We start from the raw sequence: 55,993 nt of genomic DNA, 5'->3' as shown, positions 1-55,993 counted from the left end.
CCGACTCACCAGACCAGCCAAATGGCTCCATCCGCCGGTGCGGGCGGTGCTGCGGCGACTGCAGGCGCAGCCGGTGCCGCTGGCGCTGCTGCCAAGGCCGGCGGTGCTTCGCGCTGGCTGGGCCCACTGGCCGGCATCGCCGCCGGTGGCCTGCTGGCGTCCATGTTCATGGGCGACGGCTTTCAGGGCATGCAGATCTTCGACATCCTGATCATGGGCGTCATCGCCTTTTTGGTCTTCCGCTTTATCGCCGCCCGTCGCCGCAAGCAGCAGGAGCACCTGGCTCCAGCCGGCGCGCCAATGCAGCGTGAAGCGTTCGAACAGAAGCCTGCCATGGGTTCGATCTTCGGTGGTTCGGCAGCTCCTGCCGCCCGTCCGGTGATCAACGCACCGGCCTGGTTCAACGAAGAGCGTTTCGTCGAAGCGGCCCGCAGCCACTTCCAGTCCCTGCAACAGCACTGGGACGCCAACGAAATGGACAAGATCTCCGAGTTCGTGACCCCGCAGCTGTTGGAGTTCCTCAAGCGCGAACGTGCCGAGATCGGTGACGCCTTCCAGTCGACCTACATCGACGACCTGCGCGTACAGCTCGATGGCGTGGATGATCGCGCCGACAAGACCATCGCCACCCTGACCTTCAGCGGTGTGTCGAAGTCCTCGCGTTTCGACCAGGGCGAAGTGTTCAGCGAAAGCTGGAACATGGAACGCGCCCAGGGCGACGACCAGCCTTGGCTGGTCGCCGGTATCCGCCAGAACGGTTAATACCTGCGCGGTTGAGCAAGCGGTAACAAAAACCCCGGACATGTCCGGGGTTTTCTATTTCACGGTTGCACTTATAGCGAGCTACTGTATAAAACGCCCCTATAAACCGCGCCATCTAGCAAGAGGATCCCGGCCGTGGAAGAAATCATCGAACAACTGCGTGAAGCCAACGAACCGGTCCCGGTTCCTTTGGAGCTGCCTGACGAAGACCAACTGGTGGAAATCGAAGAACAACTGTTCATCGACATCCCCTTTGTCTTCCGCGAATTCCTGCTGACCGTCAGTGACGTGGTCTATGGCAGCCTGGAGCCAGTGACCGTCACCGACCCGCAGTCCCACACCTACCTGCCTGACGTTGCCGCCAACGCCTGGGATGCCGGTGTTGATCGCAGCCTGATCCCTATCTGCCAGGACGGCGATGACTACTACTGCGTCGAAGAAGACGGCACCGTGGTGTTGTGGTCTGCCGAAGAAGAACTCGTCCAGGAAGAAACCTGGGAATCGGTGTGGCACTGGGCGCGGGACGTCTGGCTGGAAAGCTGAGTCCCTTGTAGAAGCCGAGCTTGCTCGCGAGAAACCTGAGGGCGCCGCTTTGTGTCAGGTTTCCCGCGTTATCGTTAACAATCTTCGCGAGCAAGCTCGCTCCTACTGTGCATCCTTGTGGTTATCCAGCGTCTCCAGCAACGCAACCTGCATCCGCGTATGCACACGGATAAACCAGCGCCAGAGCACTGCAGCCACCGCCGCCGTGACCACGGCAATCAGCACCAGCAACTTGTTGGTCGGCAGAATACTGGCCGACAAGGCTGCCAATAGCAGGAAGATCACCAGCAGCGACAAGATCGGGATCAGCTCGGCAATCACCCGTCGCACACGCTGGGTATGCCGTCCGGCCATTTCCGGCTTCACGCTCATCTCCGCCAGCAGCATCGACAACGCCTTGAGCTTGCGATACGCCGCAATCAGAAACGGCAACGACACCAGCAGCGCCCCGCCCCAGATCAACGCCTTCTGCCAGCTCTGATCGCTGACCCAGCCCTCCAGATACCCACCGATGCGCTCCGCGAAAAAGCTGCCGGCAAAGAAGATCGCGATCACCAACGCCAGGTTTACCCCGACCTGCAGGATGATCTTGCGGATCATAGCGGCCAACATCGCCCCCTCGCCCTGAGGCGAAATGCTGCGCAGCCATTCGCCATACATGCCGAACACTCGGCTCATACGCTTGGGCATCACCGCCGCGATCTTCAACGACAGTGGGTCCGCGCCACGAATCAGGTAGGGCGTGAGCAGCGTGGTGATCGCCGAAACGGCCACCGCCACGGGGTACAGAAAGTCGCTGGTGACCTGCAGGGTCATCCCCAGCGCCGCGATGATGAAAGAAAACTCGCCAATTTGTGACAGCCCCATACCCACCCGCAGCGAGGTGCGACCATCGTTGCCGGCGATAAACGCGCCCAGCCCGCAAGACAGCATCTTGCCCAGCACCACGGCCACGGTGATCACTGCAATGGGCCAGGCGTATTGCAGCAGGATCTGCGGGTCGATCATCAAGCCAATCGCCACGAAGAAAATTGCGCTGAACATGTCGCGAACGGGCTCGATCAGGCCCTCGATCTTAATCAACTGGCGGGATTCAGCCATGATCGCGCCAATCAGAAAGGCCCCGAGCACCATGCTGTATTCCAACTTCACCACCAGCAGGCAGAAACCGAAACACAGGCCCAACACGGTGATCAGCAGCATCTCGTTGCTTTCGAACTTGGCCACATAGGCCAGCAGGCGCGGCACCAGCAAAATACCAATCACCAGGGCGACGATCATGAACAACGAGAGCTTGCCGACCGTGGAGAACACCTCGCCGGAGCTGACCGTGCCACTGACGGCAATGCTCGACAGCAAGGCAATGATGCCGATACCCAGGATGTCCTCGACAATCAGCACGCCGAAAATCAGCTGGGCGAACCGCTGGTCTTTCATCTTCAGGTCGTTGAGGGCCTTGACGATAATGGTGGTCGAGGAGATCGCCAGGATCGCGCCGAGGAACAGCGAGTCCATGGTGCTCCAATCGAACCAGCGGCCGATCTCGTAGCCGATCCAGATCATCAGCACGATTTCCAGGAACGCCGCGATAAACGCCGTAGCTCCTACCTTGAATAGCTTGCGCAGGCTGAATTCCAAGCCCAGACAGAACATCAGGAAGATAACCCCCAACTCGGCCAGGGTCTTGATCGTGTCTTCGTCGTGGATCAGGCCAAACGGCGGGGTGTGGGGGCCGATAATGAAGCCGGCGACGATGTAGCCCAACACCACCGGCTGCTTGAAGCGGTGAAACAGGATGGTGACCACCCCTGCCACCAGCATGATCACGGCCAAGTCCTGGATAAAGCTGATGGCGTGCATGGCGAGGGGCTCCTTGAGGGTGCCGGCACTTTTCCTACTTCCGGCCGCGCCTTTGAAGGGTCGGAAAAGTCTGCCTTGATCGTAAGAAAAGCCCTGAGAAGGGCTTTTGAAGGGTAACACCGCGACTTCTGCTGGAAAGCCGGTGCAATATATGGAAACAGATCGCTGCGCGCGTGACGGCAAGCCGCCTGACGGCGTCCCGTTAGGGATGGCGCTGCAAAGACTTTGAGTACCCGCAGAGGTGCCTTCCCCCCAACCAATGCCTACAACCCGTGAGTGTGCTATGGAACCCGGAAACGCCCAGCTGTCGATGACGGTACTGATGACCCCTGACATGGCCAACTTCTCTGGCAATGTGCACGGCGGCACGCTGCTCAAGTACCTCGACGAAGTGGCCTACGCCTGCGCCAGCCGTTATGCCGGTCGTTATGTGGTCACGCTGTCGGTGGACCAGGTGATTTTTCGCGAGCCGATTCATGTCGGTGAACTGGTGACCTTCCTGGCGTCAGTCAACTACACCGGCAATACGTCGATGGAAGTGGGCATCAAGGTGGTGACCGAGAACATCCGTGAACGCTCGGTGCGCCATACCAACAGCTGCTTCTTCACCATGGTGGCCGTGGACGACCAGCGCAAACCTGCCGCCGTACCGCCCTTGCAGCCGCAGAACAGCGAGGACAAGCGCCGCTTTGTGCAGGCTCAGCAACGTCGGCAGATTCGCCAGGAACTGGAAAAGCGCTACCGGGAAATCAAAGCCGACGCGCCGTAAACTCCAAGCGGCGAATCAACTCAAAAAAATGTGGGAGCGGGCTTGCCCGCGATAGCAGTGGTTCAGTCGACATCGCTTTGACTGAGATACCGCCATCGCGGGCAAGCCCGCTCCCACATTGGGTTTTGTGTGCTTACAGGCTGATCGGTGTGGCTTCGAAGCGCACACGAGGGTGGGCAATACGGTCCTGGGCCCGCACCAGTTCCAGTTCATAACTGGCGCAGGCCTGGGTTTCCAGCAGCACTTCATGCACGGCCGCAGCGGTGAACTCAAAAGCGGCCACCAGGCTATCCCCCAACAGTACCCGCGCCAGGAACAGCCCGGACGTCAGGTCGCCCACGCCCACTGGCTGACGCGGAAACGCCAGCAGGGGCCGACGCAAGTGCCAACTGCCGTCGGCCGTCACCAACAGCATTTCAAACCCTTCTGGCAGTTTGCCTGGGTAATCCAGGTGCTTGACCAGCACCGCCTTGGGCCCACGCGCCAGCAAGGCCTTGGCCATCGCCAGGCAATCGAACAGCGATTGCGGCTTGCGCCCGGCAAAGCTGTCCAACTCCAGTTGGTTGGGGCACAGGAAGTCCGCCATGGCGGCAGCCTCATCCAAAAGGAAATCGCTGACCTCCTGCGGCACGATGCAGCCCTTTTCCGGGTGGCCCATCACCGGGTCGCACAGGTACAGCGCCTTGGGGTTGATCGCCTTGATGCGCGCCACACCGCTGAGGATGGCGCGGCCCTGGTCTGCACTGCCCAGGTATCCGGACAGCACCGCATCACAGTTACCCAGCTCGCCGATCGCGGCAATGCCCTCCACCAATGCAGGAATTTGCTGCGGCGCCAGCACTTCGCCCGCCCACTGTCCATACTGTGTGTGGTTGGAGAACTGCACCGTGTTGAGCGGCCAGACGTTCACCCCGACCCGCTGCATGGGGAACACGGCGGCGCTGTTTCCGGCGTGGCCGAAGACCACATGAGACTGGATCGCAAGCAGGTGAGGTGTACGTTTCATGCGGGAGATTTCCGTAAAACCGTTGAATTTCTGGCCGAGCAGTATGCGACTAAACGCAGCCTGTACGACAGACCGGCGACACAGTTAAGCTGCGCTCACTTTGTTGGAGTTCATGGAATGCTGACCCTGGGAAACATCTTCGTCTTGATGCTGCTGGCCACCGGCGCCGCCTGGGTTTGGCACAACCACGGCCTGCGTGAACGGGCGTTGGCGCGGGTCAAGCAGCATTGCGCCAAGCTCGATATCGAGCTGCTTGACGGTGCCGTGGCGCTCAAACGCATCGGTTTCGTCAAGGATGCCAATGGCCGTCGACGCCTGGCGCGCATCTATAATTTCGAGTTTACGGTAACCGGCGAAACCCGGCATGCCGGGGTCATCACCCAATTCGGCGCCCACAGCGCGCAGATCGAACTGGCGCCCTACCCGTTCGAAACCAAAGAGCCGCTGCCCAGCGCCGAGATCATCGAATTGAGCCAGTGGCGCCAGGACCACGCCAGCAAGAAACATCAGTAACGGCAGGCTGCCAGGGCGCTCTGCAATGCGGCCACGTCCTGTGGTGCGCTGAAGATCAATTCAACACGTGAATCGCGCCGCCAAGCGCTGGGTTGCCAGTGCAGTGGACTGTTATCCACCGCGTTGGCGGACACCCAGCCGTCAACACTGTGGATAACCAATTTGGCCCGGCGCCAGCCCAAACTCGATAGCCACTGATGCAGACGGCTAACATCGAATCGCTGGCTTGGGTGCCAGCGCCAGCCGATGCTCCAGCCGCCCTCCTGGCTCTGACTCAGACAGATCGGCAGCCCCGGGTCGCTCCAGATCGCCGGCATTTGCCCCACCGCTTCAGGAACGCCGAAATTATCCACAGCTACTTGGGCCTGTGCTTTCAAACCGGGCAACCGGTCGAGTGGCAGTTGCGCCTGGCGTGTCCAATGGAGCGGGCAATCGGGTAATTGCGCTTCAATCGCCTGACGTTGCGCTGCGGTCAGCGTCTCGTCCTTGTTCAGCACCAGCAGGCCGGCACTGGTCAACGCCTCCTGTTGTGCCTGCGGCAACGGCTTGCCGGCCGCCAGAGCCTGGGCATCGAGTACCAGCACACAAGGCTGTACCGCCAGCACGTTTTGCCATGGCGCCTGCCGCAGTTGCTTGAGCAATTGCGCCGGATGGCCCAGGCCTGAGGGTTCAATAAACAGCCGGTCCGGCTTGGCCTTACGCAACAAGCGGCCCAGCCCTACCTGGAACGGTGCGCCGTTCACACAACACAGACAGCCGCCCGCCACCTCGCCCAGGGCGATACCGTCATCGTCCTGGGTAAGTAAGGCAGCATCCAGGCCGATCTGGCCGAACTCGTTGATCAGCACCGCCCAGCGCTCGTTGGCCGGGCGCTGGGCAAGCAGGTGCTTGATCAGGCTGGTCTTGCCGGCGCCCAAGGGCCCGGCAATCACATGGGTAGGAATGTTCTGCAGCATAAGAGGCATGGTTCAGGCCGTTTAGAGCGTTTGATCCTACGCGGTTATGCCAGCCAATCCAGCGTCAGGATCAACCGTCGCTCATCGGCCTTGAGCGCCGGCGAGCGGTGGATCAGGCCATGCCCTTCATTGCCGTGCCATTTGGTGCCTTTGAGCAGCGCCACCTCACCGCAATGGATCTGCTCGATGCGCTCCGTGGGCTCGGCATCCACCTGGCTCAATGCGCGCCGGTCCATGACGCCTTCACGCAACCATTGGCTGCCGATACCGGCGTAGGTGGTGATCAGCCGAACCGGTACGTGATCGACGTGAAAACGCGGGCACATGGCCTTGTCCAATAGCCGTAGACGCACGCCGATGCGCTTGGCGCCCAGCAGGCAGGCGAATGCACTGATCAGCCACGACACATCGGCGATAAACCCATCGTAGCCTTCAAGATCGCGACAGCTGGACGCCAAACCCTGCAAGTTCGGCACGGAGTCTTCGCTAACCAACTCGACCACCAAGGACTCGGCCAACGGTTCATTGAGCGCCACCAGCAAAGCGCCAAACTCAGCGATATGCAGGGGCAGTTGGCGCTGCCAGATGGCCAGGTTGACGCCGTCATTGAGGATATCGGACAGCGCCAGCGGCGTTTCCCCATGTGTCTGGCGGATGACGGGGCGCAGGGGGATGACCGGGGCCAACATCAGGCGACCTGCTCATACCAAGGGCCAAACGGGTCGGGCAGCTGGCGCCAACCTTCGACACCCAGGGCCATTTCCTCATCGTTGAGCAAGCAGGCGTCCAGCTCGGTACGCATCTGGGCAAAGTCGATGTTTTGCCCGATAAACACCAGTTCCTGGCGGCAGTCACCGGTACTCAATTGCCAGTTGGCCATGATCGCCGCCACGCTTTCTTCGTCCTGCGGCCACTGGCTTTTCGGCACAAAGCGCCACCAACGCCCGGCAAACCCATGACGCATCAAGCCACCCGCCTGGGACCAACTGCCCGCATCCTGATGTTTGCTGGCCAACCAGAAGAAACCTTTGGAGCGCAACAGCTTGCCGTTGACCCAGGGGCGGTCGATAAAGTCGAAAAACCGCTGTGGATGGAAGGGCCGGCGCGCACGGTAAGCGGTGGACGCTATGCCGTATTCCTCGGTTTCCGGCACATGCTCACCGCGCAATTCCTGCAACCAGCCCGGGGCTTGGGCGGCGCGCTCAAAGTCGAAACGGCCGGTGTTGAGGATCTTGTTCAGCGGCACTTCGCCCATGACCATCGGGATGATTTCCGCCTGGGCGTTGAGGCGCTCGAGGATGGCCATCAGTTCTTCGCGTTCGCGGCTGCTGATCAGATCGATCTTGCTGATCAGGATGACGTCGGCGAATTCGATCTGTTCGATCAACAGGTCGGTGATGGAACGTTCATCTTCTTCACCGAGGGTTTCGCCCCGTGAAGCCAGGCTTTCGGCAGCCTGGTAGTCGAGCAGGAAATTCATACCGTCGACCACAGTGACCATGGTGTCCAGGCGTGCAATGTCGGCCAGGCTTTGCTCGTTTTCATCGCGAAACGTGAAGGTTTCGGCCACGGGCAAAGGTTCGGAAATACCGGTGGATTCGATCAGCAGGTAATCGAACCGGCCTTCCTTGGCGAGCTTTCCTACCTCTTCAAGCAAGTCTTCGCGCAAGGTGCAGCAGATGCAGCCATTGCTCATCTCCACCAGCTTTTCTTCCGAACGATTGAGCGTGACATCACGCTGCACTTCGCTGCCGTCGATGTTGATTTCGCTCATGTCGTTGACGATCACCGCCACTCGCAGGTTGTCGCGGTTACGCAGGACATAATTGAGCAGCGTACTTTTACCGGCACCGAGAAAGCCGGACAACACGGTCACAGGGAGACGATTGGGCATCAGGTATTCCTCATCAAGGTTGGCCGGTCAAACTGCCCGTTTATGGCGTTCGCGCAGCTCTTCACGTTCTTTGGCTTCGATACATAAGGTGGCGGTGGGACGCAGCAGCAGGCGTTGCAGGCCGATGGGCTCGCCGGTTTCACGGCACCAGCCGTATTCGCCACGGGCCAGCAACTCCAGGGCGTCGTCGATCTTGTCCAACAGCTTCTTTTCGCGTTCCAGCAGGCGCAATTGCCACTGGCGTTGTTCTTCGGCACTGCCGATATCCGCCAGGTCGCTGTTGGTTTCCTGCTCGCGCAGTGCCTGGAACTCAGCATCGATACGGGCTTGCAGGTCATCGCGCTGAGCCAGCAACAGCTCGCGGAAGAATCGCTGTTGGGCCTCATTCATGTAGTCGGCCGCTGGTTGGGCCAAAAGATCGTGTTCGGTCATGGGAAACGGTTCGCGGGTCGGTCTGTGCTTTTATGTTATAGTATAACAATACAAATAAGCCAATCCCTCTTGCTCGCCGCGACGAAGGGCGCAATGCTGGGTCCCCTGCCTATGTTGAGAACCTCGATGAAATACCTGCTGTGCGCGCTGCTATTGGCAACTGCCGGGCCTGCCTGCGCCCAGGCACCCAGCCTGTTGGCCAAATGCACACGCAGCGCCAACCTGCTGGCGTGTGTGGACCCGTTGGGCAATGCCTATAGCGTGGCGACCGTCGGCAGCACTACCTACCTGCGCGGTTTCGAAGTGATCGGCAAACGCTATTGGGCACAGACCAACAGCCGTTATGGGCAACTGACGTTTTTTACCGGGCTGGCATCGGATGGCGAGGCGTGGGTCGGCTACACGCGGCGCGTGGGCTGGACCACCCTTAACCGGTTTTCCAGCTCAGGGGGCGCCAGCGCCAAGTTCACTTGCAGCCGAATGACCGGCTGTTAGACCTGGCTGTTTTTCTGCGCCTGCACCCAGGCCATGTAGCTGTTCATGGGTGGGTTCTTCTGAAAGTAACGTTTGAGGCCTTCGAAAAGACCATCCGCCACCGCCTGTTGATGACGCACCGTCACCAGCCGCTGGGCGTCGCGCGCATTGGAGATGAACCCGGTCTCCACCAGAATCGAGGGTACGTCCGGTGACTTGAGCACGGCGAACCCGGCCTGCTCCACACGTTTCTGATGCAGGCTGGTGATGTTCTGCAGGCTGCCCAATACCGAGCTGCCCAGTTGCAGGCTGGAGGCGATGGTCGCATTCATCGACATGTCGAGAATGACCCCGGCCAGCATCGGGTCCTTGTCCTTCAGATTGAGTAAGGTGGTGGCGCCCAGCAAGTCGGCGCCATTTTCGCGCTGGGCCATGAAACGTGCCGTAGCCGAAGTAGCGCCCCCTTCCGACAACGCATACACCGAGGCGCCCGACGCGGTCAGCCGTGGCGCGGCGTCGGCATGCACTGAGATAAACATATCGGCCTTGTGCTGACGGGCGATGTCCACGCGCTTGCGCAGTGGCACGAAGAAGTCGTCGTTGCGCACCAGTTTTACGTCAAAACCCTTTTCGCGCTTCAAGCGTTTAGCCAACAACTGAGCAATCGACAGCACCACATCTTTTTCGCGCTGGCCCTTGGAGCCAATCGCACCTGGGTCTTTGCCGCCATGGCCGGGGTCGACCACCACGATGATGTCGCGCTTGGGATGCGCCTTGTCTACCGGCGTCACCAAGGGTGCCGGCTCTGCGGCGATTTGACGGGGCGCACGGGTCGCGTTGGTCAAATCCAGCACCAGGCGATGGCCTTGGCCATCCTGGGGCGGCAGCACGAAGCTGTTGAGCTGCATGGGCTCGACCAGGTCCAGCACGATGCGCGTATCGCTCTTGCCGAAATGCCCGGAACGGATCGAGGTAATCCCACTGTTCTTCAACGCCAATTGGGAAAAGTCGCCGCTGAGCCCGGCTCCACTCAAGTCGATGATCAAGCGGTCCGGTGAGGCCAGGGAAAAGGTCTTGTATTGCACCGGGCCGCTGAGGTCGAACACCAGGCGCAGCTTATCGTCCGAGCGCCACAGGCGTGCATTACGAATCTGTGTGGCGTAAGCCCCCAAAGGCAAGGTGAACAGAGGGCTGACCAGCAGCAGGTTAAGGAGCTGACGTCTGTGCATGACATATACCGCAGATAAAGGAGCGTCCCTACTCGATATGACTGAACAAAGGCTGGAGCAGAAAATTCATCGTAGCTCGCATTGTTATACTATAACATGTCGAATTATTTCCAACGATGGACCTGCTTATGAACGCGCTGACTCTGCCGGATATCGCCGCGCAGGCTTCACGCCAAGCCTTGCCACTCGACTGGGTGGGGATGTGCGGCATCGCCTTGCCGATCCTGATTGACGGTCAACACCTGACCGCCACCGCCGACGCGGGTGTAAGCCTGGACGACGGCACGGCCCGTGGCATTCATATGTCACGCCTGTACCTGGCCCTGGAAATGCTTGATCAACAGCCGCTGACATCGGCACTGCTGCGTAATGTACTGCAGCGTTTTCTCGACACACATGAAGGTTTATCTAAGAACGCATACCTGCGCATCCACACCCAGCTGCTGCTTAAACGCCCTGCCCTGGTCAGCCCATTAGCCGGCTGGAAGACCTACCCCGTGAGCATCGAAGCGCGCCTGGAAAACCAGATGTTCCACGTGGAACTAAAAATTGACGTTACTTATTCCTCAACCTGCCCTTGCTCCGCCGCCCTCGCCAGGCAGTTGATTCAGCAGCAATTTGTCGATGATTTCGCCAATACGCCGTTGCAGCACGAAGCGGTGCTGGCCTGGCTTGGCAGTGCCAACGGCATCGTCGCCACACCCCATAGCCAACGCAGCAGCGCGCAGTTGCACGTTCAGTTGCAAGGTACTGACCTGCCGATAGTCGACTTGATCAACGCTGCCGAAGCCGCGCTCGGCACCGCCGTACAAACCGCGGTGAAACGCGCAGACGAACAAGCCTTCGCCCTGGCCAACGGGCAGAACCTGATGTTCTGCGAAGACGCCGCTCGCCGCCTACACCTCGCCTTGAAACGCTCGGATGCCATCAACGCCTTCCACCTCAAAGTGATCCACGCCGAAAGCCTGCACGCGCACGATGCCGTGGCTGAAAGCCGCTGGACGAGAGCTTCTGCATGATCACCTGCAACGCGTTGTGCTGGGGTGCCCCCGGGCAACCGCTCACCCCGGCACTGAATTTGACCCTGCAAAAAGGCAGCCTCACCGGCATCATCGGCGCCAACGGCACGGGCAAGAGCAGCCTGCTCAAAGTCATCGCCGGCCTGCAAAAGCCTTTGGCGGGAAAAGTCATCGTGGATGTTCCACGCCGTGGCGGCCTGGCCTTCTTGCCCCAGCAGCAACACTTGGACCGCCAGTTTCCTATCAGCCTGCAAGAACTGGTGGCTGCAGGTTTTTGGGGCACCCAACACACCGCTCAACAACGCAGCCAACGCCTGCAAGCGGTGCTGGAAGACTGGTGTCTGATTGGCCTGGAACACCGCCCCTTGATGGCACTGTCCGGCGGCGAATTGCAGCGCGCCCTGCTGGCACGCATGAGCCTGGCCGAGGCGCCGGTTCTGCTACTCGACGAACCTCATGCAGCCCTCGACGAGGACGGCCAGGCGCTGTGCTGGAAACACATCCATGCCTGGCACAGCGAAGGCCGCACCCTGGTGATCGTCTGCCATGACCTGGCCTCCGTGCGTCACCACACCCAGCACGTACTGCAGATCAAAAACACCGGCTGCCTATTTGGCCCCAGCAAAGAGCTGATCCGCCCGCAACCGCAGATGCAGGTGGCCTGAATGCACTTCACTGCCCACTTGTGGCTGCCGTTTCATGAGTTCGTTTTTATGCGCCGCGCACTCATCGGCGGTTTGGTGCTCGCTTGCAGCACCGCGCCGCTGGGGGTGTTTCTGATCCTGCGGCGCATGAGCCTGATCGGTGATGCGGTAGCCCACGGCATCCTGCCCGGCGCCGCTCTGGGTTTCTGGTTCGCCGGCCTGAGCCTGCCCGCGCTGACCCTCGGCGGCCTGGGTGCGGGACTGAGTATGGCCGGCCTGGCTGCGTGGATCACCCGCCGCACCGGGCTGCGCGAAGACGCCAGCCTCGCGGCCATCTACCCCATTTCTCTGGCCGCCGGCGTGCTGATCCTGGGCCTTGCCGGCAAGCGCCTGGACCTGCTGCACCTGCTGTTCGGCTCTGCCCTGGCCGTGGATCAAACCACCCTGACCGGCATGCTCTGGGTTTCGGGTTTCAGCCTGATCGCCATGGCGCTGATCTACAAACCGCTGCTATTGGACACCCTCGACCCGCTGTTCCTGCAAACGGTCAGCCGCCTCGGCCCCCTCGCCCATGGCGTATTCCTGACCCTGGTGGTGCTGAACCTGGTGATCGGTTTCCAGGCCATCGGCGCGCTGATGGTGGTCGGTTTGATGATGTTGCCGGCCATCGCCTCACGCTTCTGGAGTCGACGCCTGCCGGTGTTGATCGCAGTATCGGCGCTGCTGGGCTGCCTGTCGGTATGGTTGGGCTTACTGCTGTCGTTCTACTACTCACTGCCCAGTGGGCCGGCAATCGTGCTGGTGGCGGGCGCTGGGTATTTGTTGTCCGTGGTGTTCGGTCCGGTGCACGGTTTGTTGCGCCGCCCGCCTTTGCTCACATCCCAATGAGGTGTTTCCCCATGCGCGCTCTACTCGTGCTGTTCAGTCTGCTGCTACCGCTGTCGATGGCTCACGCGGCAGACAAACTCCAAGTGGTCACCAGCTTCAGTATTCTCGATGACATCACCCACCAGATCGGTGGGGAGCATATCCAGATCAGCAACATGGTCGGCCCGGACGCCGATGCTCATACCTATGAACCCACGCCGGATGACGCCAAGGCACTGCTCAAGGCCAAGGTCATCATCAAGAACGGCCTGGGTTTCGAGCCGTGGCTGGACCGCCTGGTCACCAGCACCGAAACCAAGGCAACGGTGGTCACCGCCAGCAAAGGCGTGATTTCCCACACCATGGACGAGGATGGCGAAACCATTCCCGACCCGCATGCCTGGCACAACCTGGCCAATGCCGAGATCTATGTGAGCAACATCACCAAGGCCCTGGTGGCCGCCGACCCGGCAAACAAGACCGCCTACCTGCGCAACAGCCAGGCCTACCTCAAACAAATCCATAGCCTGCTGGAAGAGGCCAAAGCCAAGTTCGGCGCCCTGCCACCGGGTAACCGCCGCATCGTCACCTCCCATGACGCCTTCGGCTACCTGGGTCAGGCCTATGGCATCCAGTTCCTCGCGCCCCAGGGCTTGTCCACCGAACGTGACCCTTCGGCTGCTGAAGTTGCCGCGCTAATCACCCAGATTCGCAAGGACAAGGTCAAAGCCGTGTTCATGGAAAACATCAAAGACTCACGCCTGCTCAAGCAGATCGCTGACGAAAGCGGCGCACAGATCGGCGGCACGCTGTACTCCGACGCCCTCGCCGCAGAAGGCCCGGCCAGCACCTTTCTCGGGCTGTTCGAATACAACCTCAACACCCTGTGCGCCGCACTGAGCCAGCCATGATCCGCAAAAATCCTTCCGGCGACCTGCCGGTGATTGCCGAATCGGCCTACGTCGACAAGACCGCGATCATCTGCGGCAAAGTCATCATCGGCGAGAACGTGTTCGTTGGCCCTTACGCCGTGATCCGCGCCGACGAAGTTGATGCCAGCGGCGCCATGGACCCGATCACCATCGGCGCCAACTCCAACATCCAGGACGGCGTGGTCATCCACTCCAAGTCCGGCGCAGCGGTGACCATCGGCGAATTCACCTCCATTGCTCACCGCTCCATCGTCCACGGCCCCTGTACGGTGGGCAACCGCGTGTTTATTGGCTTCAACAGCGTGCTGTTCAATTGCGCCGTGGGCGATGGATGCGTGGTGCGCCACAACTCGGTGGTCGACGGCCGCGACCTGCCCGCCGCGTTCTACGTGCCCTCCACGACGCGTATCGGCCCCAACACGGATCTGTCGCAGTTTCCGCCGGTGAGTGTCAGCGCCTCGGAGTTTTCCGAAGACGTGGCACGCACCAACGTCGACCTGGTACGCGGCTACAAAGCCCTGCAAAACGAGTTCTGAACCATGAGCCGCCTGCTGATCCGCAACGCCCGCCTGGTCAACGAAGGCCAGGTATTCGACGCCGACGTACTGATCGCCAATGGCCGTATCGAGAAGATTGCCACCAGCATTCAAGGCGATAACGAACCAGTGGAAATCGATGCCAACGGCCAGTGGCTGCTGCCAGGGATGATCGACGACCAAGTGCATTTTCGCGAACCCGGCGCTCCGGAAAAAGGCAGCTTCTACAGCGAGTCCCGCGCGGCGGTGGCCGGTGGCATAACCAGCTTCATGGACATGCCCAACACTCACCCGGCCACTTTGAGCCTGGAAGCCCTGGCCGATAAAAAGCGCCGTGCGGCACTGCATTCAGTGGCCAACTACGGCTTTCACTTTGGCGTGAGCAACGACAACCTCGACACCGTCGCCGCCCTCGACCCCCGTGAAGTGGCTGGGGTCAAAGTGTTCATGGGCGCCTCTACCGGCAATATGCTGGTGGACGACCCGCGCATTCTGAAGCGTCTGTTTGCCGAGGTGCCAACCATCCTGCTCGCTCACTGCGAACACACACCCAGCATCCTCGCCAACGAGCAACGCCTGCGCGAGCGCTTCGGCGAGCATATTCCCGCCGTGGCTCATCCGCTGATCCGCGATGCCGAGGCCTGTTATCGCTCGTCATCGTTTGCCGTGGAATTGGCCAAACGCCATGGCACGCGCCTGCATGTGTTGCACCTGACCAGCGCTCGCGAACTGGCGCTATTCGAAGACAAGCCCCTGGCCGACAAGCACATCACCGCCGAGGTCTGCCTGCACCACCTGCTGTTCGATGACCGTGATTACCACCGCCTCGGCCACCAGATCAAATGCAACCCGGCAATCAAGACCCGCGCCGACCGCGACGCGCTGCGCCTGGCGTTATTGAGTGATCGTCTGGATGTGATTGGCAGTGATCATGCGCCGCACACCTGGGCGCAAAAACAGTTGGGCTATCGTGACGCACCGTCAGGGCTGCCCCTGGTGCAGCATGCCTTGCCGGCGTTACTGGAATTGGTGGCCGACGGGCATTTGCCCCTCACCACATTGGTCGCCAAGACCAGCCACCGCGTGGCCGACCTGTTTGCCATTGCTGATCGCGGCTACGTGCGTGAAGGCTATTGGGCCGACCTGGTACTGATCAAACCGGAGCCTGCCGGCAAGCCGGTCAGCAGCCAACCGGTTCTCGCCCGCTGCGGTTGGACGCCCTTTGCAGAGCGCAGCTTTCGCCACAGCGTGAGTACAACGTTGGTCAGCGGCCACCTGGCCTGGCACAACGGCCAGGTGGTCAACAGTTGCCAGGGCTTGCCCCTGCAGTTTGGGCGTTAAGCGCGGGGTTTGACCGTACCGCAATCGTTGCCCAGCCACTGGGCATGGCTATCCAGGCTACCTTTTTGCTGGATACCGGTGGCATTGAACGTACCGTTGACGCTGGTGGTAAATTCTTTCTGGCTCTGGAACGTTGCTACCCCAGTACCCTGGGCTTTCGGGCAACTGAAGCGGAATTTCCACTGGTTGCCGCTCTTGTCGGTGACTTCCTGCTTGCAGCCCGATTGAGGGTCAGTCAGTGGGATCGAGTCGGAGGCAACCTGGGCCGGGGTCAGGCACACCTGCACGCCTTTACCGGCCATGTTGATGCCTTGCTTTTCGAGCATGGCGCGCTGTTCAGGGGTCATCTGTTGCTTGAGCTGACCGAGGATCAGCGACAAGTCCGGCAGGTCCTGGTTATCGACTTTCATATTGCTGGTGGTCAATTCCCACAAGCCCGGCGCCAGCATCTGCGCCTGCGCCGCCACAGGCAGCGACAAACCAACAACCATGGCCAAACCAAGCAGACGAGCATTCATCGGGTAACTCCTGGGTAATTGTGGGCGTTAGACGTCGCAAAGCAGCCAGCGTTGCATGGCAAATAAAATAGCGACATTCACAGCCGTTCATGGTCTGTTACGCACTGGACTGCCTGGAGTTACGTCGTTCATGGATTTCTTTGGCCCGCACCTGCTCGCCTACGTCATTGCCACGCTGCACTTTCTGGGAACGCTCGCCGCGATCCACGCAGTACTGACCGTGCGCACCGCACAAGGCTCGATCGCCTGGGCGTTGTCACTGATGTTCATGCCCTACCTGACGTTGATCCCCTACCTGATTTTTGGCCGCAGCACCTTCGACGCGTACATCCAGGCCCGTCGCCAGGCCAACCAGGAAATGCACACGGCCATCACCGAGTTGAACTGGCGCCCGTGGGTGGAGGAAGCGCTCGCAGCGCGCAACTCCAGCGCCTATGCCTCCTTGCGCGCCATGCCCAAGCTGGGCCGTATGCCGTGCCTGGCCAACAATGAAGTGCGCCTGTTGATCAATGGCGATGCCACTTTCGGCGCGATCTTCGAGGCTATCCGTCACGCAAAGACCGCCGTGCTGTTCCAGTTTTTCATCATTCACGATGACGAACTGGGCCGCCAGTTACAGGCCTTGTTGAAGGAAAAAGCCGCCCAGGGCGTAGCCATTTACGTGCTCTACGACCGCATCGGCAGTCACGCCCTGCCCCATCGTTATGTGCAAGCGCTGCGTGACGCTGGCGTGCAGGTCAAGGCGTTCGCCACCCGCAGTGGATGGCTCAATCGCTTCCAGGTCAACTTCCGTAACCATCGCAAGATCGTCGTGGTGGACGGCATCACCGGGTTTGTCGGCGGGCATAACGTAGGCGATGAATACCTGGGTAAAAAACCGCCGCTGGCGCCATGGCGCGATACCCATGTGCAGGTCACCGGCCCAGTGGTGGCGTGCCTGCAGGAGTCGTTTGCCGAGGACTGGTTCTGGGCCGCCCGGGAACTGCCGCCGCTGATCCTGCCGGACACCTACCCGGAGGACGGCGTGCTCTGCCAATTGCTCGCCAGCGGCCCGGCGGACCCTTATGAAACCTGCTCGCTGTTTTTTGTCGAGGCCATCCATGCCGCGACCGAGCGCGTATGGATCACCAGCCCCTACTTCATTCCCGACGAGGCGGTGTTTGCCGCCCTGCGCCTGGCGGTGTTACGCGGGGTAGATGTGCGCCTGCTGCTGCCGTCACGGCCCGACCATCGCATCGTGTACGCCGCATCCAGCCTGTATGCCAACGAAGCGGTGCGAGCGGGCGTGCGGGTGTTTCGCTACACGCCAGGCTTTTTGCATCAGAAGGTGGTGTTGGTGGACAGCGAAATCAGCGCCATTGGCAGCGCCAACATGGACAACCGTTCGTTCCGGCTGAATTTTGAGGTAATGCTGCTGACGGTGGATGAAGCCTTCGCCAGCCAGGTTGAACAGATGTTGCTGGATGACTTTGCCCTGGCCCATGAAGTCAGCCAGGAAGAAAGCCGCGAGACCCGTCGCCTGCAGCAACTGGGGATGCGCGTGGCGCGCTTGATCTCACCCATCCTCTGACAGACAACACACAACCCATGTGGGAGCTGGCTTGCCTGCGATGGCGGTGTGTCAGTCGACTCATCCGGTCCTGATACAACGCTATCGCAGGCAAGCCAGCTCCCACAGTTTCGATCTTCAGTGTCTGGAGATCAGCGGTAGAGATCTTCCCGCGTCCACGGCAGTTCATGCCCGCCATCGGCATGGGGTTTTACCGCCAATATCTGGTGCAGGTTGATCCAGCCACGGGCAAACGCGTAAGCGCAACCGGCCAGGTACAGCCGCCAGATACGTAGCGCCTGCTCAGGCACCATCTTCGCCGCCGCTTCCAGGTTGTCTTCCAGGCGTTCGCTCCAATGGTCCAATGTGCGGGCGTAATGCATACGCAGGCTTTCGACATCGACCACTTCCAGCCCCGCTTCGCTGATCTGGGCGGTCATCATCGCCAAGTGCGGCAGTTCGCCGTTCGGGAACACGTAGCGCTCGATAAACTCACCAGCGCCACGGCCCACGGGGCGGCCGTCGGTGTGCTTGGCGGTGATGCCATGGTTCATCACCAGGCCGCCTTCACGCACTGCGCCGAACAAGGTCCGGCAGTATTGCGCCAGGTTGGCGTGGCCGACGTGTTCGAACATGCCCACGCTTACCACTTTGTCGAAACGACCGTCCTGGGGCAGGTCGCGGTAATCGAGTAATTGCAGGTCGACCTGGTCTTGCAGGCCTTCGGCGTTCACCCGCTCCTTGGCCAGGGCCAGTTGTTCCTTGCTCAAGGTGATACCGAACACTTTTACCCCGAACTCCCGCGCGGCATAGCGCGCCAGCCCGCCCCAGCCACAGCCCACATCGAGCAGATACTCACCTGGCTGCAGCCGCAACTTGCGGCACAGGTGGCGGAATTTGTCTTGTTGGGCTTGGTCGATCGACTCGCTGCCGGTTTCAAAATAACCGCAGGAGTACGCCATGTCTTGGTCCAGCCACAGCTGGTAGAACTCGTTGGATAGGTCGTAATGGTAGGAAATGGCCGCGGCGTCGGTGGCCTTGTCGTGAATCGAGCGCACCGGACGACTCCCCTCGTCGTCATCGACCAAAGCGTGACTCAACTCGTCACATACCCTGATCACTTCGGTGATGGAGCCTTCCAGCTCCAGCTTGCCCTCGACGAAGGCTTCGCCGAGTGAGTCGAGCGTTGGATGGGTCAGCCTGGAGACAACCGTGGGGTCCTTGACCACGATGGTGACACTGGGCTCAGGGCCCAAGTTGAATTCATGGCCGTCCCAGAGTCGAAGACGCAGCGGTAGCTGAAGATTCTGTAAGGCCGGTGGAAGTTGCGCGAGCATGAGTAGTCCCCCCTTGTTTCAGACGTCTGCTGTGAGGGTAGACCATGCCAAACAAAGTAGGAAGCTATCGAATGAATAACCTCCTTCTATGGCGCTCGGCGCTCGAGCAAACCTTCCTGGACCCACTGTTTCAGCCAAGTGGCCGCTTGCAGCGACGCCCCCTCTGAATAAGTGACCGCCAGCTCAGTACACAGTTCTGAAAAATTCCAGCCCATGGTCACCATGCCCGACAGCGCACAGGCTTCAGCGGCTTCCAGGCTGCGGTAGTGGCAGCGGTTCTGGTTGCGCCACACCAGGCAGATTTGCGCCGGTTCCAGCGTCTGGCTGCCGGGGAAATCCGACTCATCCTTGCTGGCTCGCCAGATCGCCACCGTGTTGAAGCGGCAAAGCAGCTGCTGCACCGAAGGCGCCAGCGCAACCTGCAAGGTGGGCCAGTCTTCAGGCGCCAGGTGCGCCATGTCATTCAAGGTCAGCGGCTCCCCTTCGGCGGCGTCAAACGCCAAGGTGAACGCCCACTCCAGGCGTGCCAACTCAGCCAAAGGCGCACTTTGCGCAGCCATCAGATGCTCAACGATAAACATCGCAAAGCGCTCGCCCAACCAGCGCACGCTGTAATGGGCCGAGGGATAACGGCGGATGTAGGCCTCGGTCAGTGAGCAAAACTCCTCATCTCCCAGCCAATACCAGATGGCACCGAAGTCATGGCGCAGCACTTCTTGCAGACGCGACAGGTAAGCGTTGTGGTAAATCGCCAGGCCGGTGTCTACATCCAATGTCGGCCCTCCCAGCAAGGTGGCGGCAAAGCCACTGTTGGCCGCGGGTGCTTCGGATAATAGATGCTGCTCAAACGCCAACTGCCAGTCGATCAGGCGCATAACGCTCTCCGGGCCAAGGCGCTGGCACCCAACTCACGGGCTTTGTTCAACTCGGTGAGCAACTCTTCGAAGGGCGGAAAATGGTCATCGCGTTCCAGCAACGTCGACACCGGGCCCAAATGCTCCAGAGTTTGCTGATACAGCGCCCACACCGGGTCGCACACGGGATGGTCATGGGTATCGACCACATAGTCGCCATAGTCCATATGCCCCGCCAAATGCAGCTGGCGAATGCTTTCGGGTGGCAGGTTGCGAATGAAGGTCCAGGCATCAAAACCATGGTTACGTGCGCTGACGTAGACGTTGTTGACGTCCAGCAGCAACTGGCAGCCGCTCAGATGGGCCAAGGCGTTGAGGAACTCCCACTCGGTGAATTCATCCGCCTTGGAACGCACATAGCTGGAGACATTTTCCAGCACCAGCGGACGCTGCAACACGTCCTGCACCTGACGTACACGGCCGGCCACGTGGTAAAGGCTTTCTTCGGTGTAAGGCAGGGGCAACAAGTCATGTAGCTGGTGCGCACTACCGCGGCTCCAGCACAGGTGATCGGAAATCCACGCCGGCTGAATGCGCTCTGCGAGCTGTTTGATGTGGTTCAGGTAATCGGTATCGAGGGCATGCGGCCCGCCGATGGACAACGACACACCGTGCATCACCAAGGGGTAACGCTCGGCTATCGCATCCAGGTAGTACAAGGCCTTGCCGCCCTGTACCAAGTAATTTTCGGAGATCACTTCGAACCAATCCACGGCCGGCGACTGTTCAAGGATCTGGTGGTAGTACTCACTGCGCAAACCCAGGCCGTAACCCAGACTTGGAAGGGACGCGGACATGACTCACTCCTGGGCAAAGTGTCCGCAGCGGTGGCAGGCAGCCGCCGCGGTTGCACTCGTGTGCCGGTTACTCGCCGACTTTACCGCCAGCGGCGTCACAGGCCGACTTGGTCATGGCCTTGAAGCCCATCCCTTTGCACTCGCCCTGGCCCTTGCACGCGTGGTCCTTGGTTTTGCAATCGTTCATGCCTTTGCAGGAGGTCACGCCGTAGCAGTGCACGGTGGCGTCTGCGGCTTGTACCTGAGTGGCCACACCCGCGAACAGAGAAGCAGCGGCCATTGCGAGGGCGGCACCAGCAGCAGCGGATTTAATGCTCATTGTTGTATTCCTCATGATCAGTAGTGGAGCCGGTCTGAACGGATTGTTCAGTCTCGACACAGCACTAGAGTGAGGCCCCCTGTCGGCGTTACAGCCGTGAGCAAATATTTCTGAAATTATTCCTCAAGCTTTAACAGCGGCTCCTGGAAGCGCAGCAAACGCCCGGCATTACCCAACACCAGCAAGGTACTGAGGTTATGCAGCACCGCCGCGATCATCGCGCCCGCCGCCCCCAACCAGCCAAATGCGGCGAATACCACAATGGCCAGCGTCCAGCCCAAGCCAATGATCACATTGACCTGCAACGTCTGCCGACACTGGCGGCTCAAGCGCACACAGGTGCCCAGGCGGCGCAAATCGCTGCCGATCAGCACCACGTCCGCCGAGGCCAGGGCGATGTCCGCACCGCCCGCGCCCATGGCCACACCGACCACACCGGCCTTGAGCGCCAGGGAGTCGTTGATGCCATCGCCCACCACCATTGGCCTGAAGCCACTGCTGATTTCGCCCAGCACGCGGTTGAGCTTGTCTTCCGGCAGCGCTTGGGCTTCGACATCACTGATGCCCACGTCCAGCGCCAGGCTGTCGGCCACGCTTTGGCGGTCGCCGGTCAGCAGCAGTTGGCGGCCCAGGCCCAAGTCACGCAGCTCTTGCAGGGCCTGGCGCGCTTCGGGTTTGACGCTGTCGGCCAACAGCAGCCAGGCGAGGAACTCGCCGTTCAACGCCAGCCCGGCAATCGGGCCATCATGGGTGGGTACGGCGGTGGTGACGATGCCCAACTGTTCAAATAACTCCGGCCGTCCCAGCGCCGCTTCGCCCTGCTCGGTCTGGGCAACCACGCCCAGGCCCTGACGCTCGCGGATGTCGCTAAGAACAAGCATCTGCTCCTGGCTCGCCAACCCCGCCAACGCTCGGCTGACCGGGTGACTGCTCGCCGAACCGAGGCTGGCCGCCAGGTTCAGCAGCGCTTGGCGATCCGGCACGCGGGTCTCGATGGACTGCAAGCGCAGGGTGCCAAAGGTCAGGGTGCCGGTCTTGTCGACCACCAGTGAAGTCAGGTCGGCCAGCTCTTCGAGGAACGCCGAGCTGCGAATCAGGATGCCATGGCGCGCCGCCACGGCAATCCCGGCAATCGCCGTGGCCGGTGCCGACAGCACCAAGGCACAGGGGCACGCCGCTACCAGTACCGCGAGCATCGCCTGGGCGTCATTGGTGACAAACCAGGTGACGGCCGCCAGCAGCAACACCAGCACCATGTAGCTGCCGGCATAGCGCTCCAACAGCCGGGTGATCGGCGGCTTGGACCGCTCGGCGTTCTGCATCAGCGCAATGACTTTGCCCAACGTCGATTCGTTACCGGTGCGCGTGACCTCAAGGCGCAGCAGGCCATCGAGGTTGATCGCCCCACCAAACACCTGCACGCCCACGCTGGCTTCCAACGGCACCGACTCGCCGGTGATCGGCGCCGTGTCCAGGCTCGCCTGGCCGGACAACACCACGCCATCGGCCGGCACGCGGTCGCCGGCGCGCACTTCGACGATATCGCCGGTGTTCAAGGTGCCGTTATCCACTTCGGTGATGCTGCCGTCTGCCTGCACCAGGCGTGCGTGGCTGCGGGTGAGTTTGCCCAGGGCATGGATCGCTTCCTGGGAGCCAATCACGCTGCGCTCTTCCAGCACATGCCCAAAGATCATGATGATCGGCAGCAACGCGGCGGTGAGCAGATCGCCCGTGGCCCAGGCGCCGAGCATGGCCAGGGCGATCAATTGGTCGGTGATGCCGTGCAGGCTTGGAAAGCGCAGGCTGTACCAGGCTGAACGCATCACCGGCACCGCCACCAACAGCGAAGCCACGCCCAGCAGCAACTGGCTGACGCCGCTCTGGGCCGGCGCGAGCCAGCGCCACACCAGGCCCAGCATGAGCAAGCCCAGGGCGAGCATCGCCAAGGTCAATTGCCGGGCAGCGCTGCGCTGTTCGGCGGAGGTCAGCATGGGTGCGCTCATTGTTCGGCTCCCTGGATGATCAAGCGGGAGTCGTCTTTGGGATCGACGGTGGTTACCGAACCGGCCTGGCCGAGAATCTTCGGCAGGCGTTCACGGTACAGACGCAACAGCAAACCGGGGTCTTTGACCTGGGCGAGGCTGGCAACGGTAGCGGTTTGCGCCTGGGCATTGGCCAAGCGCTCGCTGGCCTGGGCATGGGCGACTTGCACCTGGCGGTCAGCCTCCTGGTTGGCGGTCTGGGTAAGTTTTTCCGCTTCAGTGCGGGCGTTGGCCACGGCTTTATCGGCTTGCTGGCTGGCGGTCAGTACGGCGTTGAACGCATTCACCGCCGGGCCTGGCAGGCTCGATTGCACATCGACACGGGTGGCTTCGATACCCAGCCCCAAGCCGCTGGCCGCCAACTCCGCCAGGCGTTTATTAATGCCTTGCACCAGGTCGCCGCGCAGCCGCTCACGGCGTTCGGCGGCGCCATTGTCGCTGCCGATCAGTTCCGGGCGGGCTACCAGGATGGTGTCCAGATCCCGCGCAGCGGTGAGGGCCACGGCGCTGCGTGTCACCAGCCGATCCAGGGCCGGCAGCACGTGGTCGCCCTGCAACACAAAGGCGTAGGGTTCGGTCACCTTGTAGAACACCCGTACGTCCAACTGCACCACCCCGGCATCGCCGGTCAGCAGGTAGCCGGAACCGGCCAGGGCATCGCTCAAGGGCGTGGCGAAACTGGCCACCCGATCGGCCTGCAATGCCGCATCGGAACGCAGCAGGTTTTCTACCCGGCGTTCGATCACCCGGTCGGCCGCTGGCAACAGGACGACTTGTTCGAAGGGTTGCGGCCAGGCCAGCAACAATCCGGCGTTCTGAATGCGATCAAGGGCGCCGAAGTGCAAGACCACGGCGCGATTCTGCGGGTCGATCTGGCGCACATTGGAAAAGGCCCAGGCCAACGCCGCCAATACGGTGACCGCGTACAGTGCCAGGAACGTCAGGCGCCCGGCCTGGATCCACGGGCTGTCCGGGCTTTCAGGCTCGCTCATGGCTGCAGGTCCTTGGGCCCGTCCACCAAGGCGCGGAACGGCGCGGCGTCGGTGCGCAGGATGATCTTGGTCCCCGGCGTGACCACCGTGCCCAAGGTATCCAGCGAGCGCAGCAGGTTGTACAGCTGCGGATTGCCAGCGTAGGCACGACCATAAATCTGCGCGGCTTCGACACGCGACTGCGCTTGGATATCAGCGGCTTTCACAGTGGCATCGGCCTGCATGATGCGCGCATCACGTTCGGCAGCGGAGCGGATCTGCGCGGCTTCGCGCTTGCCCACGGCAGTGCGTTCGGTGGCGATGGTTTCACGCTCGGCGCGCATGCGGTCAACCGTGGCGGTGAGGGTCACCGATGGCAACGTCAAGCGCTCGATGCCGACCTGCGCCACGCGCACACCGTAGGTGGTGAGCAATTGCTGATCAATCTGCTGGCGCAACTGCGCTTCAAAATCGGCGATGCGCACTTGGCTGGCGTCGGTATTGATCAAGCTGGACAGGTCAAAGCTGGCTGCGGTGGTTTCCAACGCCGAGCCGACGAAGGTACGAATCTGCCGCGCCGCCTCATCAGGCTGGTTCTGCACCGCACGCATAAAACGCTGCACGTTGTCGGCATCGCCCTGCACCTGCCACGCCACATAGGCCTGCACGATAATCCGCAGGCCATCGCGGGTGCCCACATCCTGCAAGCCGCTGGAGGTGGTGCGCAGGCGCAGGTCCACCGGGATCGCCGCTTCGAACGGTGCCGGCCAGCGCCAACCCAGGCCCGGTTCCAGCAACACACGCGCGGGGTTGCCGAAGCGGGTAATCACCGTGGCCTCGCCGGAACGCACTTGCACCAGGCTCGCCGCTGCCACGGCAAACAGCACCAGCAACGCCGCCCACGCCATGCGACGCCAGGGAAAAGGCCCGGCCGCCTGCTCATCGCCGTGATGGTGATGGTGGTGGCCGTGATGGTGGTGATGACCGTGATCATGATCGTGGGAATGAGCGCTCAACAGACGAACTCCTTATTGAACGGCTTTGCGCGGCGCCGACGGGTCGGCGGGCAAGGTAAAAGAACGCAGATCGATCGTCGGCGCGCTGTCGGCGCCCAAACGATGATCCAGAATAAGCAGCTTGGCCTGGGCCAGGCCCTGGCTCAGTTGGCCCAGGTACTGTTCCAGCACGAAGGCTTGGCCCGCAGCGGCGTAGGCCTTTTGTTCGGCGGCAAAGCGCAGGTTCGCTGCTTGGGCGCCGGCATTCACTTCGCGGGCACTGGCCTGGGCCTGATCGCGAGCAGTGCTGGCTTGCAGCAGCGCCTGGTTGGTCTGTTCGCTGGCGACACCGCGTTCACGGGCGATCAGCGCCTGGGCGCCGATCTGCGCGGCTTGCACACCGTGGTAAGCGTTAGCGGCACCGGCCGGCGGGTGGATCGCCTCGACCACCGTGGCGAGGATTTCCACACCGCTGTCGAGGGTTTGCAGGTCGGCTTGCACACTGCGGCCAATCTCGTCGGCGAGGCTGGTGCGCTCTTCCCCGAGTAATTCATCCAGGGTGCGCGACGCGAAATCGTGCACCAGGATGCGGCTGGCGGTGCTGCGGATCAGGGTCGGGATATCCGCGCTGTTGTAGGTGGCGGCAAGCGCAGCCTGATCGGTGAGGCCGATGCGGTAGACAAAGCGCACGTCCATATTGACGATCTGGAAGCCCTGCTTGCCGCCGCTGCTGCTGGCAATGACCTGGGATTTGTCATTCACATGGCTGGCGTCCCACAGGCGGTTGGCGATCAACGGCGCCGGGCCTTCGGCTGCGGCCAGCTCCGGTGTGGCGGCGTCACTGACGCTGGTCGCCAGCTCATGCACCACGCCGTTTTCAACATTCAGTACGCGGCCCAACGGCCACGGTAAGCCCGCATGCAACCCGGGGCCGAACACCTCGACCGGTTTACCAAAGCGCTCATAAATCCCACGGCCTTGCAGGGGCACTTCATGCACACCGGTCAGCGCCCAACCTACCGCCAGCACCACCAGCAACACCGGGAAAAACGCTCGGCGCATGTAGGTAAAGGCCCAGATCTGGCGCAGGTCGATGCCAAAGCGGTTGTGCAGTTCATGCTGCAACGCCAGCAAGGGCTGAGGCGGCCAACGCAGTAGGCCGGCGATAAAACTCTGCGCCATCAAGCGCGGTTCGAGGCGCGGCTGGCGCGGGCTGAACAGCGAGAGCACGCCCCTGAGCAGGAACTCCAGCGCCACCAACGCCGGCAACAGCCCGATGAGAGTGGCCAGGCGCAACGGCCAGACCGACTCCGCATTGGCAAACAGCAGGCAGATCGCGCTGAGCACCAGGCAAATAATTGCCATCCGGCTCAACTGCGCCAACTGTGAGGCTTCCGGCCATTGGGCAGCGGTTTCCTGGGCCAAACGGCGTTCGAATACCAACAGGCCAAACGCCAGGGCCAATGCGAGCGCTGCGCCAATACTTGCCGACTGCCCGATGGCGGCAGCGGGCAAGCCCAAGTTCCAGAACTGCAGGATGCTGACCAGCGCCAACAGCGACCAGCCGCCCAACCACAGCACCGGCGCGCCAATCTGCGCCAACAGGCCGTTGCCGAACCGGTTGATCAGGCCCTTGTGCCAAGGAGTGGGCTCGCTGAGAGGTTCGATCAACTCGCCGCTCGGCGCTTCCAGAGCCTGGGCACGCCAATCGGCCACCCACCAGGCCGACTGCAACCCGGCCACCAGCAGCAGCAAGGCCGACGCGCAGTTGATCAATACCACCGGCCAGATCGACAGCGGTGCAAACAACGCTACGAACAGCGCCAATATCCAACCGCTGAGGGCCAGGGTCGTCAGGCCGATACCGGCCTGGCGCAATCGACGGGCGTGGAACAGCCCCTGCTGAAAACGCGCGAGGCCTTCAACCGAAGCCCCGTCAGCCTCTAGATCCACTTGCATCTGCTCAACGCCCACTTGTACACAATTCGTTACGATATAACACGAAGCGTGAAATTTTTGTTCGAAACCCCGGTAGGAGCGAGCTTGCTCGCGAAAAACCTCAACGATAACGCGGGCATCCTGAATATATGCGGCGCTTGTGAGTTTTTCGCGAGCAAGCTCGCTCCTACATTGGCCCCTAATCGTGCTGAGAGTGTGACTAACCCCCTATAAACACGAGCCATCACTGGTGTCGGCTGCGATTAGTCGGCACACTTCAGAACAGTTTTTCGCGGGTTCACGGACAAGGAAGCGCCACCCCCCATGATTTCCATCTACCAACTCAAACCGCGTTTTCAAAACCTGCTGCGCCCTCTCGTGCAGCGCCTCTATGACAACGGCACCACCGCCAACCAGATCACCGTACTGGCCGGGGTTGTTTCCCTGCTGGTGGGGCTGTTGATCGCGGGCTTTGCCCAACACCTCTGGCTGTTTGCGCTGATCCCGCTGTGGATGATTGTGCGCATGGCCCTCAATGCCATTGACGGCATGCTCGCCCGGGAATTTGGCCAACAGTCGCGCCTCGGTGCTTATCTCAATGAACTGTGCGATGTGATCGCCGACAGCGCGCTGATCCTGCCCTTTGCATTGATCCCCGAGGTGAGCCTGGCGCCGGTGCTGCTGGTGACGCTGCTGGCGGTATTCAGCGAGTACGCCGGAGTGCTGGGGCCAATGGTGGGCGCGTCGCGCCGTTATGACGGGCCCATGGGCAAGAGTGATCGGGCGTTCGTACTCGGCGTGTTGGCCACGGGCGTGGCGCTGGGCTGGCTCGGCGCCGGTTGGGTGGAGGTGGTGATGTGGCTGGTCGCCGCCCTGCTCGCCTACACCTTGGTCAACCGGGTGCGTCAGGGCCTCAAAGAACAACAAACTTCCCCTTCTGCATAAGGATTTTGCGATGCGCGAACAGCAACAGCACACCTTCAGTACCCATGATGGCGTCGAGCTTTTCTACCGGCACTGGCCGGCCACGGCAGGCGCCGGGCCGCGCAAGGCGATCCTGTTGTTCCATCGCGGCCATGAGCACTCGGGGCGTATTGCCCACCTGGTGGATGAACTGGGCCTGCCTGAATTCGACTTCTTCGCCTGGGACGCCCGTGGCCATGGCCAATCCCCTGGCGAGCGCGGCGACAGCCCCAGCTTCGCTACCAGCGCCCGCGATGTGCAGACCTTCTGCGACCACATCAATGCCACCTACGGCATCGAAGAGGAAGACCTCGCCGTGATCGCCCAAAGCGTCGGCGCGGTGATCGCGGCAACCTGGGTTCATGATTACGCGCCAAAAATCCGCGCCCTGGTGCTCGCCTCGCCAGCCTTCAAGGTCAAGCTGTACGTGCCCTTCGCCCGTCCAGGCCTGGCACTGATGCGCAAGTTTCGCGGCAACTTTTTCGTCAACAGCTACGTCAAGGCCAAGTTCCTCAGCCATGACCCCGAACGCGTGGCGTCCTACGACAGCGATCCGCTGATCACCAAAGCCATTTCGGTGAATGTGCTGCTGGGCCTGTACGAAGCGGCCGACCGGGTTGTAGCCGACGCCCAGGCGATCCAGGTGCCGACCCAGTTGCTTATCTCCGGCTCCGATTTTGTGGTGCACCGTAAACCCCAGCAGCAATTTTTCGACCGCCTCGGCAGCCTGAAAAAAGAGCTGCATATCCTCCCTGGGTTTTTCCACGACACCCTCGGTGAACGCGACCGAGCCGTGGCCGTGAACAGCGCCAAACGCTTTATTTTGCAGAACTTCGCACACCCGCTGGACCGCGCCTCTCTACTGGACGCCGACAAACTTGGCGCCACGTGCGCCGAATCCGAATCCCTCGCCGCGCCGTTGCCACGCAATTCCCTGCGCGACCTGTACTGGCGCATGACCCGCGCCAGCATGGGCCTGGGTAAAAACCTGTCGGATGGGGTGAAGCTGGGCTTCGACACCGGCTTCGATTCCGGCAGCACCCTGGACTACGTGTATCGCAATAAGCCTACCGGCAAGGGCGGGCTGGGGCGGATGATCGATACCAACTACCTCAATTCCATTGGCTGGCGCGGTATTCGCCAGCGCAAGTTGAACGTCGAGGAGTTACTGCGCCTGGCCATGGCCAAGCTGCGTGACGACCAACGCGAAGTGCGCATTGTCGACATCGCCGCCGGCCACGGCCGCTACATCCTGGAAGCCTTGCAAGGCGTATCGCCGCTGCCGGAATCGATCCTGCTGCGCGACTACAGCGACATCAACGTGCGCGACGGTGGCGCGCTGATTCGAGAGAAGGGCTTGGGGGACATCGCTCAGTTCGTCAAAGGCGATGCGTTCGACCGCGCTGACCTGGCTGCCCTGGACCCCAAGCCGACACTGGCCGTGGTGTCCGGCCTGTACGAATTGTTTGCCGATAACGCCATGGTCGGCAGCTCGCTGGCGGGCCTGGCCGAAGCTGTGGAGCCAGGTGGTTACCTGGTCTACACCGGCCAACCGTGGCACCCACAATTGGAGCTGATTGCCCGCGCGCTCACCAGCCACCGTCAGGGCCAGGCTTGGGTAATGCGCCGGCGTAGCCAGGCGGAAATGGACCAACTCGTCGAAGCGGCGGGCTTTCGCAAGGTCACCCAGCGCGTGGATGAGTGGGGCATTTTCACCGTGTCCCTGGCACAGAAGATCTGAACATGCGCGAACCCGGTTTATTGAAACCTGCGGTGCTCTGGCTGCTGCTGTTGGCACCGCTGTTTTTCAGCACCTACGGCTTTGCCACCTGGGTCACCAGCCAGCGCAGTGACGTCGGTACGCTGGTGTTCGGCTGGGAAAGCCACATGCCGTTCTGGGCCTGGACCATCGTGCCCTATTGGTCCATCGACCTGCTTTACGGCTTCTCCCTGCTGCTGCCCACTACACGCCATGAGCTCAAACAGCATGCGCTGCGCCTGCTGAGTGCGCAGGTGATTGCCGTGAGTTGCTTTCTGATCTGGCCACTGCGCTTCACGTTTGAGCGGCCGGAGCTGGACGGTGTGTTCGGTTGGTTGTTTGCGGTGCTGGCCGGTTTTGACAAGCCCTTCAACCAGGCGCCTTCGCTGCATATCGCGCTGCTGGTGATCTTGTGGGTGATGTACCAGCGGCACACTCAAGGATTGTGGCGTTGGCTGGTGCATGGCTGGTTCGCGCTGATCGGCGTTTCGGTGCTGACCACTTATCAACATCACTTTATCGACTTACCCACAGGCGCCCTCGCGGGATGGCTGTGCGTTTGGTTATGGCCGGTAGAACACCCAAGCCCATTGTTAAGTGCGCGGTTGACGCGAGATACCCAACGTCGTCGCCTGGCTGTGCGCTATGGGCTGGGCGCGCTATTACTGCTGGCGCTTGCCTTGGTACTGGGCGGCGGCTGGCTGTGGCTGCTGTGGCCAGCGGTTTCCCTGGGTTTGATCGCGGCCAACTACCTTTTGATCGGCGTGTCGGGCTTTCAAAAACGTGCGGATGGCCGCCTTACACTTGCCGCCCGATGGTTGTATGCGCCTTATTTGGCGTGTGCGTGGATCAATTCGCGGCTGTGGACACGCAAACATCCACAGCCGGACCTGATTGTGGATAACGTCTGGCTTGGGCGCATTCCTACAACCGGTGAACAGCGCTCATTCGCGAGCATCGTCGACTTATGCGCCGAACTGCCGATGGATCCACAAGGCCGTGCTTACGTCTGCGTGCCCGTGCTGGACCTGATCGCCCCAACCCCCGACGAATGCCTGAACGCCGCCCACGCCATTGAACGCCTGCGAGCGAGCGGCCCGCTGTTGGTGTGTTGTGCCCTCGGTTACTCACGCAGCGCCACCGCCGTCGCCGCCTGGCTGCTGAACACGGGGCGCGCCGCCACGGTTGAGCAAGCGCTGGCTATTATTCGTACAGCGCGGGCCGATGTGGTCCTGCACCCCGCACACCGTCAAGCGTTGGAGGGTTTGCCAAATGCCTGCTGATATGGAACTTCAGGTGGTCGCCAGCCTGTTGCGCCGTGGCCGATCATTGGATCAGTTATCCACAGGGCTGACGCTGCTCGGTGTGCTGTTCGGCCTCGCCCAGTTGTTGCTGGCCAGTATTTCCACCATTTGCTTGCTGTTGGCCCTGTGGATGATTGTGCTGGGCCTGTTGCAAAAATATTGGGCGCTGCGGGTGGCCTTTGACGCCGACCTGTTCGCCCTGCTCGCTCGCGACACCACCCGCACGCCAGACCTCGACCAGGCCCTGCAAACCCTTGGCCTGCAATCGCCCAAACGAGCCGGTCGCCCCTGGACTGAGCGCCGTCGTGGCGCCCTCAAACTGTTGCGTAAACAAGCCTGGCTGCTGGGCGCGCAAGCGCTGCTGACCCTGGGCGTCATCCTCGCCAGCCCTTGGCTACCCTTCGCCGGATAAGGAATCCCCATGTTCGAACCCGTGGTCGCCACGCTGATTACTTCCATGGCCCGCACCGTCACCGGCGCCCGCAGCCTGTGGCTGGGGTGCGCGCCGGTACCGGTGCAGCGCATCTATTTTGCCAACCACAGCAGCCACGGTGACTTCGTGCTGGTATGGGCATCGCTGCCGCAGAACCTGCGCAAATTCACGCGCCCGGTGGCCGGCAGTGATTACTGGAACAAGAGTGCTCTGCGCCGCTACATCATCAATCGAGTGTTCAATGGCGTGCTGATCGACCGTGAGCGCAAGGACCCTGTGGATAACCCTTTGCAGCCCATGCTTGCGGCGTTGGAGGGCGGCGACTCGCTGATCATTTTCCCCGAAGGCACGCGCAATCTGGAGGATGGCTTGCTGCCCTTCAAAAGCGGCTTGTATCACTTGGCAAAGAGTTACCCACAGGCCGAGCTGGTCCCCGTGTGGATAGCCAACCTGAACCGGGTCATGCCCAAGGGTCGCGTATTGCCACTGCCATTGCTATGCACCACCAGCTTCGGTGCCCCCCTGCAACTGGAAGAAGGCGAAGACAAAGCCGCCTTCCTTGCCCGCAGCCGCGACGCCCTGCTCGCCCTTGCCCCGGAGCATTCCTGAGATGGATAGCCAAACCCTGATGTTATTTGGCGGCATCGGCGCGATCCTGGTCATCGCTTCGCTGATCGGCCTGATCCTCAAGCTGCGCACCCGTGGCAGCCCGAATGCCGTGATCGATAACCTCAACGCCCGCATCAACGCCTGGTGGGTAATGGTGGTGGTCATCGGCATCGCCTTCTGGCTGGGCACCGGCGCGGTGATCCTGTTGTTCTACGCGGTGTCGTTCTACGCCCTGCGCGAATTTCTTACGCTCACCCCGACCCGGCGCAGCGACTACCCGGCCCTGGTGGCCGCGTTCTACCTGGCCCTGCCGCTGCAATACCTGCTGATTTACGCCGACTGGTATGGGCTGTTCTCGATCTTCATTCCGGTATACGTGTTCCTGCTGCTGCCGATCCTCGCCTCCCTGGGCGGCGACAGTACGCACTTTCTGGAACGGGCATCGAAGGTGCAATGGGGGTTGATGATCGCGGTGTTCTGCGTGTCTTTCGTACCGGCGCTGCTGACGTTGGACATCCCCGGCTACGAAGGCCGCAACCTGCTGCTGATCGCCTATTTAGTGATCGTGGTGCAACTGTCGGACGTATTGCAGTACGTGTGCGGCAAGCTGTTCGGCAAACACAAGATCGCGCCCAACCTGTCGCCGTCGAAAACCGTGGAAGGGTTTGTGGGCGGGATCCTGCTGTCCTCCTTGATCGGCGCGGCGTTGTGGTGGACCACACCGTTCAATCCCTGGCAGTCATTCTTGATCGCCCTACTGATCAACTTGCTGGGGTTTGCCGGCGGGATCGTGATGTCAGCGATCAAGCGTGACCGCGGTGTGAAGGACTGGGGGCACATGATCGAAGGACACGGCGGGATGTTGGATCGGCTGGATTCAGTGTGCTTTGCGGCGCCGATCTTTTTCCATCTTGTGCGGTATTGGTGGACTTGACCCACCCCTTTTACAAACCCGATGGAGATCCAAATGTGGGACCTGGCTTGCCTGCGAAAGCGGTGGTGCAGTAACAGATGCAGCGACTGAAACGCCGCCTTCGCGGGCAAGCCCGCCCACAGGGGATATGCGCCTACCTGTAGGTTTTGTGGTGCTTTCAATACCTCTAGCCAGTGATCTCGACATAGCTGGACTCACCGCCGCCTGTCGCACCCGATAGCCAACCCCAAACGAAACTCAGCGTTGTGCGCCCGGCGTGATCCACACCTACCGTGCCTCGTGACCACCCCGCCAGCAGTTCGCCGTCCAGGGTTACGCACTGATAAAGCAGCTCGATGGTATCTGCACCGGTCACCCGCCCGACCTGCGTTCCCAGGCGAATTCGGCCACCCTGGTAATTGCTGGAAATCACGCCATCTTCGACCTGGTAATGAAACACGGTGCCGGTGCCGGACAACCCTTGGGCGTTATTCGCGACCACGAACCGACGATTGTGCAAACGTGCCTGGACAGTCGCAGAAGAGCTTTGCATCAGTACGCATCCTTGAATTAATCGAATCCAAAACGAAAAAAGGGGCTGTTAAACACAGCCCCTTTTGGGTACATCAGTAAGGCTTACTCCACCGTCACCGACTTCGCCAGGTTACGCGGCTGGTCCACGTCGGTGCCCTTGAGCACGGCGACGTAGTACGACAGCAACTGCAGCGGGATGGTGTAGAGGATCGGCGACAGGGTGTCGTGGATGTGCGGCATGTTGATGACGTGGGTGCCTTCACCGTTGGTCATGCCGGCCTTCTCATCGGCGAAGACGATCAGTTGGCCGCCACGGGCGCGTACTTCCTGCAGGTTGGACTTGAGCTTCTCCAGCAATTCGTTGTTCGGCGCCACGGTAACCACCGGCATGTCGTCATCCACCAGGGCCAACGGGCCGTGCTTCAGCTCACCGGCAGGGTAGGCTTCGGCGTGGATGTACGAGATTTCCTTGAGTTTCAGCGAGCCTTCCATCGCCACCGGGTACTGCGCACCACGGCCCAGGAACAGGGTGTGGTTCTTGTCGGCGAAAAGCTCGGCGACTTTTTCCACGGTGCTGTCCATGGCCAAGGCTTCGCCCAGGCGGGTCGGCAGGCGGCGCAGTTCTTCCACCAGGGTGGCTTCGACACCTTCGGCGAGGGTGCCGCGCACTTGGCCCAGGGACAGGGTCAGCAGCAACAGGCCCACCAGTTGGGTGGTGAAGGCTTTAGTGGAGGCGACGCCGATTTCACGACCGGCCTGGGTCAGCAGGGTCAGGTCGGATTCACGCACCAGGGAGCTGATGCTGACGTTACAGATCGCCAGGCTGCCGAGGAAACCCAGTTCCTTGGCATTGCGCAGGGCGGCCAGGGTGTCGGCGGTTTCACCAGACTGGGAAATGGTCACGAACAGGGTGTCGGGCTGCACCACCACCTTGCGATAGCGGAACTCGCTGGCGACTTCGACCTGGCATGGGATGCCGGCCAGTTCTTCCAACCAGTAACGCGCCACCATACCGGCGTGGTAGCTGGTGCCGCAGGCGACGATCTGCACATTGCGCACTTTGGCGAACAGTTCAGCGGCTTGCGGGCCGAAAGCGTTCACCAACACTTGGTTCTGGCTCAGGCGACCTTCCAGGGTGCGCTGTACCACTGACGGCTGCTCGTGGATTTCCTTGAGCATGAAGTGGCGGAACTCGCCCTTGTCGGCGGCTTCGGCACCGTCGCGGTATTGCACGGCTTCACGTTCCACGGACTGACCGTTCACGTCCCAGATCTGCACGCTTTCACGGCGGATGTCGGCAATGTCGCCTTCTTCCAGGTACATGAAGCGGTCGGTCACTTGGCGCAGGGCCAGTTGGTCGGACGCAAGGAAGTTCTCACCCAGGCCCAGGCCAATTACCAATGGGCTACCGCTGCGGGCGGCCACGACGCGGTCAGGCTGGCCCGCGCTGATCACGGCCAGGCCGTAGGCGCCGTGCAGCTCTTTGACCGTGGCCTTGAGGGCGGTGGTCAGGTCGCTGTGGTCCTTGAGCTTGTGGTTGAGCAGGTGGGCGATCACTTCGGTGTCAGTGTCCGAGGTGAAGACGTAGCCCAGGCCCTTGAGTTGTTCACGCAGCACTTCATGGTTTTCGATGATGCCGTTGTGCACCACCGCCAGGTCGCCAGAGAAGTGCGGGTGAGCGTTACGCTCGCACGGAGCACCGTGGGTGGCCCAACGGGTGTGGGCGATCCCTAAGCGACCTACCAGTGGCTCACCGGCCAGGGCCTGGTCCAACTCGCTGACCTTGCCCGGGCGGCGCATGCGCTCCAGCTTGCCGGCGTTGGTGAAGACGGCCACACCGGCGCTGTCGTAGCCGCGGTATTCGAGGCGCTTGAGGCCTTCGATCAAGATGGCAGTAACGTTACGTTCGGCGACTGCGCCAACAATTCCACACATGGTGCTTCTCCTAGATGATTGCCGCGCATATCAGCGTGATGCCGCGGGCTTGGATCTGGTCGCGGGCCTCGAGCGGCAGGCGATCATCGGTAATAAGGGTATGGACGCTGCTCCAGGGCAGTTCCAGGTTGGGAATCTTGCGGCCGATCTTGTCGGATTCGACCATCACCACCACTTCACGGGCGACCTCGGCCATGACGCGGCTCAAACCCAGCAGCTCGTTGAAGGTGGTGGTGCCGCGCTGCAGATCAATGCCATCGGCACCGATGAACAGCTGATCAAAGTCATAGGAACGCAGGACCTGCTCGGCGACCTGGCCCTGGAACGAATCCGAATGCGGGTCCCAAGTGCCGCCGGTCATCAACAGCACCGGCTCGTGTTCCAATTCGCTCAAGGCGCGGGCCACGTTCAGGGAGTTGGTCATCACCACCAGGCCCGGTTGATGGCCCAGTTCGGGAATCATCGCGGCAGTGGTGCTGCCGCTGTCGATGATGATGCGCGCATGCTCACGCAAACGCTTCACCGCCGCACGGGCAATGGCGCGCTTGTAGGCCGAGATCGGCTGGGCAGCGTCGCCCACCAGCTCTTGTGGCATGGTGATTGCGCCGCCATAGCGACGCAGGAGCAGGCCGTTACTTTCGAGGGCGGCAAGGTCCTTGCGGATGGTCACTTCCGAAGTTTCGAAATGTTTGGCCAATTCGTCCACGCTGACTTCGCCCTGTTCGTTGAGCAAGGTGAGGATATTGTGGCGTCGTTGGGGGGTGTTTCGTTTCGACATGGTAGTGATAAGTTTCGTTTCGAAAGATAACGAAGGCAATCAAAACCTATTGGCGAAAGATCGTCAAGGGGCGGAGATAATTTTTGCAAAGCGTTCGGGCATTGCACAAAACAACTGTGGGAGCTGGCTTGCCTGCGATAGCGGCGTGTCAGGCGACATCACTGTTGAATGTCAGACCGCTATCGCAGGCAAGCCAGCTCCCACAGAAGGGTGTGTCAACCTATCGACTTGTGGATAACTCAGGTCTTCTTGATTTTGACCGGGCGTTTCCAGCCGTCGATGTTGCGTTGGCGAGCGCGGGCAACGGCCAGTTGGGACTTATCCACATCCTGGTTGATGGTTGAGCCCGCGGCAGTGTTGGAACCATCGCCGATGGTCACCGGAGCAACCAGCGAGTTATTGGAGCCGATGAACACGTCTTCACCAATGGTGGTCTGGTACTTGTTGGCACCGTCGTAGTTGCAGGTGATGGTGCCGGCACCGATGTTGGTGCGGGCGCCGATGACGGCATCGCCCAGGTAGGTCAGGTGGCCGACTTTGGCGCCTTCGCCGAGCTGAGCGTTCTTCAGTTCGACAAAGTTACCCACATGGGCCTTGGCCCCCAGCTCGCTACCCGGGCGCAAGCGCGCAAACGGCCCGGCATCGCTGCCCTCGCCCATCACCGCACCGTCGATATGGCTATTGGCCTTGACCACCACGCCTTTGCGCAAGGTGCTGTCCTTGATCACGCAGTTCGGGCCGATGACTACACCGTCTTCAATGATCACGCGGCCTTCGAGGATCACGTTGATATCGATCAGGATGTCGCGGCCCACCGTGACTTCGCCACGCACATCGAAACGCGCCGGGTCTCGCAGGGTCACGCCCTGGGCCATCAGGCGCAGGCCTTCGCGCAGTTGATAATGACGTTCCAGCTCTGCCAGTTGTTTGCGGTCGTTGGCGCCCTGCACTTCCATCGGATGGTGGGGCTGCTCGGTGGCGACCAGCAGGCCATCGCTGACGGCCATCTCGATGACGTCGGTGAGGTAATACTCGCCCTGGGCATTGTTGTTGGACAGGCGGCTCATCCAGTCGGCGAGCTTGTTGGCAGGCACCGCGAGAATGCCGGTGTTGCCTTCAGTAATCGCGCGCTGGGCTTCGCTGGCATCTTTGTGTTCAACGATGGCAGCTACCTTGCCGTCGGCGTTGCGCACAATGCGGCCGTAGCCCGTAGGGTCATCCAGCTCAACGGTCAGCAGGCCCATCTGGCCAGGCACCACGTGCTTGAGCAGGCGTTGCAAGGTTTCCACTTCAATCAGCGGTACATCGCCGTAGAGGATCAATACCGTGTCCGCGGTGATGAAAGGCACAGCCTGCGCGGTCGCGTGGCCGGTGCCCAGTTGCTTGTCTTGCAATACGAAATTCAGATCGTCCGCGGCCAGACGCTCGCGAACCAGGTCTGCACCGTGGCCAATCACCACATGAATACGTTGTGGGTCCAACTGGCGGGCGCTGTGGATAACATGACCCAGCATGGAGTTGCCCGCGACCGGGTGCAGTACCTTGGGCAGGGCTGAACGCATGCGGGTGCCCTGGCCTGCGGCGAGAATAACGATTTCAAGAGACATGAATGGCTACCAATCCTGGGCGGTCCGGGTTCAGACCAAAGAAGTGTTTTGCAAAAAAGAAAAAGGGTAGCCGAGGCTACCCTTTTTAATCAATCACGCATCAAGCAAAACGGCGTGGCCGCTTACTTCTTGCGGATCTGCTGGAGAGTACGCAGCTGGGCTGCGGCCTCGGCCAGACGGACTGCAGCAGCGCTGTAGTCGAAGTCTGCGCCTTTTTCGTTCAGCGCCTTCTCGGCAGCCTTGACGGCTTCCTGAGCGGAGGCTTCATCCAGGTCGCCAGCACGTTGCACGGTGTCGGCAAGTACCTTGACCATGTTCGGCTGAACCTCGAGGAAACCACCGGAGATGTAAAACACCTCACGTTCCCCGCCTTGCTTGGTCAGAGTGATCGGACCTGGCTTCAAGCTTGTGATCAGCGGAGCGTGACCCATGGCGATACCAAGATCACCCAGGTCACCGTGCGCTGTTACAAACTCGACCAGACCGGAGAAGATTTCCCCTTCCGCGCTGACGATATCGCAATGGACTGTCATAGCCATCTGATTGCCTCAACCTGATGAGCGCCCGTTGCCGGGCGCCTGGATTACAGTTTCTTGGCTTTCTCGATCGCTTCTTCGATGCCGCCGACCATGTAGAACGCTTGTTCTGGCAGGTGGTCGTAGTCACCGTTGAGGATGCCTTTGAAGCCAGCAATGGTGTCTTTCAGGGAAACGTATTTACCCGAGGCACCGGTGAAGACTTCAGCCACGAAGAACGGCTGCGACAAGAAGCGCTGGATCTTACGAGCACGGTTTACCAACTGCTTGTCGGCTTCCGACAGCTCGTCCATACCCAGGATCGCAATGATGTCCTTCAGTTCTTTGTAACGCTGCAGCACGTACTGAACGCCGCGAGCGGTGTCGTAGTGCTCCTGGCCGATCACGTTCGGGTCCAGCTGGCGCGACGTCGAGTCGAGTGGATCGACCGCTGGGTAGATACCCAGGGAAGCGATGTCACGGGACAGAACGACGGTAGCGTCCAAGTGGGCGAAGGTGGTGGCTGGCGACGGGTCGGTCAAGTCATCCGCAGGTACGTATACCGCTTGGATCGAGGTGATCGAACCTTCCTTGGTCGAAGTGATACGTTCTTGCAGAACGCCCATCTCTTCAGCCAGGGTCGGCTGGTAACCTACTGCCGAAGGCATACGGCCCAGCAGTGCGGATACTTCAGTACCGGCCAGGGTGTAACGGTAGATGTTGTCGACGAACAGCAGAACGTCGTTACCTTCGTCACGGAACTTCTCGGCCATGGTCAGGCCAGTCAGGGCTACGCGCAGACGGTTTCCCGGCGGCTCGTTCATCTGACCGTAAACCAGTGCCACTTTGTCCAGAACGTTGGAGTCCTTCATCTCGTGGTAGAAGTCGTTACCCTCACGAGTACGCTCACCCACACCTGCGAACACGGAATAACCGCTGTGCTCGATGGCGATGTTACGGATCAGTTCCATCATGTTTACGGTCTTGCCTACACCGGCACCACCGAACAGACCGACTTTACCGCCCTTGGCGAACGGGCAAACCAGGTCGATAACCTTGATGCCGGTTTCCAGCAGGTCGTTGCCGCCTGCTTGTTCTGCGAACGAAGGTGCTGCGCGGTGAATGCCCCAGCGCTCTTCGGTGGCGATCGGGCCAGCTTCGTCGATCGGGTTGCCCAGTACGTCCATGATCCGGCCCAGGGTCGCTTTACCGACCGGTACGGAGATGGCAGCGCCAGTGTCGACAACGTCCAGACCGCGCTTCAAGCCTTCGGTGGAACCCATCGCAATGGTACGAACTACGCCGTCGCCCAGCTGCTGCTGAACTTCCAGGGTAGTTTCCGCGCCTTGTACTTTCAGCGCGTTGTAGATGCTCGGTACGCTGTCGCGTGGAAATTCCACGTCGATAACGGCGCCGATGATTTGAACGATACGTCCGCTACTCATAGCTGGATCCTCTGAATATTTGAACCGTTAAACCGCGGCAGCGCCGCCGACGATTTCCGAGATCTCTTGGGTGATCGCAGCCTGACGCGCCTTGTTGTAGATCAGCTGCAAATCGCTGATCAGATCACCGGCGTTATCGGTAGCGTTTTTCATCGCGATCATCCGCGCCGCTTGTTCAGCTGCGTTGTTCTCGACCACCGCCTGGTACACCTGCGACTCCACGTAGCGCACCATCAAGCCGTCAAGCAGCTCTTTGGCGTCTGGTTCGTAGAGGTAGTCCCAGTGGTGCTTGAGTTCCTGATCCGGGGTCGCCACCAGTGGAATCAATTGCTCCACGGTTGGCTGCTGGGTCATGGTGTTGATGAACTTGTTGGATACCACGGAGAGGCGGTCAATACGGCCTTCCAGGTACGCATCCAGCATCACCTTCACACTGCCGATCAAATCATTGATCGACGGCTCTTCACCCAGGTGGCTGATAGCTGCAACGACGTTACCGCCGAAGTTGCGGAAAAAGGCCGCACCCTTGCTACCAACAACACACAGATCAATCTCGACGCCGTTTTCGCGGTTTACCGCCATGTCCTTGACCAGGGCCTTGAACAGGTTGGTATTCAGACCACCACACAAACCACGGTCACTGCTCACTACCACATAACCCACACGCTTGACGGCGCGCTCGATCATGAACGGGTGGCGGTATTCCGGGTTGGCGTTGGCCAGATGCCCAATTACCTGGCGGATACGCTCCGCATAAGGACGGCTAGCAGCCATGCGCATTTGTGCCTTGCGCATTTTGCTGACCGCCACTTTTTCCATGGCGCTGGTAATTTTTTGCGTGCTTTTGATGCTCGCAATCTTACTGCGAATCTCTTTTGCGCCTGCCATGTAACACCTATCAGGTTAGCAAGCGGGAGCCTTGCGGCTCCCGCTGCGGCTTACCAGGTTTGGGTGGCCTTGAACTTCTCGATACCGGCTTTCATGCCAGCGTCGATATCGTCATTGAAGTCACCCTTCACGTTGATCTTCGCCATCAATTCGGCGTGATCGCGGTTGAAGTAAGCAATCAGCGCTTGTTCAAAGCTGCCGACCTTGGCGATTTCAACGTCGGTCAGGAACCCACGCTCAGCGGCATACAGCGACAACGCCATGTCAGCGATCGACATTGGGGCGTATTGCTTCTGCTTCATCAGCTCGGTAACGCGCTGACCATGCTCAAGTTGCTTACGGGTCGCTTCGTCCAGGTCAGAAGCGAACTGGGCGAATGCCGCCAGTTCACGGTACTGAGCCAGAGCGGTACGGATACCACCGGAGAGCTTCTTGATGATCTTGGTCTGAGCGGCACCACCCACACGGGATACCGAAACACCGGCGTTCACTGCAGGACGGATCCCGGAGTTGAACATGGCCGATTCCAGGAAGATCTGACCGTCGGTGATGGAAATCACGTTGGTCGGAACGAACGCGGAAACGTCGCCAGCCTGGGTTTCGATGATCGGCAGTGCGGTCAGGGAACCGGTTTTGCCGGTCACTGCGCCGTTGGTGAACTTCTCTACGTACTCTTCCGAAACGCGGGATGCGCGCTCCAGCAGACGGGAGTGGAGATAGAACACGTCGCCTGGGTAGGCTTCACGGCCTGGTGGACGGCGCAGCAGCAGGGAAATCTGGCGGTAAGCCACTGCTTGCTTGGACAGATCGTCATAAACGATCAGCGCGTCTTCACCGCGGTCGCGGAAGAATTCACCCATGGTGCAACCGGAGTACGGTGCCAGGAATTGCAGCGCAGGAGATTCCGAAGCACTGGCAGCCACGATGATCGTGTTGGCCAGGGCGCCGTTTTCTTCCAGCTTGCGAACCACGTTGGCGATGGTCGATTGCTTCTGACCGATCGCTACGTAGACGCAGAAAATGCCGCTGTCTTTCTGGTTGATGATCGCGTCGATCGCCAGAGCGGTCTTACCGATCTGACGGTCACCGATGATCAGCTCACGCTGGCCACGGCCGACTGGGATCATGGCATCGACAGCCTTGTAGCCAGTCTGTACAGGCTGGTCTACCGACTTACGCCAGATCACGCCTGGAGCAACTTTCTCGACCGCGTCGGTCTCGGTGTTGCCCAGTGGACCTTTACCGTCAACAGGGTTACCCAGTGCGTCGACTACGCGACCCAGCAGTTCCTTACCAACCGGAACTTCCAGGATGCGGCCTGTGCACTTGGCGCTCATGCCTTCAGCCAGACTGGTGTACGCGCCCAATACAACGGCACCTACGGAGTCTTGCTCCAGGTTGAGGGCCATACCGTAGACGCCGCCCGGAAACTCGATCATCTCGCCGTACATGACGTCGGCCAGACCGTGAATCCGCACGATGCCGTCAGATACGCTGACGACAGTGCCTTCGTTACGGGCTTGGGAGGTCACATCGAGCTTGTCGATGCGGCCCTTGATAATTTCACTTATTTCGGAAGGATTGAGTTGCTGCATTGCTCTGCTGCCCCTTCAAACTCAAGATTTCAATGCTTCGGCAAGTTTCGCGATTTTGCCGCGAATCGAGCCATCGATAACCAGGTCGCCGGCACGGATAACAACACCACCAATAAGCGATGCGTCCTCCGAAGCTTGCAGGCGCACTTCCCGATTGAGTCGTGCACTGAGAACCTTGGCGAGTTTGTCTTGCTGTTCTTGGTTCAATGCGAAAGCACTGGTCACTTCAACGTCTACCGATTTCTCTGCTTCGGCCTTGTACAGGTCGAACAGAGCGGCGATCTCCGGCAACAGCGGGAGACGGTCGTTTTCGGCAATGACGTGGATGAAGTTCTGCGCCTTCACATCAAACTTGTCGCCGCACACTTCAATAAAAGTGGCGGCCTTGTCTGCGCTCGTCAGGCGCGGGGCCTTGAGCACGCGCTGCATGGTGTCGTCTTGCGACACTGCTGCAGCCAGGCCGAGCATGGCTGACCAAGAGGCCAGCTGCTGGTGGGCCTGGGCGTGCTCGAAGGCTGCCTTAGCGTAAGGTCGGGCCAACGTGGTCAGTTCTGCCATGATCGCCCTCGCTTAAATTTCAGCAGCCAGTTTGTTAACCAGCTCCGCGTGCGCGTTTTGATCGATTGTGGCACCGAGGATCTTCTCAGCACCGCCAACGGCCAGAGCACCCAGTTGGGCACGCAGCGCGTCTTTGACACCGTTCAGTTCCTGTTCGATCTCGGCATGAGCCGAAGCCTTCACACGGTCAGCTTCGACGCGGGCTTTTTCAACAGCCTCTTCGACGATCTGGTTACCGCGTTTCTTGGCTTGCTCAATGATCTCGGCTGCCTGTGCTTTAGCTTCGCGCAGTTGCTGACCCACTTTTTCGTGGGCCAACTCCAGGTCGCGAGCTGCACGGCTGGCAGCGTCCAAACCATCCGCGATCTTCTTCTGACGTTCGTGCAAAGCCGCGATGACCGGAGGCCACACGAACTTCATGCAAAACACTACAAAAATGAAGAACGCAACGGATTGGCCAATCAGGGTTGCATTAATGTTCACGCCAACACCTCGCTCATTCGTTGTCCATCACCCCAATCACTCGAAAAGTCGAGTGATTAGCCAGCGAGTTGACCAACGAAGGGGTTCGCGAAGGTGAAGAACAGTGCGATACCAACGCCGATCATGGTCACGGCGTCGAGCAGGCCGGCGACGATGAACATTTTAACTTGCAGCATTGGGACCATTTCTGGCTGACGCGCTGCGCCTTCCAGGAATTTGCCGCCCAGCAGGCCGAAACCAATGGCAGTACCCAGGGCGCCCAGGCCGATCAACAGTGCAACAGCGATAGCGGTTAGACCAACTACAGTTTCCATCTTTCCTCCCGACTTTTACGTCGTATGGTTTAGGTTTTTTAGATTTTAAAGCGGTAAAACAAATCGTTTCATAGCCCTGTTGGGCCACCTTCCCGTTTGACCGGGAAGGACATCAGACTAGTCGAGACTGGTCTTAATGGTTCTCTTCGTGCGCCATCGACAGGTAGACGATGGTCAGCATCATGAAGATGAAGGCCTGCAGGGTAATGATCAGGATGTGGAACACAGCCCACGCCCACTGCAGAACTACGCCCAGGCCGCTAAGCCAGAGCAGACCGCTGCCGAACATCACAGCGATCAGAATGAACACCAGCTCGCCGGCATACATGTTGCCGAACAGTCGCAGAGCCAGGGAAATCGGCTTGGCGATCAGGGTGACGAATTCCAGCAGGAAGTTCACCGGGATCAGCAGGGCTTGAACGAAGATGTTCTTGCTGCCGAACGGGTGCAGGGTCAGTTCGCCGATGAAGCCGCCGATGCCCTTGACCTTGATGCTGTAGAAAATGATCAGCGCGAATACCGACAGAGCCATGCCCAGTGTGGCGTTCGGGTCAGTGGTGGATACGGCGCGGAATGGAATGTGCGGGTCGCCGGAGATCGCCATGGCCAACTGAGGAATCCAGTCCACCGGGATCAGGTCGACGGCGTTCATCAGGAACACCCACACGAAGATGGTCAGTGCCAGCGGTGCAATCACCGGGCTACGGCCATGGAAGCTGTCTTTCACGCTGCCATCGACGAATTCGACCAATACTTCAACGAAGTTCTGCAAAGCACCTGGCTGACCCGAAGTCGCCTTCTTTGCCGCCATGCGGAAAATCAGGACGAAGATCAGACCCAATGCGACCGACCAACCCAGAGTGTCCAGGTGGAAAGCCCAGAAACCCATTTCTTTGGCTTCTGCTGCGGTGTGGGCAAAGCCCCAGCCGCCATTAGGAAGCTGACCGAAGGTCAGGTTCTGCAAGTGGTGCTGGATATAGCCCGAAGCGGTTGTTTCTGCCATGGTTGCCTCAAACGCCCTAAGGTTTCGAAAGTCTTGTTTTCATTAGCAGGGGAGCGAACCAGCTGACCAGTTGGGTCAACACGAAGACGCCGAATACAGCCAGCGGCGCCAATGGCTTCACACCTGCAAAGGTCAGTGCAAACAGCACTGCCGTCAAAATCAGTTTCCCCGCCTCGCCGGCATAAAAAGACCGGACGATAGCCTGGGCTGCTCGGGCGCCGGAAAACCGAAAGGCCCTGTGAGCAAAATACATATTGGGCAGCAAGGCTATCAGGCCTCCGCAGAGTCCTGAATACCCGGCTACGACTCCATGCCAATACCAAAGCGCCAATGCGGCGATCAGCAAAATGACAAATTGAGCCAGTAGAACCGGAAAAACAGCCAAGCGATGGAACGGCAACGTGTTTGGCGTGCGGGTTTCCATCACTCTTGCTCCTCAATGGTCGGCTGCCGGAAATCAATAACTTGGCATAATTTGTGCCGACAAAATGCGCGCAGAGTATAGGGGCGGTTCAGCCCCTATTCAACTGTCGGGTAGTGATTTCCGATCACGCGCTACATAAGCAAATGTTTCAGCGGATGTGGGCAAGGACGCCTTGAAGCTCGTCAAGGGAGTTATATCCGATGACCAATTGCCCTTTGCCCTTCTTGCCGTGACGAATTTGCACCGCAGAGCCCAGGCGCTCGGCCAGGCGCTGCTCGAGTCGCGCGATATCCGGATCAGGTTTGGCGGTTTCGACCGGTGCAGGTTTGCCGCTGAGCCACTGGCGCACCAGCGCTTCGGTCTGACGTACGGTCAGGCCTCGTGCGACAACGTGTCGCGCCCCTTCAACCTGTTGATTTTCGGGCAAACCGAGCAACGCACGGGCATGGCCCATTTCCAGGTCGCCGTGGGACAACATGGTCTTGATCACTTCCGGCAGCGCGATCAAACGCAACAAATTGGACACGGTGACGCGGGACTTGCCCACCGCCTCGGCCACTTGCTGCTGGGTGAGCTGGAATTCCTGCTGCAAACGCTGCAACGCAATCGCCTCTTCGATCGGGTTGAGGTCTTCACGCTGGATATTCTCGATCAACGCCATGGCGATCGCGGTTTCATCCGGCACATCGCGCACCATGGCCGGGATGGTTTCCTTGCCGGCCTGCTGGCTGGCGCGCCAGCGGCGCTCACCGGCGATGATCTCAAAGCGGCCACCGCCAATGGGGCGCACCACGATAGGCTGCATCACGCCCTGGGCCTTGATCGAGTTGGACAGTTCTTCCAGGGCCTGGGGGTCCATGTCCCGACGTGGCTGGTATTTGCCGCGCTGGATCAGGTCCAGCGGCAAGTGCTGCAGCTCGCGCTCGTCGGCCTGCACCGCTTGTTCTTCAAGCGATGTGACGGTCGGACCACTCAACAGTGCATCCAGTCCACGTCCGAGACCTCGTTTCTTGACGGCCATGGGGGTTCCTTAAGTTGGCTGGGCTGCAGCGGTGCGTGAATTGCGGCGTTGACGGCGAACCATCTCGCCAGCCAATGCCAGGTAGGCAATGGCACCGCGCGAGGATTTGTCGTACGCCAGCGCGGGCATGCCATAGCTTGGCGCTTCGGCCAGGCGGATGTTGCGTGGAATCACGGTGTCGTACAACTGGTCACCGAAGTGTTCCTTGAGCTGCGCCGACACATCGTTCATCAGGCTCAGGCGCGGGTCGAACATCGTACGCAACAAGCCTTCGATCTGCAGTTTCGGGTTGAGCAACTCGGCAATGCGCTTGATGTTATCCACAAGGTCGCTCAGGCCTTCCAACGCGTAGTACTCGCACTGCATGGGGATAATCACCCCATCGGCGGCTACCAAGGCGTTAAGCGTGAGCATCGACAGCGACGGTGGGCAGTCGATCAAAATGTAATCGTAGTTGTCGCGAATGGGCGCCAGGGCGCTGCGCAGACGGCTTTCTTTCATCTGCATTTCCAGCAGCACCACTTCCGCCGCGGTCAGATCGCGGTTGGCCGGCAGCAGTTGGTAACCGCCGTGCTCGGAATAGTGCATGGCCTGGGCCAGGTCGCATTCGCCAATCAGCAAATCGTAGACCGAGTTTTCCAGGCCGTGTTTATCCACACCGCTACCCATGGTGGCGTTGCCCTGTGGATCGAGATCGATCAACAGCACCCGACGCTTGGTTGCGACCAGGGATGCTGCGAGGTTGATACAGGTGGTGGTTTTACCCACACCACCTTTCTGGTTCGCTATCGCGAATACCTTAGCCATTCTTGCTTGTGTTCCCTATCATGCCGTGCGGCGCAGTATCAGCAGATGGCGTTGGCCTTGGCAACCAGGTACGGCCAAGGCGTGTTCGCTATCGAGGTGGAAGTCTGCCGGCAATGCTAACAGCTCGTCGCTTGGATGAACGCCCTTCATTGCCAGCCAGCGGGTATCACGGTCGCCCAGGTGGCGCGTCCAGTTGCTGAAGTTCTCCATGCTGCTGAACGCTCGGGACACGATCCCGTTGAAAGGCAGTTCAGGTGTGAAGGCTTCGACACGACTGTGGATAACTTGCAGGTTATCCAGCTTGAGCTCGAGTTTGACCTGGGTCAGGAAGCGGGTTTTCTTGCCGTTGCTGTCCAGGCAGGTCACGTGGGACTCGGGAAACAGGATCGCCAACGGAATGCCAGGCATGCCGCCGCCACTGCCGACGTCGAGCCAACGGCCATTTTCGATAAACGGCATCACGCTGAGGCTGTCGAGCAAATGCCGCGACACCATCTCGTCCGGATCACGTACCGCGGTCAGGTTGTAAGCCTTGTTCCATTTGATCAACAGGGCCAGATAGCCCAGCAGTAACTCATGCTGGGCTTCGGTCAGGGCCACGCCCAACTGGCGCGCTCCTGTGGATAACTCTTCGGCGTGTTGCGAGGTGACCAACGAACTCAAGCGCTTTGCTCCAACTGACGGCCCGCGCCGCGTTTTTTCAAATGAATCATCAACAGCGAGATGGCTGCCGGGGTGACGCCTGGGATACGTGAAGCCTGCCCGAGGGTTTCCGGCCGAGTTATCCCCAGCTTGCTTTGAATTTCTTTCGACAACCCGGAAATCCCGGTGTAGTCGATATCCACAGGCAGCTTGGTGTCTTCACTGGCGCGCAGCCGGGCGATCTCGTCCTGCTGGCGATCGATGTAGCCTGCGTATTTGGTCTTGATTTCAACCTGTTCGGCAACCTGTGGGTCTTCTGCGCCGTGGCCAGTCACTTCGACCAGACCAGCGTAGTCGATTTCCGGACGGGAAAGCAGGTTGAGCAAGTTGTACTCATGGGTCAACGGCGTGCCGAATTTTTCCGCAATGGCGTCGCCCTGCTCCGTGCCCGGGCGAACCCAGGTACTCTTCAGACGCTGTTCTTCGAGCGCAATGCTTTCGCGTTTTTTGCAGAAGGCCGCCCAGCGGGCGTCATCGACCAGGCCCAGTTCGCGACCTTTTTCGGTCAAGCGCAGGTCGGCGTTGTCTTCGCGCAGAATCAGACGGTATTCCGCCCGAGATGTGAACATCCGGTACGGTTCCTGGGTACCCAGGGTAATCAGGTCGTCGACCAATACGCCGATGTAGGCCTCATCGCGACGCGGGCACCAGCTGTCTTTGCCCTGTGCACGCAATGCTGCGTTGGTCCCGGCCAGCAAACCTTGGGCGCCGGCTTCTTCATAACCGGTGGTGCCGTTGATTTGGCCGGCGAAGAACAGGCCGCCGATCACTTTGGTTTCCAGGCTGTATTTCAGGTCGCGCGGGTCGAAGTAGTCGTACTCGATGGCGTAGCCCGGACGCACGATGTGCGCATTTTCCATACCGCGAATCGACTGCACGATCTGGATTTGCACGTCGAACGGCAGCGAAGTGGAAATTCCGTTCGGATACAGCTCGTGGGTGGTCAACCCTTCCGGCTCGATAAAGACCTGGTGGCTTTCCTTGTCGGCAAAGCGGTGGATCTTGTCTTCGATCGACGGGCAATAACGCGGCCCAATGCCTTCGATCACCCCGGAATACATCGGCGAACGATCAAGGTTCGCAGCAATGATTTCGTGGGTACGGGCGTTGGTGTGGGTGATCCAGCAACTGACCTGTTTCGGATGCTGTTCCTTGGAGCCCATGAACGACATGACCGGAATCGGCGTATCGCCGGCTTGTTCGGTCATCACCGAAAAATCCACAGAACGCCCGTCAATACGTGGCGGGGTCCCGGTTTTCAGGCGACCGACCCGCAGCGGCAATTCCCGCAGGCGTTTTGCCAGAGCAATCGACGGCGGATCGCCAGCGCGACCACCGGAATAGTTCTGCATACCGATGTGGATAAGCCCACCCAGGAAGGTGCCGGTGGTCAGTACTACGGATTCTGCGAAGAAACGCAGGCCCATTTGAGTGACAACACCGCGTACCTGGTCCTGTTCGACGATCAGGTCATCGGCTGCCTGCTGAAATATCCACAGGTTCGGCTGATTTTCCAGGGTTTCACGTACCGCAGCCTTGTACAGAATACGGTCGGCCTGGGCACGCGTTGCACGCACGGCCGGGCCTTTGCGGCTGTTGAGCACACGAAACTGAATACCACCTTTGTCGGTGGCCATGGCCATCACGCCGCCAAGGGCATCGATTTCCTTGACCAGATGGCTTTTGCCAATCCCGCCAATCGCGGGGTTGCAACTCATGGCACCGAGGGTTTCCACGTTATGCGTCAGCAACAGGGTTTTTACACCCATGCGTGCTGACGCCAGTGCTGCCTCGGTACCGGCATGACCGCCGCCGATGACGATCACTTCAAAACGGGAAGGGAAATCCACCACGCACCTCGTGCCTGCTTATGTAGGTAATCAGGAATTGTTTGTTGAAAGGGTTTTAGAGCTTTGCGGGCAAGTATAGGGACTTAGCCCTTCCTAAAGAACCCTTTGCACAAAATTTAACCAGCTGTGGATGAATCACAGACAATAGAAATTAAAAGAGAGAAATTTATTAAATCTTTGTTTTTATGTTTATTTATACTGAGCACCATTTCTGTGGATAGATCTCTACAGCCCTTTATTTACAATGCGTACAGCGATTCAAAACGTTGTGATCATCTGCCAATGAGGCCCTTGGATAAGTGCTTTAAGCCTGTGGATTAAACCGGTGGTTATCCACAGACGGGTTTTTACTCAGGTTTCAGACCCTGTTATCAACTGGGCACAGGAGCGGTTATTCACAGGGCTTAATCCACAGAAACGCCAGATTTCGTCCACGGCAAGCTAGGAATTAATCCTGAGTAGGACAAAAAGAGATCTATTGTGGGAAAACACTGGGCCAGTTAATAATAGCGATTATCATTAACCCACCTTGTCGCGCCTATGCCTCCCTCTTCCCATACCGCAGCGGTCCAGCACATCTATGAGCAACATCATTCGTGGCTGCGCGGGTGGCTCAAGGGAAAATTGCATAACGCCAGCGATGCAGCCGATGTGGCCCACGATACGTTCGTGCGCATGCTCGGTGGACGTCACGCAGCGCAGATCCTTGAACCACGGGACTATCTGGCCACCATCGCCAGGGGCCTGGTGATCGACCGCTATCGCCGGCATGCCGTCGAACAGGCCTACAGGCAAACCCTGGCAGAGCGTCCTGAAGCCACGGCTATCAGTGAGGAAGACAAGGCAATCATCATCGAAACGCTGGTGGCTGTGGATAAAGCGCTGTCTGGGCTGGGTGAGCGGGCCCGCCGAATTTTCATGCTGGCACAGATTGAAGGGCTGACTTATCAACAGATCGCCGATCAACTGCAGGTATCACTGACCACGGTGAAGAAACACATGATCCGTGCCCTTACCGAGTGCTCCCTGATCATGGCCAGCCGGTAATGACCAACCCCGACCGCAAGACGTTCGAGGCCGCTGCCAGTTGGTATGTGCAATTCCAGTCGCAACCACCGACGCCGGCACAACATCAAGCCTGGCAGCAATGGCTTAATCGTGACCCGTCCCACCAGGCGGCCTGGAACCAGATGGAGCAGCTGCAACGCAGCCTCGGTGGCCTGCCCCCTGACCTCACGCGCCGCGCGTTATCCGCCACGCAACAGCGGCGCCAGGTACTCAAGTGGATGCTGGTGCTCGGCGGCAGTGGCTATCTGGGCTGGAACGTCCAGCAACATACGTCGCTGGGTAACGCATGGGCTGATTACCGCACGTCGGTGGGCCAGAGGCGACGCATCGAGCTGGCGGATGGCACGCAGATCAATCTCAATACTCATACCGCTATCGATGTGGCATTTGACGGGCGCCAACGGTTGATTCGTCTGCGCGAGGGTGAAGTACTTATCCACACCGGCAAAGGGGGTGGGCACTTACCGTTTTATGTAGAGACTCGCCAAGGCCGGGTCCAGGCGCTGGGCACCCGTTTTACTGTGCGCCAACTGCCGGACGCCACGCGGGTAGGCGTCTTGGAAGAACGGGTGGAGGTATCTCCCGGCGACCAACCCGAACTTCACCGAATTATTGGAGCGGGTGAGAGCGCAGAGTTTGATCGGCACGATGTGCGCCTTACCCAGGGGTATGGCGGTGTACAGGCAGCCTGGGTAGATGGCCAACTGATCGTACTCGATGCTCGGCTGGGAGAGGTTATCGATGAGTTGGCGCGCTATAGGCCGGGTGTGTTGCACTGTGACCAAGCGTCTGCGGGCCTGCGTGTTTCCGGTACCTTCCGTCTGGACTCAACCGATGCCGTCCTGGCCAACCTGCAAGCGAGCCTGCCGATTCAAGTGAAATACTTTACGCGCTATTGGGTGTCGGTCACCCGAATCGGCTGACCGAAAAAATAATCCACAGAGGGGTTATCTTTTTTTGACCTGGCGCGGCCCTACAGGTAATCACGACGCTACCTTCAGGGCTTACTCACCTATGCGCCTTCCCGCCCCGCTCCGCAAACGACTTTCCTGCCATGGCATGACCTACGGTCTGCAGCTCATCACCGCGACGACCGGTGTGTTGTTATCCACCGCCGTCATGGCCGCCAGCGCAACGCAACACTTTGCAATTGCCGCTGGCCCGCTGGACAAGGCCTTGAGCCAGTTTGCCGCCAGGGCCAATGTGATTCTGTCCTTCTCCCCCCAGCAAACCGCGCGTTTGAATTCACCAGGGCTGCAAGGTGATTACTCGGTGGACCAGGGCTTTGCGCTGCTGCTGCAGAACTCGGACCTGCAGGCGGTCGTACAGGCTCCCAACAGCTATGTATTACAGCCGGCACCTGCTGGCCAACTGACCTTGGCCCCTACCACCGTGAGCGCTTATCAACAGGGCGGTTTCAATCAAGAAATCGGCGGGGATGTAGGCTACAAGGCGCAGAACAGCCGCATCGGCACTAAGACCAGCACACCGCTGTCCGAGACTCCGCGTTCGGTGTCCGTTGTCACTGGCCAGCGTATCAAGGACCAGAAGTCCCAAACCCTGACAGAAGTGTTGGGCTACGTACCGGGGATCTTCGCCCCACCGTTCGCGGCCGGCGACGGCTTGGCAGGCGATCTGTTTTTCATTCGCGGTTTCAACGCTACGGATTACGGCTACGGCCTGCTGCGAGATGGCCTGCGGGTGCAAGGCAATCGATACGACACCACCAGCGAACCCTACGGCCTGGAACGGGTCGAGATTTTCCGTGGCCCTTCTTCCTTGCTCTATGGTGAAAACGCACCCGGCGGCCTGGTTAACCTGGTGAGTAAACATCCGACTGCAACCCCGCAAGGCGAGGTGCAGGTGAGTTATGGTTCGAATGATCGACGCCAGCTGGGTGTGGATATCTCGGGCCCGCTCAACGACAGTGACAATATCCTGGGCCGAGTGGTGATGCTGGGGCGTAAATCCGACACCCAGACCGATCACGTCCCCGACGATCGTCTGTATATCGCGCCATCCCTGACCCTGAACTTCGACGACTACAACACCCTGACGCTGCTGGCCAACTACCAGAAAGACCATACCAACCTGGAACTCGGCCTACCTGCAGCCGGCACGCTGCTTACCAATCCCAACGGCAAGCTGTCCAAACACACCCTGCTGGGCAACCCGGACTGGAACACCTTTGAACGCCAAGCGTGGAGCGCCGGCTATGAGTTCAGCCACAGCTTCAATGATGATTGGCAGTTCCGTCAGAACTCTCGCTATATGCAGTCACGCATCAACCGGCATGAAACCTGGCCAGGCACACTCAATAACGGCGGGTTCGGCACCCGGCTGAACATGAACGCCTACGACCGCTACAACAAATCGATGGTCTATTCCCTGGATAACCAGCTCGAAGGCAAGTTCCAGGTGGGCGGCCTGGAAAACACGGTGCTATTGGGCGCCAGCTATGACCGAACCTCGTTCAATCAAGACTGGGATGCGGGTTTCGCCGGCACCATCGATGTGTATAACCCGGTGTACCTGCGCGACCCGCTCACTCCACTGGCAGTGCAAAACACCTTGCTTGAACAGCAGATGAAAGGCGTTTATGCACAGGTCCAGAGCAAATACGACCATTGGCTCTTTCTGCTCGGCGGCCGCCAGGACTGGGTCGACAGCGACTACCGCGACAAGGTCCAGCCATCGAGCAATATCAACTCACAGGATCGTAAATTCACTTACCAGGGCGGGGTGATGTACCAGTTCGACAACGGCCTGACGCCGTATGTCAGCTATTCCACCGCCTTTGTCCCCGTGCAGCAGATCTCCAACGCCGGCTCGCCGTTGAAACCGATCACCAGCAGCCAATACGAATTGGGCATTAAGTACGAACCGATCGGCTGGGATACGGCGATGACCGTGTCGGTGTATGACCTGCGCAAGCAGGACGATACCTACCTGGATGCCACCACCAACAGCTATCGCCAAGTCGGTGAAAGTCGCGCAAAGGGCGTGGAAGTAGAGGTCAACAGCAACATCAGCGCCAACTTCAACGTGACGGCGGCCTATACCTACACCGACGCCCGGATAACCAAGGATTCGGCCACGTCGCTGGTGGAAGGCCGTCAAATGACGGGCGTGCCGCGTAACCAGGCTTCGGTGTGGGGTAAATATCGCTTCCTGGATGGCCAACTCAAGGGTTTCTCCCTGGGCGGCGGTGTACGTTATTTCGACAGTACCTTTGCCTACACGGCGCCGACGCTCTACGGCAAGCTGGATGCAGGAAGCGTCACCTTGGTGGATGCGGCACTGGGTTATCAGATCAATCCACACTGGTCGGTGGACCTGAACGCCAAGAACCTGTTTGACAAGGAATATGTATCTGGTTGCAACGATGCAGGGCGTTGCTATTGGGGCGACAGCCGTACCTTGCTCGGTACGGTGTCCTATAACTGGTAGTCGTTGTGGATAACTCGACTATTTGCCGATGCAGAAGCTGGAGAAAATCCGCCCGAGCAAATCATCTGAACTGAAAGCCCCGGTGATTTCACCCAACAGCTGCTGCGCCTGGCGCAGATCCTCAGCCAGCAGCTCCCCAGCCCCCGCCAAGGTCAGCTGGGCGCGCCCGTGCTCCAAGGCCGCGCTGGCATGACGCAGCGCTTCCAGGTGCCTGCGCCGCGCACTGAAGCTGCTTTCCGACGTCTGTTCGTAGCCCATGCAGGCTTTAAGGTGCTCGCGCAGCAACTCCAGACCGTCACCGGCCGATTTCGCGCTCAAGCTGATCGTGACGTGGCCATCTTCACTGGTTTCCAGGGCGATGGCTTCCCCCGTAAGGTCGGCCTTGTTACGGATCAAGGTGACTTTGGCTGGGTCTGGCCGTTGTTCAAGGAATTCGGGCCACAAGGCAAAAGGATCCACAGCTTCCGGCGCAGTGGCATCCACCACCAGCAACACACGATCGGCTTCGCTGATCGCCTTGAGCGCACGTTCCACGCCGATCTTTTCCACCTGGTCGTCGGTATCGCGTAAACCAGCGGTGTCCACCACGTGCAGCGGCATACCGTCGATGTGGATATGCTCGCGCAAGATATCCCGGGTGGTGCCGGCGATCTCGGTGACGATGGCCGCCTCGCGCCCTGCCAGAGCATTGAGCAGGCTTGATTTGCCGGCATTTGGTCGGCCGGCAATCACCACCGTCATTCCATCGCGCAGCAAGGCGCCCTGCCCGGCTTCGCGCAGCACTGTGGATAACTCATCGCGGACTTTATCCAGCATCGCCAATACGTGGCCATCCGCCAGGAAGTCGATTTCTTCTTCCGGAAAATCAATCGCGGCTTCGACGTAGATGCGCAGGCTGATCAGTTGCTCGGTCAAGTTATGCACACGCAGGGAAAAAGCCCCCTGCAATGAACGCAATGCGTTACGTGCAGCCTGTGCAGAACTGGCTTCGATCAAATCGGCGATGGCTTCGGCCTGGGCCAGGTCGAGCTTATCGTTCAAGAATGCGCGTTCGCTGAATTCCCCTGGTCTGGCCAGGCGGCAACCCAATTGCAAGCAGCGCTGCAGCAGCATATCCAACACCACAGGCCCACCGTGCCCTTGTAATTCAAGGACATCTTCACCGGTGAACGAGTTTGGCCCTGGAAAATAGATGGCCAGCCCCTCGTCCAATACGCTGTGGTCGGCATCCAGGAACTGGCCGTAATGGGCATAACGGGGTTTCAGCTCCCGGCCGCTGATAGCCTTGGCTGCCACGCCCGCCAATGGCCCGGAAATTCGAACGATGCCGACGCCGCCCCGACCTTGAGCGGTAGCGACAGCAGCGATGGTTTCACGAGGAGCGCTCATCAGCAGGTTCCAGAACAAAAGTGACGGAAAGCAAAACGCCCCACTAGGGGGCGTCTTGAGTGGTTATCCACAGAGTAAATTACGCCTCGGCTTTTTGGGTAGCCGCTTCGATTTTACGTGTGATGTACCACTGTTGAGAGATCGACAACACGTTGTTGACCACCCAGTACAGTACCAAGCCAGCAGGGAACCACAGGAAGAAGAAGGTGAAGATGATTGGCATCATTTTCATTACCTTGGCCTGCATCGGATCCGGCGGGGTTGGGTTCAGACGCTGCTGGATGAACATGGTCGCGCCCATGATGATCGGCAGGATAAAGAACGGGTCTTTGATCGACAGGTCAGTTATCCACAGCATGAACGGAGCTTGGCGCATTTCCACGCTTTCCAGGAGTACCCAGTACAGCGACAGGAACACCGGCATCTGTACCAGAATCGGCAAGCATCCACCCAGCGGGTTGATCTTCTCTTTCTTGTACAGCTCCATCA

56 protein-coding genes (1 of these 56 cut by a window edge) are annotated in these 55,993 nt (G+C 60.0%); 21 read left to right on the top strand and 35 right to left on the bottom strand.

The genetic code is table 11. The annotated features are described in order from the left end of the window. Positions 1 to 762, top strand: partial view of a Tim44 domain-containing protein gene (locus GIW04_RS00885; protein WP_003195740.1) — the 3' portion only. It extends 105 nt beyond the left edge of the window; 762 of the gene's 867 nt are visible here — the last part of the coding sequence; the start codon falls outside the window, past its left edge; the stop codon is at positions 760 to 762. Between the two features lie 135 nt (positions 763 to 897). Beyond that, positions 898 to 1,305: an SMI1/KNR4 family protein gene (locus GIW04_RS00880; protein ID WP_003195742.1), complete on the top strand. Its 408-nt coding sequence runs from the start codon at positions 898 to 900 to the stop codon at positions 1,303 to 1,305. Positions 1,306 to 1,407: 102 nt separating this feature from the next. Here the strand turns inward: GIW04_RS00880 and GIW04_RS00870 are convergent, their stop codons facing one another. Further along, the gene (locus tag GIW04_RS00870; RefSeq protein WP_120247420.1) at positions 1,408 to 3,165 is read right to left on the bottom strand and encodes a cation:proton antiporter; all 1,758 of its coding nucleotides are present in this window, start codon (positions 3,163 to 3,165) and stop codon (positions 1,408 to 1,410) included. A gap of 283 nt (positions 3,166 to 3,448) precedes the next feature. Here GIW04_RS00870 and GIW04_RS00865 point away from each other — a divergent pair, with 283 nt between their 5' ends. Then, a complete protein-coding gene (locus GIW04_RS00865) occupies positions 3,449 to 3,934 on the top strand; it encodes an acyl-CoA thioesterase (protein ID WP_003195747.1) in 486 nt (161 codons plus the stop codon). A 133-nt stretch (positions 3,935 to 4,067) separates the two neighbouring features. Here the strand turns inward: GIW04_RS00865 and pdxY are convergent, their stop codons facing one another. Next, a complete protein-coding gene (pdxY, locus tag GIW04_RS00860; protein WP_003195749.1) occupies positions 4,068 to 4,940 on the bottom strand; it encodes a pyridoxal kinase PdxY in 873 nt (290 codons plus the stop codon). 117 nt (positions 4,941 to 5,057) lie between these two features. On the opposite strand from pdxY, the gene GIW04_RS00855 reads away from it, so the two are divergent. Next, positions 5,058 to 5,453: a DUF3301 domain-containing protein gene (locus GIW04_RS00855; protein ID WP_003195752.1), complete on the top strand. Its 396-nt coding sequence runs from the start codon at positions 5,058 to 5,060 to the stop codon at positions 5,451 to 5,453. Here the strand turns inward: GIW04_RS00855 and GIW04_RS00850 are convergent. The 4 genes from GIW04_RS00850 to dksA are packed head-to-tail and all read right to left on the bottom strand — an operon-like array spanning position 5,447 to position 8,735. Then, positions 5,447 to 6,409: a CobW family GTP-binding protein gene (locus tag GIW04_RS00850; protein ID WP_120247419.1), complete on the bottom strand. Its 963-nt coding sequence runs from the start codon at positions 6,407 to 6,409 to the stop codon at positions 5,447 to 5,449. The genes GIW04_RS00855 and GIW04_RS00850 overlap by 7 nt on opposite strands. Before the next feature lie 44 nt (positions 6,410 to 6,453). Beyond that, entirely contained in the window at positions 6,454 to 7,098 is a 645-nt protein-coding gene (locus tag GIW04_RS00845; RefSeq protein ID WP_003195756.1) for a DUF1826 domain-containing protein, read from the bottom strand. Beyond that, complete coding sequence (gene zigA / locus GIW04_RS00840; RefSeq protein ID WP_003195759.1) at positions 7,098 to 8,303, bottom strand: zinc metallochaperone GTPase ZigA; 1,206 nt, start codon at positions 8,301 to 8,303, stop codon at positions 7,098 to 7,100. The genes GIW04_RS00845 and zigA overlap by 1 nt, the downstream gene beginning before the upstream one ends. Before the next feature lie 27 nt (positions 8,304 to 8,330). Beyond that, positions 8,331 to 8,735 (bottom strand): RNA polymerase-binding protein DksA, encoded by a 405-nt coding sequence (dksA, locus tag GIW04_RS00835; protein ID WP_003195761.1) that lies wholly within the window; start codon positions 8,733 to 8,735, stop codon positions 8,331 to 8,333. Positions 8,736 to 8,861: 126 nt separating this feature from the next. Here dksA and GIW04_RS00830 point away from each other — a divergent pair, with 126 nt between their 5' ends. Beyond that, positions 8,862 to 9,230, top strand: coding sequence for a hypothetical protein (locus GIW04_RS00830; protein WP_003195763.1), 369 nt, complete (start codon positions 8,862 to 8,864; stop codon positions 9,228 to 9,230). Here GIW04_RS00830 and GIW04_RS00825 read toward each other — a convergent pair. Next, positions 9,227 to 10,438, bottom strand: a complete 1,212-nt coding sequence (locus tag GIW04_RS00825; protein WP_120247418.1) for an N-acetylmuramoyl-L-alanine amidase — start codon at positions 10,436 to 10,438, stop codon at positions 9,227 to 9,229. The two genes, GIW04_RS00830 and GIW04_RS00825, sit on opposite strands and share 4 nt — an antisense overlap. Before the next feature lie 128 nt (positions 10,439 to 10,566). Between GIW04_RS00825 and folE2 the strand changes: the two genes are divergently transcribed. The 6 genes from folE2 to GIW04_RS00795 are packed head-to-tail and all read left to right on the top strand — an operon-like array spanning position 10,567 to position 15,777. After that, the gene (gene folE2, locus GIW04_RS00820; RefSeq protein WP_057710621.1) at positions 10,567 to 11,457 is read left to right on the top strand and encodes a GTP cyclohydrolase FolE2; all 891 of its coding nucleotides are present in this window, start codon (positions 10,567 to 10,569) and stop codon (positions 11,455 to 11,457) included. Further along, complete coding sequence (locus GIW04_RS00815) at positions 11,454 to 12,122, top strand: metal ABC transporter ATP-binding protein (protein WP_120247417.1); 669 nt, start codon at positions 11,454 to 11,456, stop codon at positions 12,120 to 12,122. The genes folE2 and GIW04_RS00815 overlap by 4 nt, the downstream gene beginning before the upstream one ends. Next, positions 12,123 to 12,989, top strand: coding sequence for a metal ABC transporter permease (locus GIW04_RS00810; RefSeq protein ID WP_003195772.1), 867 nt, complete (start codon positions 12,123 to 12,125; stop codon positions 12,987 to 12,989). A gap of 11 nt (positions 12,990 to 13,000) precedes the next feature. Then, positions 13,001 to 13,879 carry a metal ABC transporter substrate-binding protein gene (locus GIW04_RS00805; protein ID WP_003195774.1) on the top strand — a complete coding sequence of 293 codons (879 nt, stop codon included), beginning with the start codon at positions 13,001 to 13,003 and terminating at the stop codon, positions 13,877 to 13,879. Further along, positions 13,876 to 14,436, top strand: coding sequence for a gamma carbonic anhydrase family protein (locus GIW04_RS00800; RefSeq protein WP_003195776.1), 561 nt, complete (start codon positions 13,876 to 13,878; stop codon positions 14,434 to 14,436). The genes GIW04_RS00805 and GIW04_RS00800 overlap by 4 nt, the downstream gene beginning before the upstream one ends. Positions 14,437 to 14,439: 3 nt before the next feature. Then, entirely contained in the window at positions 14,440 to 15,777 is a 1,338-nt protein-coding gene (locus tag GIW04_RS00795) for a dihydroorotase (protein WP_003195778.1), read from the top strand. On the opposite strand, the gene GIW04_RS00790 is transcribed toward GIW04_RS00795, so the two are convergent. Next, positions 15,774 to 16,295: a DUF3617 domain-containing protein gene (locus GIW04_RS00790; protein WP_003195781.1), complete on the bottom strand. Its 522-nt coding sequence runs from the start codon at positions 16,293 to 16,295 to the stop codon at positions 15,774 to 15,776. The two genes, GIW04_RS00795 and GIW04_RS00790, sit on opposite strands and share 4 nt — an antisense overlap. Positions 16,296 to 16,425: 130 nt before the next feature. On the opposite strand from GIW04_RS00790, the gene cls reads away from it, so the two are divergent. Then, positions 16,426 to 17,865 carry a cardiolipin synthase gene (cls, locus tag GIW04_RS00785; RefSeq protein ID WP_120247416.1) on the top strand — a complete coding sequence of 480 codons (1,440 nt, stop codon included), beginning with the start codon at positions 16,426 to 16,428 and terminating at the stop codon, positions 17,863 to 17,865. Between the two features lie 131 nt (positions 17,866 to 17,996). On the opposite strand, the gene cfaB is transcribed toward cls, so the two are convergent. The 8 genes from cfaB to hflK (GIW04_RS00745) all read right to left on the bottom strand — a co-directional run bounded on the left by cfaB (position 17,997) and on the right by hflK (GIW04_RS00745) (position 27,178). Beyond that, the gene (gene cfaB / locus GIW04_RS00780) at positions 17,997 to 19,181 is read right to left on the bottom strand and encodes a C17 cyclopropane fatty acid synthase CfaB (RefSeq protein WP_120247415.1); all 1,185 of its coding nucleotides are present in this window, start codon (positions 19,179 to 19,181) and stop codon (positions 17,997 to 17,999) included. Positions 19,182 to 19,267: 86 nt separating this feature from the next. After that, on the bottom strand, positions 19,268 to 20,056 hold the full coding sequence (locus GIW04_RS00775) for an HvfC/BufC N-terminal domain-containing protein (RefSeq protein WP_057710622.1): 789 nt from the start codon (positions 20,054 to 20,056) through the stop codon (positions 19,268 to 19,270). Beyond that, positions 20,047 to 20,892, bottom strand: a complete 846-nt coding sequence (gene bufB / locus GIW04_RS00770) for an MNIO family bufferin maturase (RefSeq protein WP_034134115.1) — start codon at positions 20,890 to 20,892, stop codon at positions 20,047 to 20,049. Before bufB ends, GIW04_RS00775 begins: the two co-directional genes overlap by 10 nt. A gap of 67 nt (positions 20,893 to 20,959) precedes the next feature. Beyond that, positions 20,960 to 21,211, bottom strand: coding sequence for a BufA2 family periplasmic bufferin-type metallophore (bufA2, locus tag GIW04_RS00765; RefSeq protein WP_003195792.1), 252 nt, complete (start codon positions 21,209 to 21,211; stop codon positions 20,960 to 20,962). A 116-nt stretch (positions 21,212 to 21,327) separates the two neighbouring features. Further along, the gene (locus GIW04_RS00760; protein ID WP_057710623.1) at positions 21,328 to 23,214 is read right to left on the bottom strand and encodes a cation-translocating P-type ATPase; all 1,887 of its coding nucleotides are present in this window, start codon (positions 23,212 to 23,214) and stop codon (positions 21,328 to 21,330) included. Continuing rightward, on the bottom strand, positions 23,211 to 24,245 hold the full coding sequence (gene hflK, locus GIW04_RS00755) for a protease modulator HflK (RefSeq protein ID WP_003195796.1): 1,035 nt from the start codon (positions 24,243 to 24,245) through the stop codon (positions 23,211 to 23,213). The genes GIW04_RS00760 and hflK (GIW04_RS00755) overlap by 4 nt, the downstream gene beginning before the upstream one ends. Next, entirely contained in the window at positions 24,242 to 25,243 is a 1,002-nt protein-coding gene (gene hflC, locus GIW04_RS00750; protein ID WP_183043760.1) for a protease modulator HflC, read from the bottom strand. Before hflC ends, hflK (GIW04_RS00755) begins: the two co-directional genes overlap by 4 nt. A gap of 9 nt (positions 25,244 to 25,252) precedes the next feature. Further along, positions 25,253 to 27,178, bottom strand: coding sequence for a protease modulator HflK (hflK, locus tag GIW04_RS00745; protein ID WP_094773983.1), 1,926 nt, complete (start codon positions 27,176 to 27,178; stop codon positions 25,253 to 25,255). Positions 27,179 to 27,481: 303 nt separating this feature from the next. Here hflK (GIW04_RS00745) and GIW04_RS00740 point away from each other — a divergent pair, with 303 nt between their 5' ends. From GIW04_RS00740 to GIW04_RS00715, 6 genes are read left to right on the top strand one after another with little or no spacing between them, the layout of a single operon-like run. Beyond that, on the top strand, positions 27,482 to 28,102 hold the full coding sequence (locus GIW04_RS00740; RefSeq protein WP_003195803.1) for a CDP-alcohol phosphatidyltransferase family protein: 621 nt from the start codon (positions 27,482 to 27,484) through the stop codon (positions 28,100 to 28,102). Positions 28,103 to 28,112: 10 nt separating this feature from the next. Then, positions 28,113 to 29,861 carry a bifunctional alpha/beta hydrolase/class I SAM-dependent methyltransferase gene (locus tag GIW04_RS00735; protein ID WP_120247412.1) on the top strand — a complete coding sequence of 583 codons (1,749 nt, stop codon included), beginning with the start codon at positions 28,113 to 28,115 and terminating at the stop codon, positions 29,859 to 29,861. Between the two features lie 2 nt (positions 29,862 to 29,863). Beyond that, positions 29,864 to 31,162, top strand: a complete 1,299-nt coding sequence (locus tag GIW04_RS00730; RefSeq protein ID WP_120247411.1) for a phosphatase PAP2/dual specificity phosphatase family protein — start codon at positions 29,864 to 29,866, stop codon at positions 31,160 to 31,162. Further along, positions 31,152 to 31,595, top strand: a complete 444-nt coding sequence (locus GIW04_RS00725; protein ID WP_054896098.1) for a hypothetical protein — start codon at positions 31,152 to 31,154, stop codon at positions 31,593 to 31,595. Before GIW04_RS00730 ends, GIW04_RS00725 begins: the two co-directional genes overlap by 11 nt. Positions 31,596 to 31,604: 9 nt before the next feature. Further along, positions 31,605 to 32,225, top strand: coding sequence for a lysophospholipid acyltransferase family protein (locus tag GIW04_RS00720; protein ID WP_003195812.1), 621 nt, complete (start codon positions 31,605 to 31,607; stop codon positions 32,223 to 32,225). A 1-nt stretch (position 32,226) separates the two neighbouring features. Beyond that, a complete protein-coding gene (locus GIW04_RS00715; protein WP_014720583.1) occupies positions 32,227 to 33,159 on the top strand; it encodes a phosphatidate cytidylyltransferase in 933 nt (310 codons plus the stop codon). Positions 33,160 to 33,325: 166 nt separating this feature from the next. Here GIW04_RS00715 and GIW04_RS00710 read toward each other — a convergent pair whose 3' ends face one another. The 17 genes from GIW04_RS00710 to mnmG form a co-directional block, all read right to left on the bottom strand. Beyond that, entirely contained in the window at positions 33,326 to 33,691 is a 366-nt protein-coding gene (locus GIW04_RS00710) for a hypothetical protein (protein ID WP_120247410.1), read from the bottom strand. Between the two features lie 83 nt (positions 33,692 to 33,774). Continuing rightward, the gene (glmS, locus tag GIW04_RS00705; protein ID WP_120247409.1) at positions 33,775 to 35,607 is read right to left on the bottom strand and encodes a glutamine--fructose-6-phosphate transaminase (isomerizing); all 1,833 of its coding nucleotides are present in this window, start codon (positions 35,605 to 35,607) and stop codon (positions 33,775 to 33,777) included. Between the two features lie 10 nt (positions 35,608 to 35,617). Further along, positions 35,618 to 36,385 (bottom strand): DeoR/GlpR family DNA-binding transcription regulator, encoded by a 768-nt coding sequence (locus GIW04_RS00700; protein ID WP_003195822.1) that lies wholly within the window; start codon positions 36,383 to 36,385, stop codon positions 35,618 to 35,620. A 239-nt stretch (positions 36,386 to 36,624) separates the two neighbouring features. Next, positions 36,625 to 37,992, bottom strand: a complete 1,368-nt coding sequence (gene glmU / locus GIW04_RS00695; RefSeq protein WP_034134121.1) for a bifunctional UDP-N-acetylglucosamine diphosphorylase/glucosamine-1-phosphate N-acetyltransferase GlmU — start codon at positions 37,990 to 37,992, stop codon at positions 36,625 to 36,627. Between the two features lie 122 nt (positions 37,993 to 38,114). Next, positions 38,115 to 38,531, bottom strand: a complete 417-nt coding sequence (locus tag GIW04_RS00690) for a F0F1 ATP synthase subunit epsilon (RefSeq protein WP_003195825.1) — start codon at positions 38,529 to 38,531, stop codon at positions 38,115 to 38,117. A gap of 44 nt (positions 38,532 to 38,575) precedes the next feature. Further along, a complete protein-coding gene (atpD, locus tag GIW04_RS00685) occupies positions 38,576 to 39,952 on the bottom strand; it encodes a F0F1 ATP synthase subunit beta (RefSeq protein ID WP_003195827.1) in 1,377 nt (458 codons plus the stop codon). Positions 39,953 to 39,979: 27 nt separating this feature from the next. After that, a complete protein-coding gene (atpG, locus tag GIW04_RS00680) occupies positions 39,980 to 40,840 on the bottom strand; it encodes a F0F1 ATP synthase subunit gamma (RefSeq protein WP_003195829.1) in 861 nt (286 codons plus the stop codon). A gap of 50 nt (positions 40,841 to 40,890) precedes the next feature. Then, complete coding sequence (gene atpA / locus GIW04_RS00675) at positions 40,891 to 42,435, bottom strand: F0F1 ATP synthase subunit alpha (RefSeq protein WP_003195831.1); 1,545 nt, start codon at positions 42,433 to 42,435, stop codon at positions 40,891 to 40,893. 21 nt (positions 42,436 to 42,456) lie between these two features. Further along, on the bottom strand, positions 42,457 to 42,993 hold the full coding sequence (locus GIW04_RS00670) for a F0F1 ATP synthase subunit delta (RefSeq protein WP_120247408.1): 537 nt from the start codon (positions 42,991 to 42,993) through the stop codon (positions 42,457 to 42,459). A 12-nt stretch (positions 42,994 to 43,005) separates the two neighbouring features. Then, positions 43,006 to 43,476: a F0F1 ATP synthase subunit B gene (locus tag GIW04_RS00665; protein ID WP_003195835.1), complete on the bottom strand. Its 471-nt coding sequence runs from the start codon at positions 43,474 to 43,476 to the stop codon at positions 43,006 to 43,008. Positions 43,477 to 43,532: 56 nt separating this feature from the next. Continuing rightward, positions 43,533 to 43,790 (bottom strand): F0F1 ATP synthase subunit C, encoded by a 258-nt coding sequence (gene atpE / locus GIW04_RS00660; RefSeq protein ID WP_002555987.1) that lies wholly within the window; start codon positions 43,788 to 43,790, stop codon positions 43,533 to 43,535. A gap of 133 nt (positions 43,791 to 43,923) precedes the next feature. After that, entirely contained in the window at positions 43,924 to 44,793 is an 870-nt protein-coding gene (gene atpB, locus GIW04_RS00655) for a F0F1 ATP synthase subunit A (RefSeq protein ID WP_003195886.1), read from the bottom strand. A gap of 16 nt (positions 44,794 to 44,809) precedes the next feature. Then, complete coding sequence (locus GIW04_RS00650) at positions 44,810 to 45,217, bottom strand: F0F1 ATP synthase subunit I (protein WP_010565865.1); 408 nt, start codon at positions 45,215 to 45,217, stop codon at positions 44,810 to 44,812. Between the two features lie 148 nt (positions 45,218 to 45,365). Next, positions 45,366 to 46,238 (bottom strand): ParB/RepB/Spo0J family partition protein, encoded by an 873-nt coding sequence (locus tag GIW04_RS00645; protein ID WP_003195890.1) that lies wholly within the window; start codon positions 46,236 to 46,238, stop codon positions 45,366 to 45,368. 9 nt (positions 46,239 to 46,247) lie between these two features. Beyond that, positions 46,248 to 47,045: a ParA family protein gene (locus GIW04_RS00640; protein WP_003195891.1), complete on the bottom strand. Its 798-nt coding sequence runs from the start codon at positions 47,043 to 47,045 to the stop codon at positions 46,248 to 46,250. Between the two features lie 18 nt (positions 47,046 to 47,063). Then, the gene (gene rsmG, locus GIW04_RS00635) at positions 47,064 to 47,708 is read right to left on the bottom strand and encodes a 16S rRNA (guanine(527)-N(7))-methyltransferase RsmG (protein WP_003195893.1); all 645 of its coding nucleotides are present in this window, start codon (positions 47,706 to 47,708) and stop codon (positions 47,064 to 47,066) included. Further along, positions 47,705 to 49,597 (bottom strand): tRNA uridine-5-carboxymethylaminomethyl(34) synthesis enzyme MnmG, encoded by a 1,893-nt coding sequence (mnmG, locus tag GIW04_RS00630; protein ID WP_003195895.1) that lies wholly within the window; start codon positions 49,595 to 49,597, stop codon positions 47,705 to 47,707. Before mnmG ends, rsmG begins: the two co-directional genes overlap by 4 nt. 540 nt (positions 49,598 to 50,137) lie before the next feature. On the opposite strand from mnmG, the gene GIW04_RS00625 reads away from it, so the two are divergent. From GIW04_RS00625 to GIW04_RS00615, 3 genes are all read left to right on the top strand, one after another. After that, positions 50,138 to 50,644 carry a sigma-70 family RNA polymerase sigma factor gene (locus GIW04_RS00625; protein ID WP_003195897.1) on the top strand — a complete coding sequence of 169 codons (507 nt, stop codon included), beginning with the start codon at positions 50,138 to 50,140 and terminating at the stop codon, positions 50,642 to 50,644. Continuing rightward, positions 50,644 to 51,588, top strand: coding sequence for a FecR domain-containing protein (locus GIW04_RS00620; protein WP_120247407.1), 945 nt, complete (start codon positions 50,644 to 50,646; stop codon positions 51,586 to 51,588). The genes GIW04_RS00625 and GIW04_RS00620 overlap by 1 nt, the downstream gene beginning before the upstream one ends. A 136-nt stretch (positions 51,589 to 51,724) precedes the next feature. After that, on the top strand, positions 51,725 to 54,115 hold the full coding sequence (locus GIW04_RS00615) for a TonB-dependent siderophore receptor (protein ID WP_183043758.1): 2,391 nt from the start codon (positions 51,725 to 51,727) through the stop codon (positions 54,113 to 54,115). A gap of 18 nt (positions 54,116 to 54,133) precedes the next feature. On the opposite strand, the gene mnmE is transcribed toward GIW04_RS00615, so the two are convergent. Both mnmE and yidC read right to left on the bottom strand, forming a co-directional pair. Then, positions 54,134 to 55,504 carry a tRNA uridine-5-carboxymethylaminomethyl(34) synthesis GTPase MnmE gene (gene mnmE, locus GIW04_RS00610; RefSeq protein WP_003195902.1) on the bottom strand — a complete coding sequence of 457 codons (1,371 nt, stop codon included), beginning with the start codon at positions 55,502 to 55,504 and terminating at the stop codon, positions 54,134 to 54,136. A gap of 79 nt (positions 55,505 to 55,583) precedes the next feature. Beyond that, positions 55,584 to 55,993 (bottom strand): membrane protein insertase YidC (gene yidC, locus GIW04_RS00605; RefSeq protein WP_236478919.1); only part of this gene is annotated, 410 nt, incomplete at its 5' end.

Source organism: Pseudomonas sp. PA-4-8C (assembly GCF_021606625.1).
GTDB lineage: Bacteria > Pseudomonadota > Gammaproteobacteria > Pseudomonadales > Pseudomonadaceae > Aquipseudomonas > Aquipseudomonas lactis.
This window is presented reverse-complemented; position numbering and strand designations above follow the sequence as displayed.

Excerpts from the sequence above, each read along its gene's own strand:
- GIW04_RS00870 (WP_120247420.1), bottom strand. The coding sequence starts at position 3,165 with ATGCACGCCATCAGCTTTATCCAGGACTTGGCCGTGATCATGCTGGTG.
- GIW04_RS00865 (WP_003195747.1), top strand. The coding sequence starts at position 3,449 with ATGGAACCCGGAAACGCCCAGCTGTCGATGACGGTACTGATGACCCCT.
- pdxY (WP_003195749.1), bottom strand. The coding sequence starts at position 4,940 with ATGAAACGTACACCTCACCTGCTTGCGATCCAGTCTCATGTGGTCTTC.
- GIW04_RS00855 (WP_003195752.1), top strand. The coding sequence starts at position 5,058 with ATGCTGACCCTGGGAAACATCTTCGTCTTGATGCTGCTGGCCACCGGC.
- GIW04_RS00850 (WP_120247419.1), bottom strand. The coding sequence starts at position 6,409 with ATGCTGCAGAACATTCCTACCCATGTGATTGCCGGGCCCTTGGGCGCC.
- GIW04_RS00845 (WP_003195756.1), bottom strand. The coding sequence starts at position 7,098 with ATGTTGGCCCCGGTCATCCCCCTGCGCCCCGTCATCCGCCAGACACAT.
- zigA (WP_003195759.1), bottom strand. The coding sequence starts at position 8,303 with ATGCCCAATCGTCTCCCTGTGACCGTGTTGTCCGGCTTTCTCGGTGCC.
- dksA (WP_003195761.1), bottom strand. The coding sequence starts at position 8,735 with ATGACCGAACACGATCTTTTGGCCCAACCAGCGGCCGACTACATGAAT.
- GIW04_RS00830 (WP_003195763.1), top strand. The coding sequence starts at position 8,862 with ATGAAATACCTGCTGTGCGCGCTGCTATTGGCAACTGCCGGGCCTGCC.
- GIW04_RS00825 (WP_120247418.1), bottom strand. The coding sequence starts at position 10,438 with ATGCACAGACGTCAGCTCCTTAACCTGCTGCTGGTCAGCCCTCTGTTC.
- folE2 (WP_057710621.1), top strand. The coding sequence starts at position 10,567 with ATGAACGCGCTGACTCTGCCGGATATCGCCGCGCAGGCTTCACGCCAA.
- GIW04_RS00815 (WP_120247417.1), top strand. The coding sequence starts at position 11,454 with ATGATCACCTGCAACGCGTTGTGCTGGGGTGCCCCCGGGCAACCGCTC.
- GIW04_RS00810 (WP_003195772.1), top strand. The coding sequence starts at position 12,123 with ATGCACTTCACTGCCCACTTGTGGCTGCCGTTTCATGAGTTCGTTTTT.
- GIW04_RS00805 (WP_003195774.1), top strand. The coding sequence starts at position 13,001 with ATGCGCGCTCTACTCGTGCTGTTCAGTCTGCTGCTACCGCTGTCGATG.
- GIW04_RS00800 (WP_003195776.1), top strand. The coding sequence starts at position 13,876 with ATGATCCGCAAAAATCCTTCCGGCGACCTGCCGGTGATTGCCGAATCG.
- GIW04_RS00795 (WP_003195778.1), top strand. The coding sequence starts at position 14,440 with ATGAGCCGCCTGCTGATCCGCAACGCCCGCCTGGTCAACGAAGGCCAG.
- GIW04_RS00790 (WP_003195781.1), bottom strand. The coding sequence starts at position 16,295 with ATGAATGCTCGTCTGCTTGGTTTGGCCATGGTTGTTGGTTTGTCGCTG.
- cls (WP_120247416.1), top strand. The coding sequence starts at position 16,426 with ATGGATTTCTTTGGCCCGCACCTGCTCGCCTACGTCATTGCCACGCTG.
- cfaB (WP_120247415.1), bottom strand. The coding sequence starts at position 19,181 with ATGCTCGCGCAACTTCCACCGGCCTTACAGAATCTTCAGCTACCGCTG.
- GIW04_RS00775 (WP_057710622.1), bottom strand. The coding sequence starts at position 20,056 with ATGCGCCTGATCGACTGGCAGTTGGCGTTTGAGCAGCATCTATTATCC.
- bufB (WP_034134115.1), bottom strand. The coding sequence starts at position 20,892 with ATGTCCGCGTCCCTTCCAAGTCTGGGTTACGGCCTGGGTTTGCGCAGT.
- bufA2 (WP_003195792.1), bottom strand. The coding sequence starts at position 21,211 with ATGAGCATTAAATCCGCTGCTGCTGGTGCCGCCCTCGCAATGGCCGCT.
- GIW04_RS00760 (WP_057710623.1), bottom strand. The coding sequence starts at position 23,214 with ATGAGCGCACCCATGCTGACCTCCGCCGAACAGCGCAGCGCTGCCCGG.
- hflK (WP_003195796.1), bottom strand. The coding sequence starts at position 24,245 with ATGAGCGAGCCTGAAAGCCCGGACAGCCCGTGGATCCAGGCCGGGCGC.
- hflK (WP_094773983.1), bottom strand. The coding sequence starts at position 27,178 with ATGCAAGTGGATCTAGAGGCTGACGGGGCTTCGGTTGAAGGCCTCGCG.
- GIW04_RS00740 (WP_003195803.1), top strand. The coding sequence starts at position 27,482 with ATGATTTCCATCTACCAACTCAAACCGCGTTTTCAAAACCTGCTGCGC.
- GIW04_RS00735 (WP_120247412.1), top strand. The coding sequence starts at position 28,113 with ATGCGCGAACAGCAACAGCACACCTTCAGTACCCATGATGGCGTCGAG.
- GIW04_RS00730 (WP_120247411.1), top strand. The coding sequence starts at position 29,864 with ATGCGCGAACCCGGTTTATTGAAACCTGCGGTGCTCTGGCTGCTGCTG.
- GIW04_RS00725 (WP_054896098.1), top strand. The coding sequence starts at position 31,152 with ATGCCTGCTGATATGGAACTTCAGGTGGTCGCCAGCCTGTTGCGCCGT.
- GIW04_RS00720 (WP_003195812.1), top strand. The coding sequence starts at position 31,605 with ATGTTCGAACCCGTGGTCGCCACGCTGATTACTTCCATGGCCCGCACC.
- GIW04_RS00715 (WP_014720583.1), top strand. The coding sequence starts at position 32,227 with ATGGATAGCCAAACCCTGATGTTATTTGGCGGCATCGGCGCGATCCTG.
- GIW04_RS00710 (WP_120247410.1), bottom strand. The coding sequence starts at position 33,691 with ATGCAAAGCTCTTCTGCGACTGTCCAGGCACGTTTGCACAATCGTCGG.
- glmS (WP_120247409.1), bottom strand. The coding sequence starts at position 35,607 with ATGTGTGGAATTGTTGGCGCAGTCGCCGAACGTAACGTTACTGCCATC.
- GIW04_RS00700 (WP_003195822.1), bottom strand. The coding sequence starts at position 36,385 with ATGTCGAAACGAAACACCCCCCAACGACGCCACAATATCCTCACCTTG.
- glmU (WP_034134121.1), bottom strand. The coding sequence starts at position 37,992 with ATGTCTCTTGAAATCGTTATTCTCGCCGCAGGCCAGGGCACCCGCATG.
- GIW04_RS00690 (WP_003195825.1), bottom strand. The coding sequence starts at position 38,531 with ATGGCTATGACAGTCCATTGCGATATCGTCAGCGCGGAAGGGGAAATC.
- atpD (WP_003195827.1), bottom strand. The coding sequence starts at position 39,952 with ATGAGTAGCGGACGTATCGTTCAAATCATCGGCGCCGTTATCGACGTG.
- atpG (WP_003195829.1), bottom strand. The coding sequence starts at position 40,840 with ATGGCAGGCGCAAAAGAGATTCGCAGTAAGATTGCGAGCATCAAAAGC.
- atpA (WP_003195831.1), bottom strand. The coding sequence starts at position 42,435 with ATGCAGCAACTCAATCCTTCCGAAATAAGTGAAATTATCAAGGGCCGC.
- GIW04_RS00670 (WP_120247408.1), bottom strand. The coding sequence starts at position 42,993 with ATGGCAGAACTGACCACGTTGGCCCGACCTTACGCTAAGGCAGCCTTC.
- atpE (WP_002555987.1), bottom strand. The coding sequence starts at position 43,790 with ATGGAAACTGTAGTTGGTCTAACCGCTATCGCTGTTGCACTGTTGATC.
- atpB (WP_003195886.1), bottom strand. The coding sequence starts at position 44,793 with ATGGCAGAAACAACCGCTTCGGGCTATATCCAGCACCACTTGCAGAAC.
- GIW04_RS00650 (WP_010565865.1), bottom strand. The coding sequence starts at position 45,217 with ATGGAAACCCGCACGCCAAACACGTTGCCGTTCCATCGCTTGGCTGTT.
- GIW04_RS00645 (WP_003195890.1), bottom strand. The coding sequence starts at position 46,238 with ATGGCCGTCAAGAAACGAGGTCTCGGACGTGGACTGGATGCACTGTTG.
- GIW04_RS00640 (WP_003195891.1), bottom strand. The coding sequence starts at position 47,045 with ATGGCTAAGGTATTCGCGATAGCGAACCAGAAAGGTGGTGTGGGTAAA.
- GIW04_RS00625 (WP_003195897.1), top strand. The coding sequence starts at position 50,138 with ATGCCTCCCTCTTCCCATACCGCAGCGGTCCAGCACATCTATGAGCAA.
- GIW04_RS00620 (WP_120247407.1), top strand. The coding sequence starts at position 50,644 with ATGACCAACCCCGACCGCAAGACGTTCGAGGCCGCTGCCAGTTGGTAT.
- GIW04_RS00615 (WP_183043758.1), top strand. The coding sequence starts at position 51,725 with ATGACCTACGGTCTGCAGCTCATCACCGCGACGACCGGTGTGTTGTTA.
- mnmE (WP_003195902.1), bottom strand. The coding sequence starts at position 55,504 with ATGAGCGCTCCTCGTGAAACCATCGCTGCTGTCGCTACCGCTCAAGGT.